This is a genomic window from Pontibacter sp. H249, assembly GCF_037892465.1.
Lineage (GTDB): Bacteria > Bacteroidota > Bacteroidia > Cytophagales > Hymenobacteraceae > Pontibacter.
Window position 1 is genome coordinate 1 of sequence record NZ_JBBKTR010000004.1, and the last position, 57,671, is coordinate 57,671.

Annotated in this window: 46 protein-coding genes and 3 tRNA genes (1 of these 49 running past the window's edge); 14 read left to right on the forward strand and 35 right to left on the reverse strand. The window is 40.5% G+C overall.

Going from position 1 to position 57,671, the window contains the following annotated elements:
- Positions 1–132: 132 nt before the first annotated feature.
- The 6 genes from WG943_RS06805 to WG943_RS06830 all read right to left on the reverse strand — a co-directional run bounded on the left by WG943_RS06805 (position 133) and on the right by WG943_RS06830 (position 4,753).
- The gene (locus WG943_RS06805) at positions 133–474 is read right to left on the reverse strand and encodes an MmcQ/YjbR family DNA-binding protein (protein ID WP_340407693.1); all 342 of its coding nucleotides are present in this window, start codon (positions 472–474) and stop codon (positions 133–135) included.
- Between the two features lie 33 nt (positions 475–507).
- Entirely contained in the window at positions 508–1,059 is a 552-nt protein-coding gene (locus WG943_RS06810; RefSeq protein ID WP_340407695.1) for a 1-acyl-sn-glycerol-3-phosphate acyltransferase, read from the reverse strand.
- A gap of 80 nt (positions 1,060–1,139) precedes the next feature.
- Positions 1,140–1,763 carry a hypothetical protein gene (locus WG943_RS06815; RefSeq protein WP_340407696.1) on the reverse strand — a complete coding sequence of 208 codons (624 nt, stop codon included), beginning with the start codon at positions 1,761–1,763 and terminating at the stop codon, positions 1,140–1,142.
- A gap of 106 nt (positions 1,764–1,869) precedes the next feature.
- The gene (locus WG943_RS06820; protein WP_340407697.1) at positions 1,870–2,637 is read right to left on the reverse strand and encodes a patatin-like phospholipase family protein; all 768 of its coding nucleotides are present in this window, start codon (positions 2,635–2,637) and stop codon (positions 1,870–1,872) included.
- Between the two features lies 1 nt (position 2,638).
- Positions 2,639–3,484 (reverse strand): MBL fold metallo-hydrolase, encoded by an 846-nt coding sequence (locus tag WG943_RS06825; RefSeq protein ID WP_340407698.1) that lies wholly within the window; start codon positions 3,482–3,484, stop codon positions 2,639–2,641.
- Positions 3,485–3,802: 318 nt separating this feature from the next.
- The gene (locus WG943_RS06830; RefSeq protein ID WP_340407699.1) at positions 3,803–4,753 is read right to left on the reverse strand and encodes an acetyl-CoA carboxylase carboxyltransferase subunit alpha; all 951 of its coding nucleotides are present in this window, start codon (positions 4,751–4,753) and stop codon (positions 3,803–3,805) included.
- A gap of 222 nt (positions 4,754–4,975) precedes the next feature.
- On the opposite strand from WG943_RS06830, the gene WG943_RS06835 reads away from it, so the two are divergent.
- From WG943_RS06835 to WG943_RS21220, 4 genes are all read left to right on the forward strand, one after another.
- Positions 4,976–5,049 (forward strand) — tRNA-Asp (locus WG943_RS06835).
- Positions 5,050–5,108: 59 nt separating this feature from the next.
- A tRNA-Asp gene (locus tag WG943_RS06840) sits at positions 5,109–5,182 on the forward strand.
- A gap of 55 nt (positions 5,183–5,237) precedes the next feature.
- Positions 5,238–5,311, forward strand: a tRNA-Asp gene (locus tag WG943_RS06845).
- Between the two features lie 402 nt (positions 5,312–5,713).
- Positions 5,714–5,917: a hypothetical protein gene (locus WG943_RS21220; protein WP_445323624.1), complete on the forward strand. Its 204-nt coding sequence runs from the start codon at positions 5,714–5,716 to the stop codon at positions 5,915–5,917.
- A 724-nt stretch (positions 5,918–6,641) separates the two neighbouring features.
- Here the strand turns inward: WG943_RS21220 and WG943_RS06850 are convergent.
- From WG943_RS06850 to WG943_RS06955, 22 genes are all read right to left on the reverse strand, one after another.
- Positions 6,642–7,595, reverse strand: a complete 954-nt coding sequence (locus WG943_RS06850) for a hypothetical protein (RefSeq protein ID WP_340407701.1) — start codon at positions 7,593–7,595, stop codon at positions 6,642–6,644.
- On the reverse strand, positions 7,570–9,057 hold the full coding sequence (locus tag WG943_RS06855) for an MBOAT family O-acyltransferase (protein WP_340407703.1): 1,488 nt from the start codon (positions 9,055–9,057) through the stop codon (positions 7,570–7,572). Before WG943_RS06855 ends, WG943_RS06850 begins: the two co-directional genes overlap by 26 nt.
- A 486-nt stretch (positions 9,058–9,543) precedes the next feature.
- Positions 9,544–10,287: a glycosyltransferase family 2 protein gene (locus WG943_RS06860; protein WP_340407705.1), complete on the reverse strand. Its 744-nt coding sequence runs from the start codon at positions 10,285–10,287 to the stop codon at positions 9,544–9,546.
- Positions 10,288–10,437: 150 nt separating this feature from the next.
- Positions 10,438–11,007: a WcaF family extracellular polysaccharide biosynthesis acetyltransferase gene (locus tag WG943_RS06865; RefSeq protein WP_340407707.1), complete on the reverse strand. Its 570-nt coding sequence runs from the start codon at positions 11,005–11,007 to the stop codon at positions 10,438–10,440.
- A gap of 3 nt (positions 11,008–11,010) precedes the next feature.
- Positions 11,011–12,162, reverse strand: coding sequence for a glycosyltransferase family 4 protein (locus tag WG943_RS06870; RefSeq protein ID WP_340407709.1), 1,152 nt, complete (start codon positions 12,160–12,162; stop codon positions 11,011–11,013).
- Entirely contained in the window at positions 12,146–14,008 is a 1,863-nt protein-coding gene (gene asnB / locus WG943_RS06875) for an asparagine synthase (glutamine-hydrolyzing) (RefSeq protein ID WP_340407710.1), read from the reverse strand. The genes WG943_RS06870 and asnB overlap by 17 nt, the downstream gene beginning before the upstream one ends.
- 46 nt (positions 14,009–14,054) lie before the next feature.
- Positions 14,055–15,122 carry a glycosyltransferase family 4 protein gene (locus tag WG943_RS06880; protein WP_340407711.1) on the reverse strand — a complete coding sequence of 356 codons (1,068 nt, stop codon included), beginning with the start codon at positions 15,120–15,122 and terminating at the stop codon, positions 14,055–14,057.
- A gap of 10 nt (positions 15,123–15,132) precedes the next feature.
- Positions 15,133–16,530, reverse strand: a complete 1,398-nt coding sequence (locus tag WG943_RS06885; RefSeq protein WP_340407712.1) for an O-antigen ligase family protein — start codon at positions 16,528–16,530, stop codon at positions 15,133–15,135.
- Positions 16,514–17,656, reverse strand: a complete 1,143-nt coding sequence (locus WG943_RS06890; RefSeq protein WP_340407713.1) for a glycosyltransferase family 4 protein — start codon at positions 17,654–17,656, stop codon at positions 16,514–16,516. The genes WG943_RS06885 and WG943_RS06890 overlap by 17 nt, the downstream gene beginning before the upstream one ends.
- Positions 17,657–18,632: 976 nt before the next feature.
- Entirely contained in the window at positions 18,633–19,559 is a 927-nt protein-coding gene (locus WG943_RS06895; protein ID WP_340407714.1) for a hypothetical protein, read from the reverse strand.
- A gap of 82 nt (positions 19,560–19,641) precedes the next feature.
- A complete protein-coding gene (locus tag WG943_RS06900) occupies positions 19,642–20,856 on the reverse strand; it encodes a glycosyltransferase family 4 protein (protein WP_340407716.1) in 1,215 nt (404 codons plus the stop codon).
- Between the two features lie 39 nt (positions 20,857–20,895).
- Positions 20,896–21,507, reverse strand: a complete 612-nt coding sequence (locus WG943_RS06905; protein WP_340407717.1) for an acyltransferase — start codon at positions 21,505–21,507, stop codon at positions 20,896–20,898.
- Positions 21,504–22,424, reverse strand: a complete 921-nt coding sequence (locus tag WG943_RS06910) for a glycosyltransferase family 2 protein (RefSeq protein WP_340407718.1) — start codon at positions 22,422–22,424, stop codon at positions 21,504–21,506. Before WG943_RS06910 ends, WG943_RS06905 begins: the two co-directional genes overlap by 4 nt.
- Positions 22,425–22,430: 6 nt before the next feature.
- A complete protein-coding gene (locus WG943_RS06915; RefSeq protein ID WP_340407719.1) occupies positions 22,431–23,651 on the reverse strand; it encodes a glycosyltransferase in 1,221 nt (406 codons plus the stop codon).
- Between the two features lie 10 nt (positions 23,652–23,661).
- A complete protein-coding gene (locus WG943_RS06920) occupies positions 23,662–24,648 on the reverse strand; it encodes a glycosyltransferase family 2 protein (RefSeq protein ID WP_340407720.1) in 987 nt (328 codons plus the stop codon).
- Positions 24,649–24,664: 16 nt separating this feature from the next.
- A complete protein-coding gene (locus WG943_RS06925) occupies positions 24,665–25,633 on the reverse strand; it encodes a glycosyltransferase family 10 domain-containing protein (protein ID WP_340407721.1) in 969 nt (322 codons plus the stop codon).
- 36 nt (positions 25,634–25,669) lie between these two features.
- Entirely contained in the window at positions 25,670–27,439 is a 1,770-nt protein-coding gene (locus WG943_RS06930; protein WP_340407722.1) for an ABC transporter ATP-binding protein, read from the reverse strand.
- Positions 27,440–27,765: 326 nt separating this feature from the next.
- Positions 27,766–28,878, reverse strand: coding sequence for a GDP-mannose 4,6-dehydratase (gene gmd, locus WG943_RS06935; RefSeq protein WP_340407724.1), 1,113 nt, complete (start codon positions 28,876–28,878; stop codon positions 27,766–27,768).
- A 241-nt stretch (positions 28,879–29,119) separates the two neighbouring features.
- On the reverse strand, positions 29,120–30,067 hold the full coding sequence (fcl, locus tag WG943_RS06940; protein WP_340407725.1) for a GDP-L-fucose synthase: 948 nt from the start codon (positions 30,065–30,067) through the stop codon (positions 29,120–29,122).
- A 57-nt stretch (positions 30,068–30,124) separates the two neighbouring features.
- Entirely contained in the window at positions 30,125–32,509 is a 2,385-nt protein-coding gene (locus WG943_RS06945; RefSeq protein WP_340407727.1) for a GumC family protein, read from the reverse strand.
- A 12-nt stretch (positions 32,510–32,521) separates the two neighbouring features.
- Positions 32,522–33,301, reverse strand: coding sequence for a polysaccharide biosynthesis/export family protein (locus WG943_RS06950; protein ID WP_340407728.1), 780 nt, complete (start codon positions 33,299–33,301; stop codon positions 32,522–32,524).
- Between the two features lie 130 nt (positions 33,302–33,431).
- Positions 33,432–34,262, reverse strand: a complete 831-nt coding sequence (locus WG943_RS06955) for a DUF481 domain-containing protein (protein ID WP_340407730.1) — start codon at positions 34,260–34,262, stop codon at positions 33,432–33,434.
- Positions 34,263–34,404: 142 nt separating this feature from the next.
- Here WG943_RS06955 and WG943_RS06960 point away from each other — a divergent pair, with 142 nt between their 5' ends.
- The 3 genes from WG943_RS06960 (at position 34,405) to WG943_RS06970 (ending at position 37,847) form a co-directional block, all read left to right on the forward strand.
- Positions 34,405–34,890, forward strand: a complete 486-nt coding sequence (locus WG943_RS06960) for a hypothetical protein (RefSeq protein WP_340407731.1) — start codon at positions 34,405–34,407, stop codon at positions 34,888–34,890.
- A gap of 40 nt (positions 34,891–34,930) precedes the next feature.
- The gene (locus WG943_RS06965) at positions 34,931–35,593 is read left to right on the forward strand and encodes an HD domain-containing protein (RefSeq protein ID WP_340407732.1); all 663 of its coding nucleotides are present in this window, start codon (positions 34,931–34,933) and stop codon (positions 35,591–35,593) included.
- Positions 35,594–35,846: 253 nt separating this feature from the next.
- The gene (locus WG943_RS06970; RefSeq protein ID WP_340407733.1) at positions 35,847–37,847 is read left to right on the forward strand and encodes a cation:proton antiporter domain-containing protein; all 2,001 of its coding nucleotides are present in this window, start codon (positions 35,847–35,849) and stop codon (positions 37,845–37,847) included.
- A gap of 52 nt (positions 37,848–37,899) precedes the next feature.
- Here the strand turns inward: WG943_RS06970 and WG943_RS06975 are convergent, their stop codons facing one another.
- On the reverse strand, positions 37,900–38,484 hold the full coding sequence (locus tag WG943_RS06975; RefSeq protein ID WP_340407734.1) for a DUF4136 domain-containing protein: 585 nt from the start codon (positions 38,482–38,484) through the stop codon (positions 37,900–37,902).
- 267 nt (positions 38,485–38,751) lie between these two features.
- Between WG943_RS06975 and WG943_RS06980 the strand changes: the two genes are divergently transcribed.
- From WG943_RS06980 to alr, 5 genes are all read left to right on the forward strand, one after another.
- A complete protein-coding gene (locus tag WG943_RS06980; RefSeq protein WP_340407735.1) occupies positions 38,752–39,588 on the forward strand; it encodes a DUF1206 domain-containing protein in 837 nt (278 codons plus the stop codon).
- 223 nt (positions 39,589–39,811) lie between these two features.
- Complete coding sequence (locus WG943_RS06985; protein ID WP_340407736.1) at positions 39,812–41,170, forward strand: sigma-54-dependent transcriptional regulator; 1,359 nt, start codon at positions 39,812–39,814, stop codon at positions 41,168–41,170.
- A gap of 196 nt (positions 41,171–41,366) precedes the next feature.
- The gene (locus WG943_RS06990; protein WP_340407738.1) at positions 41,367–45,638 is read left to right on the forward strand and encodes a PAS domain S-box protein; all 4,272 of its coding nucleotides are present in this window, start codon (positions 41,367–41,369) and stop codon (positions 45,636–45,638) included.
- Positions 45,639–45,813: 175 nt separating this feature from the next.
- Positions 45,814–46,968 (forward strand): amidohydrolase, encoded by a 1,155-nt coding sequence (locus WG943_RS06995; RefSeq protein ID WP_340407739.1) that lies wholly within the window; start codon positions 45,814–45,816, stop codon positions 46,966–46,968.
- A gap of 6 nt (positions 46,969–46,974) precedes the next feature.
- Positions 46,975–48,126: an alanine racemase gene (gene alr, locus WG943_RS07000; protein WP_340407741.1), complete on the forward strand. Its 1,152-nt coding sequence runs from the start codon at positions 46,975–46,977 to the stop codon at positions 48,124–48,126.
- A gap of 19 nt (positions 48,127–48,145) precedes the next feature.
- Here the strand turns inward: alr and WG943_RS07005 are convergent, their stop codons facing one another.
- The 5 genes from WG943_RS07005 to WG943_RS07025 form a co-directional block, all read right to left on the reverse strand.
- Positions 48,146–48,976, reverse strand: coding sequence for an ion transporter (locus tag WG943_RS07005; RefSeq protein ID WP_340407742.1), 831 nt, complete (start codon positions 48,974–48,976; stop codon positions 48,146–48,148).
- A gap of 41 nt (positions 48,977–49,017) precedes the next feature.
- Entirely contained in the window at positions 49,018–50,370 is a 1,353-nt protein-coding gene (locus WG943_RS07010) for a DUF2254 domain-containing protein (protein ID WP_340407744.1), read from the reverse strand.
- A gap of 110 nt (positions 50,371–50,480) precedes the next feature.
- Positions 50,481–50,909 carry a helix-turn-helix transcriptional regulator gene (locus WG943_RS07015; RefSeq protein WP_340407745.1) on the reverse strand — a complete coding sequence of 143 codons (429 nt, stop codon included), beginning with the start codon at positions 50,907–50,909 and terminating at the stop codon, positions 50,481–50,483.
- A 564-nt stretch (positions 50,910–51,473) separates the two neighbouring features.
- Positions 51,474–52,010: a plastocyanin/azurin family copper-binding protein gene (locus tag WG943_RS07020; protein ID WP_340407747.1), complete on the reverse strand. Its 537-nt coding sequence runs from the start codon at positions 52,008–52,010 to the stop codon at positions 51,474–51,476.
- Between the two features lie 38 nt (positions 52,011–52,048).
- Positions 52,049–53,770, reverse strand: coding sequence for a L,D-transpeptidase family protein (locus WG943_RS07025; RefSeq protein ID WP_340407748.1), 1,722 nt, complete (start codon positions 53,768–53,770; stop codon positions 52,049–52,051).
- 357 nt (positions 53,771–54,127) lie between these two features.
- On the opposite strand from WG943_RS07025, the gene WG943_RS07030 reads away from it, so the two are divergent.
- Positions 54,128–56,026 (forward strand): M1 family metallopeptidase, encoded by a 1,899-nt coding sequence (locus WG943_RS07030; protein WP_340407749.1) that lies wholly within the window; start codon positions 54,128–54,130, stop codon positions 56,024–56,026.
- A gap of 174 nt (positions 56,027–56,200) precedes the next feature.
- Here the strand turns inward: WG943_RS07030 and WG943_RS07035 are convergent, their stop codons facing one another.
- Complete coding sequence (locus WG943_RS07035; protein ID WP_340407750.1) at positions 56,201–56,692, reverse strand: YciE/YciF ferroxidase family protein; 492 nt, start codon at positions 56,690–56,692, stop codon at positions 56,201–56,203.
- Between the two features lie 306 nt (positions 56,693–56,998).
- Between WG943_RS07035 and WG943_RS07040 the strand changes: the two genes are divergently transcribed.
- Positions 56,999–57,671, forward strand: partial view of a cyanophycinase gene (locus WG943_RS07040; RefSeq protein ID WP_340407752.1) — the 5' portion only. It continues 248 nt past the right edge of the window; 673 of the gene's 921 nt are visible here — the first part of the coding sequence; its start codon is at positions 56,999–57,001; its stop codon lies off the right edge, out of view.

Sequence of the window (57,671 nt, forward strand, 5' to 3'; positions counted from 1 at the left end):
CCTTTTTTGTTGCTAACTCTTAAATAACTCAAGCTGAGCTCAGCTTGTGGCAAAATAGTAGAAAACGATTAGCCTTCACAATAGATTCTGACAGTTCTAAACAAGTACCTATAGCTGCAAGTATCTACTATCTTATTGTAGGGCTTTCTGTTTGCTTTTAGGCAACTTAGCTTTTATTAGCTCATAAGACTGCTTAACATAAGTGTCCCAATCTGCATCATTCAAAATACTCCACTCCTGCACTTGCACCCATTTATAACGTGCTAGATATGGAGCCGGAATAACTCCCGCAGTAGCAGTCAGCTCCCCAAACTCTTCATCTTTAACTTTAAAAGAAACAGCATGCGGAGGGTCTACACTGGTAGCGCAAAACATTTTATCGCCAATTAAAAAACACAGGTCCGCTCCCCACTTTATATCCTCAGTAACTCCTGGCAATGCCATACATAGTTCACGAAGTTCTTCTATATTCACACCTATAATTTTTAATTCTTATATTCTCTAAATTTACCTTACTCCATGTTCAGGATACTTAGCCGTTTTGGTTCTGTAAAAGTCCATAATGGCCTCAATATCTGCATCCACATCGCCTGTAGGGTAAAAGGCAGGACCTACGCCGGCTTCTTTTTTAGCGTAATCTAAATAGCCAAGTACAATTGGAACGCCAGCTCCTACAGCAACATGGTAAAAGCCGCGGCGCCAGCGAGGTTGGTATTTGCGGGTGCCTTCTGGTGTTACCATTACGCACATATCCCCCGGAGTCTCCTTGATGATTTTAATCATGGCATCTACCATTTTAGTATTCTTTGAGCGGTCGATGGGTAGCGCTCCCATTGCTCTAAGTAAACCACCAAAAGGAAAACGCATAAACTCTTTCTTGATGGTAAAGCGGATCGGAGCATCCATTAAATAAAAGGCAGCCCTGGCATAAATAAAATCCCAGTTGCTTGTATGTGGTGCTGCAACCATAACGCAGCGTCGTAGTTCAGGAGCAAGATTGCCCTGCAGCTTCCAGCCAGTAATTTTAAAAAACAGTTTGGAGATGGATTTTCCTATCATGTAAAAAAAAGTATGTACAGCTTATGCAAAGGTAAGCCCAATACGTAACAAAACGTATAAATACATACATTTTAGCATATTTACAAAGCCCGCTTAATTACATGTGCTTTTTTACGTAACATGTAAGCCTGTATGCCTACTCCCAAATAGGGTCCGATAGCAGTATACTCTTTATCGCGCAATACCTGCTGGAAATAACGTACACTTAGTGTTGGCTCTATGGAAAACTTCTCATTGAAGAAAAACGCATACCCCACGCCTGCTGTACCTTCAAAAAGGTTATACTTCTCAGAAAGAGAAAAATTTTGGAGTCCGACTGTGGTGGTCAGTTCTCCAAAAAATCCATTATCCAGATAATAGCGTACAAACGGCCCCATTAGCGCGTAGGTTCGGTTATTTGGTTTTTGCTCCGTATCCGATGTTATTTTTATACTTTCATGATCGATGGTGACATCAAGGCCTACCACCAGATCATGTAAAACAAAATAGCCATTCTTAGCTCTGAATAACAGATTTATGTTTCTGCCTTCTAACCTCTGTCCCGGGACGGAAATCTCATCTGTAGTGCTGTAAGCTGCCCCCTGAAGTGAGCCTCCAAGTAACAATGAACCCTGTTTAACTTTTGCCTTAATAAGAAAACTTTCATTTTCTTGGGCAAATAAACTAAAAGGCAATAGAATTAGGATGAGTAAAATCTGACGCATAACAACTATACTTTAGTTCTTAGATATGCGTCTTATACGGTCATATTAAAATAATATACTCATAAATTACAATTATTTATTACTTATACCATAAATCCAACTTGTGTTAAACTTTATTTATCAGATGGCGGATATGTTTTTCAAGTTTCATGGTATATGCGTAGCCTATTTCAAATATTTCATCTGCCTTCCTAAAATTTGTTAGTCGGTAGTACTTCAATTCCTGCGGCTCAATTAGCATATCGCAAAGGTGCATTCGCAGCTTCACGTTATTGTTGATCATAAGCAAAAGGGTGCGCTCAATCATAGATCTGATACCGGCAATATGCGCCTGATGATTAATGGGATTTACATGCACCGCAATTTTGACATCGCAGTTCGTGTGAAGCGGATCTACGGGCAGGTTGTTGAGCACACCGCCATCGTTAAGCAATTTGCCCTGGTACTGTATGGGTTGGTATAAAATGGGCACCGCTGAAGAGGCTAGTAAAGGCTTTATAAGTTCACCGGAAGAGTAGTAAACGGTAACTCCTTCATTCATATCCGTAGCATTGATAACTACAGGTATGTTAAGATCCTCAAATTTAATGTGTGGCCCTAAATGCCTGCAATACAGCTTCTCTACTTCTTCCAGGTGCATAAACCCCACTTTGCCAAACGAAGGCCTGACAATATGGAAGACGCTTAACTCCTTTATCAGTTTAAGGATTTTATCTGGCGTAAATCCTGCTGCATACAATACACCTGCAATAGCGCCGGAGCTTACGCCGGAGATCATATCCACTTTTACTCCAAGCTCATCAAAGGCCTTAAGTACACCTAAGTGCGCAATTCCTCTTGCCCCGCCACCAGACAGAGCCAGTCCTATCCGCATGTTATAGTTCGCTTAACGAGAAAGTATCTTTTAATCGAACACCTTTATCTGTGTGTTGCACGGTGCAGCACTGGTTAACCGAATCGTGCTCAAAGAATAAAACCAGGTCCTGGTCGGCTGCCATGTTCAGGAAAGCAGCCTTCTCCTCCATTGTCAGCAGTGGGCGTGTATCATACCCCATTACATAAGGCAACGGAATATGCCCTGTTGATGGTAAAAGATCAGCCATAAAAGCAACTTTACGACCTTTATAAGCTATGATCGGCACCATCATTTTATCTGTATGGCCATCCGCATAGAATATATCAAACTGCGTGAAAGGATTTTCGGCTGCATTTGGGTCTACAAATTTAAGATGCCCGCTTTCCTGCATTGGAAGTATATTCTCTTTTAAGAAAGATGCTTTCTCCCTGGGATTAGGTTTTGTGGCCCATTCCCAATGGTCGGCGTTAGACCAGTAAGTTGCCTTAGGGAACACCAATTCCAGTGCTCCATCTGTATTTTTATACTTTACACCACCGCCGCAATGGTCAAAGTGCAGGTGTGTCAGAAACACATCGGTTACATCTTCATGAGAAAATCCGGCCTTATGTAAAGATGAAGTGAGGTTTGCATCGCCATGCAGGTAATAATGGCTAAAGAATTTTGCATCCTGCTTATCGCCAATACCGTTATCAATTAAAATGAGCCTGTTCCCGTCTTCAATCAGCAAACAACGCATAGCCCAGGTACAAAGGTTATTTTCATCGGCAGGATTAGTTCGCTGCCATAGCGTTTTAGGTACTACGCCAAACATAGCACCACCATCCAATTTGAAAAAACCTGTATCTATTACGTGAAGCTTCATAGAGTTAAAGAGTTTGTGAGTTAAAGAGTTTAGGAGTTATACTTTATAATGAGTTTGATGTCAGATTTTAAAATCTTTTAAATCAAGTTCATGGCTTTCGTACTCGAATTAATCTGGTAGTTGGATCTGGGTTTAAAACTCTTCATATACCAGAAACTTAGAACGTATAATTAGCCCGCATACTTCAGGTTTCTCGCTTTACCCGAAAGAACAATGAGATATGACATTAGTTATCATTGTTAAATGTAGTAAAACAAAAAGAGGTGGCAAAGCAATTTATACTTTACCACCTCTCTAACTTTTTAAATCCTGAATTCTTTAACTCTCCAACACTACTCCCATGTTAGAGAACTTATCAATGCGCTGCATAATGCGATCTTCTGCATCTACTGCTTCCAGATCATCCAGCATTTTAAGAATTTCCTTCTTCAGGGTACGCATCATCTTCTCAGGTTCTGTATGTGCACCACCTAGCGGTTCTTTAATGATACCATCAATAAGCTTGTGCTGCAGCATGTCTGTGGCGGTAAGCTTAAGTGCTTCGGCAGCCTGCTCTTTGTAGTTCCAGCTTCTCCAAAGTATAGATGAGCAAGACTCCGGAGAAATAACCGAGTACCAGGTGTTCTCCAGCATCATCACCTTATCACCAATGGCAATACCTAAGGCACCACCAGAGGCACCCTCTCCTATTATAATACAGATTACAGGCACCTTCAGCATGAACATCTCTTTCAGGTTACGGGCAATTGCCTCACCCTGCCCACGTTCTTCTGCCTCCAGACCCGGAAATGCACCCGGTGTATCAATAAACGTAACAATTGGCCTGTTAAATTTCTCAGCCATCTTCATCAGGCGTAGCGCTTTGCGGTAACCTTCCGGGTTAGCCATGCCAAAATTGCGCATCTGGCGTTGTTTTGTATTACGGCCCTTCTGCTGACCAATAAACATAACACTTCTGCCATCTACCTCGCCAAAGCCTCCTATCATGGCCTTGTCGTCGCTTACAGTACGGTCGCCGTGTAGCTCTACAAACTTACTCGTAATGCCATTGATATAGTCTAACGTGTAAGGCCTGTCTGGGTGGCGAGAAAGCTGTACGCGTTGCCAACGTGTTAAATTGGCGTATGTTTCCTTTTTAAGGTTCTTGATCTTCTCTTCAAGTGCCTTCACTGCTTCCGATACATCAACCTGACTCTCGCTGGCCAGCTTTTTCATCTCCTGCAGTTTATTTTCTAAGGCAGCAATCGGCTGTTCGAAATCTAATAGCATATCTCATTTGCTGTTTACAGCTACAAATTTAACAGTTTACCTATATCGAAGTAAGGAAAGATGGAATTTATGCGTGTTCCAAAAAAAATAATCTTGAAAATGAATTGATTACAAAATTATTTTAAAAATATAGGGATGAAAATATGCTTATCACTTGCAGAATTCAAATCCAGGGCATACTTTTGCATCACTTTAACGAACAAAGTTAAGGAAAAGACAAACGGTCTGGTAGTTCAGTTGGTTAGAATGCCGCCCTGTCACGGCGGAGGTCGCGGGTTCGAGTCCCGTCCAGACCGCAGCTTAATCCCCTGCGGTTAGTAAGCTAGAGCAAATGGCTCTGCTAGTTCAAGTTTTTGGTCCGGTAGTTCAGTTGGTTAGAATGCCGCCCTGTCACGGCGGAGGTCGCGGGTTCGAGTCCCGTCCGGACCGCAGATTACCTGCGGTTGACGCAACAGAGCAAAAGGCTCTGAAATTTCAAAATATTGGTCTGGTAGTTCAGTTGGTTAGAATGCCGCCCTGTCACGGCGGAGGTCGCGGGTTCGAGTCCCGTCCAGACCGCTCTTAAAAGAGCCTGAGGATTTAGTTCTTCAGGCTCTTTTTTGTTTATAGCTTTCTATGCTTCGCTGTTAACATCCCCTCACTTGCCCATTACTTCTGCATGATACAAATGTTTATATCTGGTACATTTTTAGTATTTTTAGAAGATAACAAAATCAGCAAAACACGATTTAAACATTATTTAGGCGAGTTTTTTTCATGTTTATGGGGTTTTTACTTTCCTTTGTTTAGCACTTCTTTTAGCGCGTTTTGTTACTCGTTCTGGTACTCGCTTCATTTCTTTTATGTATCTTGTATAACAAAGGAAAATAAAAGCTAAAAAAGTGATGAAGCGAGCCACCAAAGAACCTGTAAGGCTAAGGGAGAAAAAGCTGAGCAACAGTAACTTGAGCCTGTACCTAGATTACTACAGGGGGAGAAAGGCAGTATGAGTTTCTGAGACTTTACATCAAAGACAAACCTAAGACCGCTTTAGATAAGCAATCCAACAATACCACTTTAGAACTTGCCAACCGGATAAAGGCCAAACGCATAGAAGAAATGCTTTTAGGCACGTTCGACCTCAAATCCAAAAACAAGGGCACAGTAGGTTTTCTTAAATTCTAACAGGCTTATATTACCACCTACACTAAAAAAGATAACAGGGTACTAAGTGCTGCCTTAAGCAAGTTTAAAACCTACCTTAAGGAAAAACACCAAAAAGAGAAATTACCCTGCAAAGAGCTAACCCAAAACCTGATCTTAGGCTTTAAAGACAACTGTACACCCATTTATTGGCCATAACCTGTAATTACTTTAGTAATACCCGATAAACTATTCACATTTTGCGAGGTGTGTACTAGTATTACTAACAATATTGCAATTCCTCTTAAAGTATCGATGTATTGAATCTTATCAGGCACTTTGAGTTGATTGACTGCCATGAAATAAAATGTGTATTGATTATACTTTCCTTTATTAGTATTCTTTTGAAGCTTCTTATAAGTTTACTAACTCTACAAAAGTTCAAGTGCTAAATTTAGAAGTTTATTTTAGCTTCATGTCTGTAGCCTTATAAAGCATACTACCGTATGTTTTACTGCTGAGGAAAGCGAGCGGGTAAACTCTTTATTGGACAGGTTGGAAGCTGATTAATTTACTGACAATTTCTGATGATTACCTACTAGGTAAAACTAGGGTATAATACTTATATAGTAAACCATCTATTAATTCAGGAGGAGGGTTGGTAACTTTTGCAGAGAAATACTCACACCGTAGCTGAGCTGCTTAAACCTTCCATGCAACTGAGAAACTTTTAAACGAGTGAGGAAACTTAAATAGAGAAAAACTATTAATTAAACAGACCAAGTTCTACAAGCTTCTTTGAAAACTCTTGAGAGAATAAATCTGCACCTGTAGCATTTAAATGTGTGTTGTTATAAAAAAGTTCTTTTTTGTAACAAAGATTGCTTTTGGTAAAGTCTAAAAAAATATTATTCGCTCCTGCTAAGTCTTTATAGACTTCTCTTACCTGATCTAAGTTCACAAGTTGTTTTTGCCCTTTTATGTAAATTGGAGCAAGTACAAGAACAACTTTTCTCCCTTTTAAATTAATTTTCTCTATTATATCTGTGTATTTTTTTATTGATTCTGAATCAATTTTATCTTTTATGATGAAATTAGTTTCCTTTTCTTCCCAAGCCTGATTTTTAGGGAAATAACCTTTCAGTATTTCACCCTTTAAATTATCCTGACTGAAAATTTCTTTATAATAATTGCTATCAAAAAGAGTGAAAGAATAAAAAGGTAAATAGCGAAGTAATAGAGATGTTCTTAAGTCAATAAAACTAAAATATTTATAGATTTTGCTGTTGCTAATATAAGGAGCATAATATTGGGGCTCATACAATAAGTTTCTATTGCCAAATTCGCTGTTTGTCCCTGCTATTACAACAACCTTAGCATTTGAATATGTATTAAATTCTTCTAACAAACCTGCATATTGTTGTAATGCATTTCCATCCATACCTAAATTATAGACACTATATTTTGTGGTTTTTTCAAGAATGTTTGAATTAAAATGTACGAGTGCTACTGATGAACCAAAAATGGCCATATCAGCATCAACAGTATGATTCATTATCATTGCTACTTTACCAGATTGTCCAATTGTAGATTTTTTAGCAACTGAAAAAATATATTTTTCAATTAGAGTCCCTATTAAAAGGAATCCTAAACAGAAGATGATACACTTCCCAATTATTCGCATTTTTAATTTTTTAGAACTGGAAGTATATGAATTCATTACTTTGATAAAATCCAAATAAAAGAATAATTAATATTAACGCATATGTAAGAGCCCATCTAAAATATGTTGGGGATTTTGCTAGCTTAAATCTTAAGCTTTGCCCTCTTTTAGCTAATTCTATAATTATAAGAATTGCAATAAACACTAAAGCTAGAAAAAACACTTCCTTTTCTTGTCCTAGATATAATATTTTATGTCTCGCAAAATTAATATTTAAAAGTATCGCTTTAGCGCTTTCAGTAAGCCCGCTGAACATGTGGGTGATGATATACCAAGCATCGGTGATGCTGTTGGCTCTAAAGAAAATCCAGGCAAAGCAAACCAAGGCAAAGGTAGTGCCCACCTGTACAGCTTTATACAAGGCAGGAAACCTGGTTAGGTCGCTGTTCTTGATAACTGCATTTCTGTTATCGGCTGTGATAAAGCCAAATATTTGATAAAAGCCATGCAGCGCCCCCCACACGATAAAGGTCCAGTTAGCCCCATGCCAAAACCCGCTTACCAAGAAAACAATAAAGATATTGTAGTACCAGCGCCACTTCAGTACCCTGTTACCTCCTAGTGGGATGTACAAATAATCCCTGAACCAGGTAGAAAGGGAAATATGCCAGCGGCCCCAGAACTCCCGGATCGATTTAGAAAAGTAAGGCCTTCTAAAGTTCTCCATCAGTTTAAAGCCCATCACCTGAGCCGAGCCAATGGCAATGTCTGAATAACCCGAAAAGTCGCAGTAGATCTGGAAGGCAAAGAAAACAGTAGCGATGATCAGCGGGATGCCTTCATACTCTGTTGGGTTGTTGTAGACTTCGTTGACCATCACGGCCAGGCGGTCAGCGATCACCACTTTCTTAAACAAGCCCCAAGCCATGAGCTTTAACCCATCTGTTACCCGCTGGTAGTTAAAATCGTGTTTCTGCTTGAGCTGGTCCAAAAGATTACCCGCCCGCTCAATAGGACCTGCTACCAACTGAGGAAAAAAGGTAACAAAGAGGGCAAAGATGCCCAAATGCCGTTCTGCTTTTATATGGCCGTAGTAGACATCAATGCTATAACTCATGGTCTGGAAGGTATAAAAGGAAATACCCATCGGCAAGAGCAGTTCAAAGGCAGGAGCCGCATAAGGCACATCCAGCACCTGCGCCAGGTCGCGGGCAGCGGTATTAAAGAAGTTATAATACTTGAAGGTAAACAGGATGCCCAGGTTAGAGAGCATACTAAGCCACAGCCAGGGCTTGCGCCTGCTGCTTTGCTCCAGCGGGTACGTGTCCATCATCCTGCTGCACAGGTAGTCGATCAGCGTAGAGATGACCAGAATAATGGCATAATCTACGCGCCAGAACATGTAAAAGGTATAACTGGCTAGCAGCAGCAGCGCCCACCTGAAGCGGTAAGGCAGCAGAAAATACAAAATAATGACTGTGGGAAAGAAGACAAGAAACTCAAATGAGTTGAATAACATAAAATCGTACAATTTAGCGGCTGTAAAATTGATACTTTCTTATTTAGCATCAAAGTGTTGATTATAATAAGACTATATTGTGAAGTGATTATTTTTGTACATACCAAATGGTTTACTTTCCTAATTAAACTTTTGAGATATGATAAATAATTAACCGGGTTTTACTGCCTGTTTTAGGCTAAAAAAGAACCTGCTTACATAAGGCAGTTGGCTATATTCCTGAGTTGTTTTTTTTGTTAATCTTTTAAATTTGTTACCAGTTGGTTACTTGTTGCTCAAAAATAGTCCATATCTCATTGAATATCAGTTTGATATGAGACAAGTTATATACCCGCTCCAGTAAACAAATTTCACTTGCTCAAGAGACGGCACTGTTTTAATACCCGCAGATTAAAAATAATAATTTAACTGTGTGGCTAAACAGCATATGCAGAAATTCAAAACCTGAATGAAGCTACGATTTTGGGTAAACAGTTATAACCTTGATCAGATAAACTGCGTCAGCTTACGGAGCGGCTTTAGGAAACGAGTATAGAATGGTGGTTGCAGGCTATTGATAAGCCAAGCCTGGTAATCCTCTTGGTTGGCTCTAATACGATTTTTGAGCGTAATATTGCTTTTGCCCCCTACCCGCATCTTCACCAGCTTCTCCGGAATATAAGTAGTAGAGACTTTATACTTGTATAGGTAGCGCAGCATCAACTCATAGTCAGCAGCACTCTTAAATTGCGTGTTGTAAAGGCCCAGGGTATTGTATACTTCCCGCTTCACATAAAAAGTAGGGTGCGGCGGCATCCAGCCATATAAGAAACTGTCCCTGCTGTACTCTCCAGAAACCCAATTCCGAACAGTCTTACCTGTATTTTCCTTTTGCACATAAAGCAAGTCACCATAAATGGTATCAGTACCACTCTTATCAAAAGCTGCCACCACCTGAGCGATGGAATCTGGTGTATAGAAAAGATCGTCCGAGTGTAACAGCCCTACAACTTCCCCCGTCGCTAACCTAATACCTTTGTTTATTGCGTCGTATAAGCCATTATCCTTCTCCGAAACAAAGAATGCAATACGGCTCCCATAGCTTTTAACAACCTCAACCGTGCCATCCGTGGAGAGACCATCTACTACAATGTATTCAATATTTGAGTAGGTTTGACCTAATACTGACTCAATAGCATCGGCAATTGTTTCGCGGTTATTGTAAACGATGGTGATGATGGAGACTTTCATGGGGTAAAGGTAAATTGTTTAATCTTAAAAGACTGGAAGTACTATCCTTTAGCAGTTCCGCAACATTTAAGATCGAAAAGATAAAATGAGATACTCAGTAATTCTCAATTTTAGTACTTGTAATACTTTATGTACTGTAACTTCTCTGAGTCAACCAGTTATTTCTCTTCTACGCTTAGCTTCAGCCGGATTACCCTGGTAAATAGTATAGGGAGCTAAATCCTTTGTAGCAATAGACCCTGCTGCCAATATACTGTGAGAGCCGCAGGTTAGGCCAGGGCAAACAGTAGCCTTCGCTCCTATCCAGGTACCCTCTTTTAAAGTTATAGTGCCAACTAAAAGATCAAAGGTACTTTTCTTGTAATCATGGCTGCCGGTTAAGAGCATTGCCCCTTGCGAAAGCGTGACATTATCGTGTATGACCACCTGCGCCAGGTTATCAATCCAAACATGCTCCCCAATCCATATATGATTGCCCAGCTGCAATAGCCAGGGATACTTGATATTAACAGATGGCTTTATAACGACACCCTCCCCTACTTTAGCTCCAAAAACCTTTAGAAGCCATACTTTTAAGGCGCTGGAAGGGTTTAGTGGATTGATGAAAAACAGCGCATTTACAATATACCAAAGTATACGCTTCACAGCACCAGCACCAGGATAGTACCAGTCGTTGTTATACTTAGAAAGATCTACCTGCTTTTGCTTTATTGTCTCCATCGATTACACACTAAAGAGAGTTTTATTCTGCTCAATAATCTCATCCGTCACTACTTTTGATTGAAGGTATTTCTTTATATGCCCACCAAAACTAGAAAATTCTTCCTGCTCCATCAAAACGCACTTCCGTAGTACATCCAGATACTGCTTTTCATTGTTCAAGGGGATGTCCCACCCTACTTTGTCTTCTATAAGATTACGCCAGGGAGTTTGATCACTCAGAATAACTGGGCAACCTGCTTCCCAGGCCTCAACTACAACATGCCCATAATTTTCATTCAAGGTAGGAAGTACCATGAAATGGTATGAATTGAGGTAGGTAGGTAGCAGCGAATTAGGAACAGATCCAATGTAATCGACTACAATGTTTTGAGGTAATAGCGCTATTTGCTTCTGGCATTTATCCCAATAAGCCGCATCTTCAACAGGTCCGATGATTTTGAATGAAACTTGATTTGTCAAGTCAAGTTTGGTTAGCATCTGTAATGCTGCTAACAAATTCTTCTTCGGTGAAATACGCGATAAAAAGAAGAACGTCGTATTGTCTGGAGATTTTACTTTTGGATTAAAAGTATCAGAAATGGCGGTAGAAATATTTGTAGCTATTTCAACTTGCGTATTAGCTCCAAATACAACTCTAATCTCATTTACTTCATAAATTGTAGAAGCATGCCAAACCACATTTTTGAAAAGGCCTGTTGCCTTAACAAAAGATAGAAATATTTTTTTCTTTTGCTTTTTCAGGGCAAGAGCACCTTCTCCTAGCATACCCCGGGGAGCCAATACAACTTTGGCTTTATTAGCTGACAATTTATGCGCAAGTAAAGGGAAGAAAGTAAACCTGGTAGAAAATAAACTATTTAAGTAAAGCACGTCATACTTTGTGCTTTTCAATATCTCCCTGAATTGTTTAAGGCTCTGATGCTCCCTATCCAAGTACATAACTCTGTAACCAGAGACTTGTATCCAGCAATTTGATTTTATACCATCATAAGGAGTGTCATCTCCAAAATCCGTATTACCACAAACTATACTAAAATTAAAAGAACCCTTTAAACTGTTTACAATATTAGCAACAGACTTGATAGGCCCTCCAGCCCTGTATCCTGGTAAAAACCAATCAATACAAATAAGTACCTCAGGCTTCAACTCCATTCTCCTCCAGCCAATTCTCCAACACAACTAAATACCATATCCTGGACCAGGTGACACTCGCGTCACCCGCATTGAATTTACGCCACAGTTCTTTAAGCACCGCAGCATTAAAAAGTTCTCTTTCCCCCAGGCGCTCGAGCTTGGTTTCTGCAAACGTATATAACTCCCCTTTCAGCCATTGCTGCCATGGAAGCAGAAAGCCCATCTTTGGCCTGTTGATAATATCCATGGGCAAAAGGTCTCCTAAAGCATCCGTTAGGAGCTTCTTCGGTGTAGCAGGGTATTTAAACTTGTCCGGTATGCCTAAGACATACTCTACCAGCTTATAATCCAGGAAAGGAACGCGAACCTCCAGGGCATGCGCCATGCTCATCTGGTCTGTATCCCGAAGCAGCGTGTTCTGCATATAGGTACTTATCTCGGCTACAGAAACCTGACTAAGCAAGGGCAGCTGATCTTGCTGCAACCCTGTAAGTATTTGCTGTACGCTATTTTGCTGTAGCTGCTGTTCCCCAAGCAGTTCCTGTAAAAAGTCGTCTGTAAAAATCTGCCGCGTGATGGGATAGGTATCAGTCATATGCCAGGAGGATAGCCTTAGCAACTCATTTATTTTAACGGCTGCAACCGAAGGCTTCATCGTTACAACAGAACGGCCAAATGTGCGCCTGGCTCCCAGCGGAAGGGCAGCAATCCAGTTGTAGCGCTCCAACTTATGCATTCTTTTAAATACATCGTAGCCAGCAAATAACTCGTCTCCCCCCAAACCAGACAGAGCCATTGTAATGCCTGCTTCTTTAGTAACTTTAGATACAATGTAAGTATTTGGCCCGTCGCCGCTCGGATGGTCCATGGCCTTGAGCGCGGCCGGTATAGTTTCCAGAAAATCCTGGGGTGTAAGCTTGATCTCGGTATGTTCCGTGGCAAACTTCTTGGCAATGGCTGCAGCATATTTCGCCTCACTAAATGCTTCTTCTTCAAACGTAACGGCAAATGTCTTTACTTTTTTGGCAGCCACCCGGCTCATTAAACCTACTACCGCACTTGAGTCAATGCCTCCTGACAGAAACGCCCCAAAAGGTACATCAGCAATCAGCCTGCGTTCGACAGCTTGAGAAAGCAAGTTACTTACGTCCTTTTTTACCTCCTGATAACTTTTATTCTCTGCTTCGCGGCTATAAACATTCTCCACAGACCAGTAAGTGCTTATTGTTGCTTTTCCATTCTTTATCACCATGACATGCCCTGGCAAAAGCATTTTTACACCAGCTACCATTGTTTCAGGGGCATGTACTGTTTGGTAACGCAGGTAATCAGAAAGTGCCGCTTTGTTCAGCTTCTTAGGTACCATTCCACTCTGCAGCAAAGCCCTCACCTCGGATGCAAAAAGCCAGTAATTATCCTGATGGTAATAATACAGCGGTTTGATTCCTAAACGGTCCCGGTAAATGAGTAACTCTTGTTTTGCTTTGTCCCAAAGCGCAAAGGCAAACATGCCATTAAAATGCTTTACACAATCTTTGCCCCAACGTTTATAAGCAGCCAGAATAACTTCCGTATCAGTTTGCGTTCTGAAAGAGTAATCGCTTAGCTCCTGCTTTAGCTCACGGTAGTTATATATCTCGCCGTTAAAAACAAGCGCTAAGTTACCGTCAGCACTTAGCATGGGTTGATGCCCGGCTATAGAGAGATCAATAATGGATAAACGGCGTTGCCCGAGGCCTACACCTTCATCGATATAACAGCCGCTATCATCCGGACCACGATGCGTAATTGCAGCATTCATAGCAGCCAGAACTGCTTCTGCTTTCACCGCACCTGCGCCTACAAGACCAACTATACCGCACATAATGATTATAAATTAATTTTAATGGATTAGCGCAATACGTTCGGCTTTATTGCTGATGGCTATTTTTAATCAATTTAACAAGTTTACCTGCCCATATTGATGGAGTATTTTGTAATGCAAGCTCTACGCTATGCTCCCCCATCTGCAGAAGCTCATTATCCCTTAAGCTAAACAAGCGGCGAAGCACCGACTTCAATGCAGCCACATCTCCTGCTTCAAAAGAAAAGCCATTCTTGCCATCTTCCACGTAAGCTGTGGCCGCGCCTACTTTGTTACTACATACTAATGGAAAACCACCTGCCGCAAACTCATGTACCACTACGCCCCACGGTTCGAATAGCGAAGGTAATATAAATACGCCTGCTTTGCTTGTAAATTCTACGAGCTCAGCAGGCTGCACAAAACCAAAATGTTTAATCTTCGGGTGCTGAGGTGCTTCTTTCTCCAGGGGACCTGTGCCTAAGCACCAAAGTTCCCATTCATTTGGCTGCTCAGCCTGCAAAATTGTAAAAGCCTGCCATAGCGTATCTAATCCTTTCTGAGGCACATAACGGCCCACATATAGTAGCTTCTTAGGAAATGATCTCTTTTTATGTGCAAGGTGGTCTTGATATTGCTGATAAAACACCGGCACGTTTGCAGCATAATAGCCTTGTAATATGTTATCTGGCGCGAAAGATAATTTTTGAGCATACCTAAACTGTGGCTCACCGGCTACAAAGGCATGCGTAAATATGCGTTTTAAGGTAAATGGAGAAAGAAGCCTTGCGACTTGTTGCTTCGGCGATCCGTACCAATGGTTGTCCAGGCCAACTAAAACGGGGACTTTTTTACGAAAAGATCTTGCTACGGCTAAGTAATCATTATCCAACCAACCAGAACAAAAGATAAGATCCGGGTTTAATTCTTGTGCTAATTGTACCAACTCCTGCCGGTTAAAATTTTCTTTATTGTAAATAGTAATACCATCTGCTATCTCAAACTTGAAGGGGGCTTCCTTATTAACCGGCCAGCGCACAATATGTACCTCAGCCTGGTGATCCTGCACCAACACGTTCACACAAGACATAAAATAGTCGGCCAGTTCTGTATAGAGGAAAAGAAACTTGCGCATTAAGTAGGGGTTAAAACTTGATAAGTATTCTTGGCATGGGAGGTGAGGAAAGCAACTGTGCCTGGTCTTTATCCTGATCATTAACAATGAAAACAAGCAAGGTAAGCACCATGAGTAACTGTATCGTAAAAGGATTAAGCGAAGCTGCCAACCAGGATTCTACCATATTTGAAGCTACTACAGCAAAGAGAATGGGAAATGCGAGAAAAGAATTTTTAGCTGCTTTTAAAAAGATGATACCCCAGCCAATTATAAAGAAAATTAATCCAATAAGCCCTGTATCCAGCCAGACAGTAAGAAAAGCATTATGCGCATTACCTTCATGGCCTCTCATACTTAGCTCTGTAAAATGTTGCCCATAAATCCATTCTGTATAACTGAAACCTCTCCCTATCCAGAAGTTTTTCTGTATCTGCTCCCAGGCGAATTCACGGGCCACTACCCTGCCTCCTGCCTTATCCAATGTATCTACCCTCAGATATTCTTCGAAGCCTAACGTTTGGGCAATGGCCACAACATCAATATCAATAGTAACCAATGCTATACCTATAGCTGCCGAAAGCAGCAAGCCAACAGTTTTATTTTTTCTTGACAGGTGCTGAGTAACGATAAAAATCAGCAAGGCTATTGTTTGCCCCCGAGAACCGCTCCAAAGCATTGATGAAAAGATCAGCAATTGTATTAAGAGGTTTTCTCTTTTGGTAAATAGATCAGGGAAATAATGCTTAACTGTAAAATAAAGGATATAAAAAAGAAAACAGAACATACCCAGACCATTAGGATTACCCAAGGCACCTGAGGTACGCACTCCCTTATTATACATTACCCAATCCGGGTTAATGAGGTACATGACGTAGCCTGCAACCAAGACTAGTACTCCTAAGTAAATTATAGATTTAAGAAGATACAATTTGTGCTGATTATACAGGCTATAAAAAATTATAGGTACGATAAGAATCAACAAAAAATATGACAGAGTTTTCTGAAAACCTGTAAACACTACTGGACTATAAATTAGGCTGAAGAGTGCAAAAGTAGCGTATACTATAAAAGGTTGGTATAATGATTTCTTAAGATCAAATACTAACGAAACTCGTTGCGGGAACAGAAACGGCACAAGCAGCAGGATCATTAAAAGGGTTTTTAAGTCCTGTGAAAATGATAAAGCATAAATTCTGCTATCAGAAAGTATAAGCGTGAAGAAGAAGGCCGCAAATAAATACAAATAGTGTCCTTTATTTTGTAAATAAAGACTGAGGAGCAAAAGAGCAGGTATAGAAATAATTCCTAAAGTGATTCCTATTACTAGCCAGGAAGCCAAAAGTATAAATAGCTGCTTATAGCTACCTCCACTAATAGCTTTACCTTCTGCAGATTGGTAGTGATTAGTATTATTGTTTATTAACAATTGAATTAAACTTATCTAATGTTAATGCTATAACTTTATCCCATGTATAATGATCCTTCACAAGTTTCCAAGACTTCTCTTTCTTTTTTGATAATATGCTTTCATTTAAATTGATTGCTTCTTGTATAGCTTCTCTTAAGGCTATTTTATCAGCCACCGGAATTAGCCACCCATTCTCACTAGAAACCATTGTTCCAACAGCACCAACATCACTAGCGATTATAGCTAATCCGGATGCCATCGCTTCTAAAATTACTGTTGGCATACCTTCAGAATAGCTTGGACAGACGAGAACATCTACAGAGCGAAGCAAAGTCTTAATTTCCTGCTCATCTTTTATCAGTCCAAGATACTTTATATTATTCTGCTTTAATTGTTTTTCCTCTGGAATTGGACCGATAAAATAGAACTCAAAATTATCAACTTCTAAATCAGTCAGAATATTAGACAAAAGATCGATTCCTTTTACTTTATCGTATCTGCCCACAAATACAAACCTTCTATTACTCTGGCTTTCAAAATTAATATTAACTTTCTCAATCAGCCAATTAGCACCTATTCCAATAGGTTGTTCCACTATTTTGGATCTATTAACTCCAATCACCTCCAATAGATGGCTTAACTTTCCTCCCAAGCTAACAACATAATTAGACTTTTTTAAAATACTATTTGTAGCCAATCTTAGCATCCAATCCTCCAGTTTTGCTTTGATTGATGCACTATATTGGTACATATTTAATCCATGTAGGTTCGCTAATATAATTGGCATACTTCCACTTTGCTTAATTAAATACCAACCGGTTAACCCCTGACAATATATTAAATCTACCTTTTCTCTTTTTGTAAGCTCTTGATATATTGATCGCGAATAGATATAAGATTTAAAGAGATAATGTCCAGGAAATCTAGTTATAGAGGGAAAAGATATATAAATTGGTTTTATATATGTTAGCTCTGAATCTGTAAAACCATGAAGTTGATACGTATCTGCTTCTGCTGGTCCCGTATGGTATAAATCTATATAAATACCATGTCGCACCAAACTTTTAGCAAGGTAGTAAGAGTGCTTCTGTATCCCACCCATAACATAAGGGTAGACACCATCTGTCAGTAAAGCGATTTTCACAACTCTTATTTTTCGATTACTACAATGATTTAAAATGTAACATTATTTCATATATTTTTTATTTAATACCAATTTCAAATTATGTTTAATATTATGTAAAATAAACGAATCCTATATAAAGTTTAAATAATAACTTTAACTATTATATTATCCTTCTGTTTTTCCCATTGAATGAGTCTCTGCTTGCCAGTATCATTTCTCGTTAATATGCGATCTGATTTGAGCAAATTATTTGTTAAGCTATCATATTTAACAACTTGTTTTGTTAACTTAAATACCTATTTTTGATACTCTTGTGTTGTTTGAAATATTAACAGTAATCTAAATCTTTTTTTTGATACTTACTACTCATTAATTTTTAAATGCTATTCCTTCATTTATTGAGCGATAAAATTGCTTTACAAGAGTAAGTGAAGAATTGTTAATTAGTGCTTCATCATAATTTCGTTTATAAATAGAATTTATAAACATCTCTGGTTCTGATAAAGCTTATTCAAATTTGCTAATTCTTCTTTCTAAGGCTTTATGATAATACTCATTAAGTAATGGGTTGGAATGTAAATGACCAGTTGACGGAAAGTTATTGTAAATAAATTTAGAATCACTACCAAACCTATAAAGAAAAGAATATTGGCAGGAATCAGCATCTTTTAACTGTGCAAAATTATTTTCTATGATTTGATTTACCCCAGCTAATCCATCATCTAAGTTCCAAAGCCAATCAAATAGATAGCTAGTATCTCTAATATATAACCTACAGCGCCCATGCTACATCACATCCTCCTCCTAAACTTATAAATGTTGTTTCATCTTATGTTAGTAAACTGTCAACCTATATGTATAATTTAAGATGGTATTGCCACGCATGATTCATTAATAAATTTCAATTGGGGAATATACAAGCTAAACCATTTTAATGCTAAGCCCTAACTTTGTTCATCTTTAGTTTAATTAAGATTTAATAATTCAATTGAGATTATTCAAAGCGAAAAGTAGGAATTAAAGGTTTTAACTTCATCTTCTCCCCTTTAATTAAGCATTTAATTAATCGATATATGAAAACGTACGGAACATAGAGAGAATTATATATAATATTCACCAATGAACTTGTAAAAGATCGATTTAATTTAAATTGATAAACTAAATCAATTTTTCTAGATTCCCTTCTATAATGAAATGCTTCTGGATAACCTCCACCAAAATGCATAATAGCTGGTGATACCAAAGTATCACCCTTGACGAATTCACATTTGCCTTTTAAGACATCAATGTTAATAGTTCCCTTCAAATTAACAGGTGTATACATACCAAGTCTTTCATCATCAATAGAATTCATTCTAAAGATCCCCATTGCAAGCGACATCAATGGTTCCTCATTAATTCCCCCTCTATGTCTATCAATTCCTAATTCATCGTAACTTGTAACCAAAGTTTTAGCCTTATTAAAAACTTGCTCAGCAATCTTATTCTTCTTAAAATAGTATACCCCACCATTAAAACTTAGAAGATACTCAATATTAAGTTTAGCCTTAAAATTTTCTATAGTAGAACCCCAAATTTTGCCACTAAACACTTTCCTTCCTATAACACTTACATCTTCATTTTGAAAGAGAGTCCATAAGAAATTAAATTCTCTAACTACTAAACAGTCAACATCAATAAATATTGTTTCATCAAAGGGACTATAATCATAAATATATAATTTTTGAATAATACCATTCCCTTTACCTTTATCTACAGGAATAACAAAGTCATAATAGGAATGGAATTCATGATCAATTGAATCTGTAATAACAGCCTTAGATACAGATGGCATATTTAACGTTAATGACTTCGCTAAATTCTTTGCCATTTCTAAATATCTTTTATTTCCTGTTGCTATTGTAATTATTCCTCTAGTCATTAATAACTTATTTTAAAATAAATTTTGATATCTAATAAAACCTGTAAAATGCTTTCCATAGTTGAATGTCAACTATGGAAATTTATTTATACAAAGCTTTAATCAGACTACTATAGAAATTAAATGTATTTCCTTTGTTGTAATCTCTAATTATTTTTTCGTGCAAATTAGATGAGATTTTAATTAATAATTCCCTATTATCTAAGCACTTTCTTATTGAACTTAGTAATTCATTCAAATCATTATTTTTAAAAAGCAAGACCCCTTCATTTTCAAAATCAGGAAATAGATCTGCTATTGTTGGGGTACTTGGTGCAATAACTCCCATGCCAGCAGCACCATATTCAAAAATTTTGGCTGGTGCGCCATACCAGTTGGAGCTAGGCATTATACCAATGTGTATCATTTGCTTGTAATGCCTTAATTCTTCTCCATCGAGAAAGCCAGTTAAAATAACATCATCTCTAAATTCGCTCTCCTCTACTTTGCCCTTTATACTTTCATACTCCATCCCGTGGCCAATTAAATAAAGCTTTACATTATAACCTTCTTCTCTAAGAGAGAAAAAGGCATATAGTAATAAATCTACACGATGCCATTTAAGAAAGGAGCCTATAAACCCTAAATTAATTGTTCCTTCCTTTCTAATTTTTGAGTAATCTCTTTTAATAATATCGAATCTACTGAAGTCTACGTTCTGATGGATTAAGATTTTACGCCTGTTAATACCAAATCTATTAGTTAGGTATTTAGCGACACTTTCAGAGTAAACTATTACATTCTGAGCTCTCTGTAAGGTAAGGTTCTGAAAAAGATGTACAAAAATGCGTAAAGGAGGTTTAGCACCATTAAAAAAAACATATTCTTCTTCTACAGGTCCATCATATATTAGTATTAATGGCTTCTTCCTGATCTTGGAAAGAATATAACCCGTAAGCGACAAGTAAGAGTAAAACTCTATGTATACGTTAGCTTTAGTAGAGTAAGATTTAGCACAAATTCTTAGACTTTTTAATATGCTGTGAAAATCCTTAAGAACAAGCTTTAAAGAAATGGGGAAATAACTTTTTAAAGGGGAAACCCTAACAGGCTGATGAGGTTTAACGACTCCTGATTTGATATCTTTAGCAACAGGCAATTTACCATGCTCTGTGAAAATATGATGATTGATGTAAACTTCATAAGCGTTATTTAACAAAGCGCTTAAAGTATAAATATAAGAACCTAAGGCTGATTTCCGATTTGTAACGTCTTTTATACCACCGTTATACAATAACTGTACTATTGGTTTATTCATTAAAGTGTATTTTATTCTATATTTATGCTGATAAAGAAATTACCAATTAAATGAAACATCTTCTCTTATTATTTTAGCAGGATTGCCTCCGATTAAACAATTGTCCTTAAATACCCCTTTAACAACACTATTAGCAGCAACGATACTATTATTTCCAATAACAGTACCAGGTAAGATAGTTACATTGCAACCTATCCATACATGGTTTCCAATTTTCACCTCATCATTAGAATTTACCGCAAGGCCACTATAAATAGGATTATGCTGGTTCTTATCAATTATACTTACCCCCCAGGCTATACCTACATCATTACCTATCTCAAGCTTGTTCAGAACTTCAATATACATGTTAGAAGTAAAAAAGCATTTGTTTCCAATTGATAATTTTGCCTTATCTTTAACAACAATGCTTACTCCCGGTCCAATGCTTACTGACTCACCAATATAAGTTTTAGAATCCTTACCAAAATATAGATTTATCGGTATTCTTGATATTGTGGGTAGCTCTGAATTACTGCCAAGTACCACTCTACTCATTAATGAAATACTAGCTCTTTTTCTTATCCTGATAAATGACTTTTGATAAACTTTAAAAGGAATAATTATTTTGCTTAAATATGGATATTTAAGCATTGATATTACTTTCATCATAGAATATTTTGTTTAAGTCTTTCTAAATTTAGAAGAGATCTTATTCCAAATACAGTCGCTATGGACCGTTTTATTGGGCTTAAATACCTAAGATTATTTTTTTCTGACCAAAAGAGTAGTTCATTTATAAATATTTCTGGTTTGTCCTTTGACCATAGAATTGATTCGTATAATACCCTGCATATTTTATTTTGAGCCCTTACTCCTAGTTCCAGATTTTCCAATCGAGATCTGTATGAAACTAATAATTCAGCGCCTTGTAAGGACACTTTTTTCCAATTACTAGACAAAGAGTTTGGTATTTGTCTAGATATAAAAAAAGGTCCAGGCACATATTTTATTTTAGCACCATTTAGTATTAGCCTGATATTTAAATCCCAATCTTGAGCAGAGTTTATATCCTCATTATAACCATTTATTCTGTTGAGTACTTCCCTCTTATATAGAGGGTTACCTGTTGCAATAACCTCTGATACAGCAACTTCTATTTCATGCCCTTCAATTTCAGAGAAGTTATGTATTTCTAACTCTTTATTACATTCTTCATTCATTACAACTCTATCTGATACAACTATATCAATAGTATTGTCATGAAAAGCCAAGATCTGCTTCTCAAATTTATTTGGCATAAATAAATCATCAGCATCCTGAAACTGAACTAATTCTCCCTTTGCTATTGACAATCCTTTATTTCTTGCTATAGATGCACCAGGCCGCTTTTCCTCCTCAACTATTAAGTTAGGATATAGATTTTTCAATTCATATAGCTTTTTTAATGTATTATCAGTAGAATTATTATCAATACAAATAACTTCAATGTTAGTATACGTCTGTTGATAGATGCTTTTGAGGCATTGCTCAATATAGGCTTCAGCATTGTAGCAGGGAATGATTACTGAAATTAAATATGAACACATTCTTTATTAATTAATTCCTTTAGAAAGAAGAACTCTATTTATATAACTTTTATAATTCTCTTCTGCTACAAATGATTGTTCCCAGAACTTTCTAACTTCAAGCCTAAACTTAAAAGAATTAAAACTAGAGATTAGAAATGAATCAATCGATATAGCAACAGCCTTGGGATCAAAATCTTTATCAATTAAAATACCTGTTCTATTGTTTACAATTTCAGGTACACCTCCTACGTTTGTACCAATTACAGGTATACCAAAACTTATAGCTTCTTGTAATGATACTGGACAACCGCCTTCAGTTTCAGTAGTAGTTATAAAAATATCAACTTGATTATTCTTATAGAATTGGATAAGTTCTTGATTCGTTATGCGTCCTCTAAATTCTACCGAAATATTTTTGGGGAGGTCTTGCGCTAATTTAACTATGTAGTTAAGTTGTTCCCCGTCGCCAAAATGTATCCATTTTAAGGGCTGGGTGATTTCATAGAGGATTCTTACAATTAAGTCAACCCTTTTTAAAGAAATAACATTTGAACATGATACAAGTACAAAATCCTTCTTTAATATGAAGGGGCTTATTCCATTATCTTGTACACCTAAGCGATGTAAAAAGAGTTTTTGTAAATATTGGGGGTACAACCCTGAAAGGTAATTATAACCAGCTTGCGATACCGCACTCAAAGTTGAGACTTCTTTTAGTTGTAAACTACGGAAAGGAATGAAGCCATACTCTGACCTTTCCTCATACAAGTCAAAGCCATGAGCACGTGCATGAAATTCATTTATCTGCTTTTTACTTTTTAATATAGCCAATATAGTAGCCCACTCTTCAAACCAATAGCTATATAAAACACAGTTACTGGTACTTTTTAACCAGTCTGCGAGTAAAGCGGCTTTATCATTTAGTCTTATATATAAACTTAATAATGAGGAAAAGTCATTAAGAGCTAGTCTGCCTGATAAAGCTTTAGAAATAAGTCCAGAAAACGTTTCCAAAAATACCTTTCCTCCAAATACAAGAGACCTCTTTCGTGAATAAGAATAATTAGAAAAAAGGTCTACAACAGAAACGTTGCCAGGCAACTCTCTTTTACGTCCTCCCGATTTCATCGGGAGAACGTAAACCTTTTTAAATGCTTCAGCTAGGTACATGATCTCACCCTCAATGAAGCTTTCAGACGTTCCAAAAGGGTAGCTAGAGGTAAAAAGGATACAATTATCTTTCATACCTAAAATATTAATTCTTTAACTTTAACTTAAATAGATAGTAAAGTTGCTTTACATTAACGCCTCCTAATCTGAAGTAAGTGCTAATAAGTTCAGGATAGTGATCACAGATATAATAGTATAACATCCTCCACTCCTCACTAATAACTTCTTGAAGAGCTTGTTTCGGATAAAGCAATAAATCATTGTTTTTTTTGGTAAGTAATTCTAACCACAGTTTATAATTTTTAATATCATTTACTTTTAGGTCATTTAAATATCTAAGTCGGCAATGCAAATCAAGCTCATAAGAAGTAGCTGAAATGTTGTAGTCTCTCAATATTTCCTTGTAAAAAGATTTTAGACGTTGTTCTGAGGTATTTCTGTTTAATATAGATACATTATGTTCTTCTCTTCTATAAGAATATAACACGTCATCTATATTTTTGAAGACAGCACCCTGTCTAAATGCCCTATACCACAAATCATAATCTTCCATATAGATATGGTTTTCTCTGTATCGCAAGTTGTTTCTATCAAGGAAGCTTTTTTTGTAGATAGAAGCAGCATGATTTAAGCAGGACCTGAACAATAGTGTAGCTTTACATTTATCATCACTAAGTGGTAAAGACCAAATACCTTTTTCGGATCCAAATAACTCTAGGGAGGAACTTAAAAAATCTACAGCAGGATTTTTTGTGAGATGCTCAAAAAGTTTTTCTAATCGTTTTGGATGCGATAAATCATCAGCATCCATACGTGCAACATATGGAGTAGAAATTAAGTCAAGGCCTTTATTGAGTGTTGAAACTAGCCTTAAGTTTTTCTCATTCTTATAATATTTAATTCTTTTATCAGTAAAACTTAAAATTATTTTCTCTGTATTATCTGTTGAAGCATCATTAATTATCATTAAATCAAAATTTGAAAAACTTTGATTTAATATGCTTGAAATTGAATCTGAAATATACTCTTCAGCATTATAGGCAGGCATTAGAACTGTAACTAAAGGCTTCATTTTTCAATATTTGTTGTCACCAGGATTTTATCTTCCTCATAATTTTAGCCAATACATTTTCTTGTGATGTTCTATTGTTCGGCCATGATGATTTTGGAATATAAAAATTCTTTTTTTTACCAGATGTTACAATGCCACTTTCAATAATAGATTCTATATAAGGAAATATTTGGTATTTTTTTAAAATGAGTTCTCTAGCTTCACTTATGTATTCTAAATTTGAATCCCAAGTTCTTTGAGAGATTGCCTCCTTGATAGTTCTTAAAGAATCATTGAAATCTTCAGGATTGATTTTGATCATAGACTCTGAAGGAAAGAATTTGTATATATTTGTGCATCCATAGTAAATAGGCATTGTCCATGACAGATAACAATCAGCAATTTTCTCTGTCCAATAATTATTACAATAATGGTTTTCAAATGCTATACTATATTTATAAGATTCAAGCCCTTTAAACTTGTCATCTAGTTCCCTAAATCCTCTACCAAATAAATCAAATTGGAATCCACTCTGTTGTAAGTTTTTTAAGAATTCGAGTCTAACTTGATGGCCAGGAAGAAAAGCCTTATTGCTAGTAATCCATGAAACTTTGTTTTGCTTTTTTAGCCCTTCGCTTTCTAAATCGATAAGCTCACTATAACTCTTATTAATATGCCACGGCAAAGCAGGTTGTGATAAAACTAATTCAGTTCCTAAACCTTCCACTTTATTGAAAGAGGGAGAATAAGCTCTATCAAAATATTTTATTGAGTCATTAAACCATTGATACCTCTCTACTGGCGGCTCCTGAATAAAGATAAATTTACCTCCTCCATAGCACCTAACATTTAGATTCTCATTAGGATAATTCAAAACTAGTAGGAAATCGAATTCTTTTATGGATTCTGTAGTAAATTGAATGTTATTCCATATTCCATCAGCATTAGGAGTCTGCCTCATTATATCAGGGAAATCCCATTCCTTTACTACTCTAACTATTTTCATGCACAAAATTAAGTTTATTCAGAAATTTATTATCGATCAAGCTAAACCAACCAAATCCTCATAAGCCCACTCCTTCTTTATACGACCGCTCTCTAGTTCAATAATGGAATCGCAACGATGTAAAGTCGTAAGCCTATGGGCAATGATGATGATGGTCATGTCGTTATCGGCCAATCGGGCTACAGCTTCGTTTATTTCATTTTCGGTAGCTGAATCTAAGGCGCTGGTAGCTTCGTCCATTATTAAAATGCTTGCGCCTTGGTATAGAGCACGTGCAATACCAACCCGCTGCCTTTGACCACCTGATAGCAAGGAGCCTCTGTCTCCAATTTTCGTTGTTACGCCATTAGGCAGCTGCGCTACTACATCAGTCAAGCTTGCCAAGTCAATCGCTCTTTCGAGATTGACTGCATCTATGTTTTCCTTAGGAATACCAAAAGCGATATTTTCAGCTAGTGAAGCATCTAGGATATAAACCTCCTGCTGCACATAGCCTATTTTACTTCGCCAGTTAACTATATTAGATCCTTTCAACTGGGTGTCGTCAATCCAGATTTCACCAGCAGTTGGTTTATAGAACCCAAGTAATAAACTTACTAATGTGCTTTTCCCTGAACCTGACTTTCCTATCAAGCCAATAGTACTGTTCTTCCGTATAGTCAAGTCAATATCATCTAAAACGCGATGCCCGTCCTGGTATGAAAATGATACTTTAGCTAAGCGGATGTGCAAATTAAAGTTTACTTTTTCAGTAGCTTTCTTATCAGCTTGCTTTTTATGTTGCTTTACATCATCTAATACACTAAAAGTATACTGATATCCTTTTATGCCTATCAATGCAATCATACACCGATTAATGGAAGGCAAGATTCTATAAGCTGCAAGGGCAAAAACAGATAGCAGACCTGTAATATGGCTTTTGTCCTGTACATAGAGCACTCCATATAGTGCTACTAGAATAATAGCCGCCATCATGCCTGTTTCTATCACCTTGGTAGGTGCATGCTGTAATACAGACGACAATACCCGTAACTGTGAACTCCTGTTTAAAAGTTTTTTGTGGTTTTCCAAAAAATAAGCTTCTGAATTATTCATCTTCACATCCACATACCCATAAACCGACTGAAATAAATTCATACCTTGCATCGGAGCTATCTCGTTTAGCTCTGTTTGAATAGCCTGCGACCTATTTTTAACAGCTTTATAGAATAAGGAGAAAACTGGCAAAATAAATATCAATAACATGGCTACCACAAATGGATCATAAATTAATATGGTAGTTAGAATCACCAGTATTATAATGGCCTCATTAATTAGTGTAAATGTATTCAGAATAATGCCGCTAGTAAATTCTAACGGTACTGAATTAATGTTACGGGTAATATAATTGGGGTTGTTCTTCTTAAAGAAAAGTAGTCCTTTATTTTGATAGATTGTGAAAAGCTGAGCAGAAAAGCGTCTATAGAGGTTGTAGGAAAAGCTGGCCTGTTTTTTAAAGATCCAAAGGCTTGTGATATTTTTAGCAACTATAAAGGCTAATATCGATAGTGCTAAAACAACAAGGAAAATGGTTTCGGAAGTAAAACCAAAGAAATTAAAAACCCAGTTGAAGGCTCTACTGTTTTCCACCACTTCATCCTGCAACAGGATCATAATAACAGGCAAAATAGCCGCAAGCCCAACAATATCCAGAAAAGAATTAAACAGCAGAAGCGCCATCATGCCAAAAGACTTCCGCTTTAGCTCTTTAGGTAATAATGCAGCTACTTTTATAATTGTGGTAAATATAATATTCTTACCAATCATGTATAGATAAATATGGCTGCCCCTCTTTGAAACTGCACAAATTGAAAAACAAAATAAAACAACTTATTAAAAAGCTTCACCTTACAAACATCTGCAACAGGTCGCGGTAGCGCCATACTTCCTTTAGCTGTAAATCAAAAAGACCGGAACTGGGTTTAATTACCAGCGACCAGTCTTCATCCTGTTCTTTCATTAAAAATCATAAAAACGTGTGTAAGCGAAAATACCTCAAAAAGACCATTAAAAGTAATGAATCCTTTTGAGGTATTAGAATTTAAAGGGATAATTTTTGATTATGGAATCAAAATCCCTTGACAAGTACTATTTTATTCGTGGTAATTTAATACGCGGTGTCCACCTTCCATTAGGTAAGTGTCACGCTTGAACAGCTCCAGGTCGGCCTGCATCATATCTTTTACTAGTGCAGGTAAATCATACTTAGGCTCCCAGCCTAGTTTCGTTTTCGATTTAGTAGCGTCACCGATAAGTAGCTCTACTTCTGTTGGTCGGAAATAATTAGGATCTACACACACCACTTCTTTACCAATTTCCACCTGGTAATCAGGGTTATTGCATGCTACTACGTACCCTTTCTCGTCTACGCCCTCGCCTCTGAACTCAATGTCAATTCCTACTTCAGCGAAAGACATCTTCACGAAGTCACGAACTGTAGTCGTTACACCAGTTGCAATAACAAAATCCTCTGGTGTGTCCTGCTGAAGAATGCGCCACATCGCTTCTACATAATCTTTTGCATGGCCCCAGTCGCGCTTCGCGTCCATGTTACCCAAATACAGCTTGTCCTGCAAGTTAAGGGCAATACGGGCAGCGGCACGTGTAATTTTACGGGTTACGAAGGTTTCGCCACGCAGCGGAGACTCGTGGTTAAACAGGATACCGTTACAGGCAAACATGTTGTAGGCCTCGCGGTAGTTTACTGTAATCCAGTAAGCGTAAAGCTTGGCTACTGCATACGGAGAGCGCGGGTAGAATGGGGTTGTCTCAGACTGCGGAACTGCCTGTACTAAACCATACAGCTCAGAAGTAGACGCCTGGTAGATTCTTGTCTTTTCGGTTAGACCTAAGATACGTACCGCTTCTAAAATACGAAGCGTACCCAAGCCATCAGCGTTCGCCGTGTACTCAGGTGTATCAAAACTTACCTTCACGTGGCTCATGGCAGCCAGATTATAGATCTCGTCCGGTTGCGTTTCCTGTATAATACGAATCAGGTTAGTAGAGTCTGTCAGGTCGCCGTAGTGCAGCTTAAAGTTGATGTTCTTCTCGTGAGGGTCCTGGTACAGATGGTCGATGCGCTCGGTGTTGAACAAGGAGCTTCTGCGTTTCACACCGTGCACTTTATATCCTTTGCTTAAGAGTAATTCTGCTAAATAAGCACCATCTTGTCCGGTTACACCAGTTATAAGGGCTGTCTTCATTATCGTTTATTTATGGTAAAGGGTTTATGTTTTGTTGGGGATTGTTGTCCTCCCCTGCCCCTCCAAAGGGGGACTGTTATGATATATTGGCATAGGATTAACCCACCCCTAATCCCTCCCAGGAGGGGACTTTTTACTATGCTAAATGTCATTTCGAGCACAGCGAGAAATCTTATACAGCAGTTGGACACATAAGATCTCTCCTAAAGTCGAGATGACAGTTTTGTGTAATACTCGTATGCTAAGCAGTAGTAACCGGAGCAGCGTACTTTACTTTAAAGTCTTCGTAGGCCAGTTTTATGCCTTCGCCCAGTTCAGTTTTATGGCGGAAGCCTTGCTTGTGCAGCTTGCTTACGTCCATCAGTTTGCGTGGCGTACCATCCGGCTTACTTGTGTCGAACACCAGCTCCCCTTCAAAGCCCACCACCTCTTTTATCAGTAGGGCCAACTCCTTGATGGTGATATCCTCGCCGGTGCCGATGTTGATCAGTTCACGCTCGCTGTAGGTGTCCATCAGGAAAAGACATGCATCTGCCAGGTCGTCGGCAAAAAGGAACTCGCGTCTCGGGCTGCCTGTACCCCATACGGTAACTTCCGGAGAACCGTTTTCTTTTGCCTCATGAAATTTGCGGATAAGCGCCGGCAGCACGTGTGAGTTCTCCAGGTCGTAGTTATCGTTGTAGCCGTACAGGTTGGTAGGCATCACACTGATAAAGTCGCAGCCATACTGGTCGCGGTAAGACTCGCACATCTTTATGCCGGCAATCTTAGCCACTGCATAAGGATCGTTGGTCTGCTCCAGCGCACCTGTTAACAGGTACTCCTCCTTAAGCGGTTGCGGGGCCATTTTTGGATAAATACAAGACGAACCCAGGAAGAGGAGCTTCTTTACCCCGTGCATGTAAGAGGCGTGAATCACGTTTGCCTCCATCATCAGGTTATCGTAGATAAACTCTGCCCTGTAGGTATTGTTAGCGTGTATGCCCCCTACTTTAGCCGCAGCCAGGAATACGTAATCTGGCTTCTCCGTTTCAAAAAAGGTATTAACAGCCTCCTGGCTCCGCAGGTCGAGCTCTGAAGAGGTACGTGTTATGAGATTATTGTAACCGGCCTCTTTAAGTTTCCTGCAGATGGCAGATCCCACCATTCCCCTGTGCCCAGCTACATATATTTTTGCGTTCAAATCCATAGCTTGTGTATACTTTAATAGCACTATATTGTTATTGAATTAATAAAAGAATAAGTATCAAATTTTAAGCAACTTTTTCCACTTGGACTTACGCTGCTGGTCCTCGGCATAATATCCGTACCCGTAGCCATAGCCATACCCGTAGCCATAACTCAGTTTGTTGTAATTAACATCATTAAACAAGATGGCAATCTTCTCTGCCTTACCTGTTTCATAATGCTGCTGAATGGTATTCAGGAAGCTTTTGAACGTATAGTTTTGACGCACCATATAGATAGTAGCATCCGCAATGCGCATAAGCTCCAAGCCATCCGAAAGTATACCTACAGGAGGCGTATCAATAATTATATTATCATACGATTGTTTCAGTATCTCGATCAGTTCTCCCATCCTGTTGCTTAGTAATAGCTCTGAAGGGTTTGGCGGAATATCACCGGAAGGCATCAAGTGCAGCGATTCATGAATAGTAGCATGAATAATACCATCTAACTTGGCGTAGCCTGCCAGGTAGTTGCTAAGGCCAACATTGCTGCTCACGCCAAAGTCAGTGTTATTATTTGGTTTGCGCATATCAGCATTGATCAGGATCGTACGCTCCCCGGAAATAGCAAAAATATATGCCAGGTTTTTTGCCGAGAATGTCTTGCCCTCTCCACTGATAGAGGATGTGATCACAAATATTTTAGCCTCCCCTTTGCTCGCATCCGTCATAAAGCGGAGGTTAGAGCGCACTGTTCTGAAAGCCTCAGCCAGCGCAGATTTAGGGCTTTGCTCTGTGAGCAGGCCTTTGTCTTTGTTATGGCCGATCATGCCCAGCAATGGAATAGAGGAATATTTAGCCAGGTCTTCAGTAGAGCTAACTTTATTATTCAACAGCTCCTTCAGGAAGATAAAGCCAGCCGGAAGCAATAGGCCAATAAACAAGGCTATAAGATAGTTTTGGTCCGGTTTAGGAGAAATCATGGCTTTTACAGCAGCGCCATTAACCAAGCGGGCATCAGGTACGGTAGCAGCTGTTGAAATACCAGCCTCGGCACGTTTCTGCATCAGGAAAACGTAAAGTCCTTCGCTGAGTTCATACATGCGCTGAAGGTTGATAAACCTTCTTTCGGCGGCAGGTAATTGCTGCAGTGATCCCATCATACGGCTTATTCTACTGTTTATATCTGAAACAGCAATTTGATTAACCTTTTGTAAGCTGCTTACATTTTCAGAAATACCAGCTAAAAGCTCCTTTATTCTGCCACGAATGTTCTGAATCTGGGTATTGATGAGCGGGTTTTGTGTTTTCTCGTCGGTTAAAGCTGTTAACTGCAACTGTGCTTCTATAAGCTGCTGTATAAGCTGATTAAGAACAGGGTCGGATACGCCAAAAGATGAGGGAGCTATTACTCGTTCCGTTATATTACCGGAGGCTATATAGTTTCTTAAGTAATCAAAGTACTTGCTATTGATGAGTAACGCGGCCTTTTCACGCTCTAATTCTTGTATTTGTGTGGCTGTTTTAGAACCTTCGTCGCTCATAGTAAGGCCTGTATTCGCTTTTTTAAACGACTCCAGCCTATTCTCCACTAAAAAGAGTGAATCACTTATCTGCTGCAGCTGCTCATCAATAAAATCGATGGTATTAACGGCAGTAACTTTTTTCTCTTTAAGCCCACGTGCGATGTAAGTTTGAGCATGCGCATTTAGGAAATCGATTGCTTTCTGTGGGTTATCGCTGGTCGTGCTCATTTCCAGAATAGAGGTTTCTTTGATCGGCGCCACCACCAGACCGGATCTGTAACTTCTGATAAGGTTATCCCTATCGTTTAAGCTGAAGTATAGCGTAAAATCAAAAGGCTCATTTGGTTTTTTTCGTAGTACCGTAAACACAAACCCATTGGCTTTAATTTTTTGGCCTGAGCGGAAAAGCTTTCCTTTAAAAAAATTGTTTAACTCAGGATTGGCTTCTGCTGATAAGCGTACCGTATTTCCTTCTGTCAAATCGCATTTGATCAAGAGGCCATAGGGAATTTTAGTAGAGGCAGAATCTACTGTTACATCAATGGGGCTCCAGCCGTACACCTCGGTGAATTTAATATCTCCCTCGGCGAAGTATGAAACGCCAAAATTCAGGTTATCCAGTGTTTCACCAACCAGGTCATTAGACTTTAACAGAAAGGATTCGTTGTTCAGGTTCTTTTCATTTCCGAAGAGCTCTTTACCATACAACAAATTGGCAGACGCATTGGACAGATCCTCCGGCTCGTTGATTAATACGGTAGTGCTGGCTTCATAGATAGGCGTTGTATACCTGTTTACCAGCATCGCTACAGCTAGTGACAATGGTACCGCGATAACAAACAAGTACCAGTATTGCCTTAGCTTCTGCAGTATAAACTGCACATCTATCAAGGTATCTTGTTGTTGATTGGGAGCCGGATTCACGTTTAAGCTCATAATAAAGGAATTCTAAAGGAAGCGGAAAACAAGCAAACTGATCGAAGTCAGAATGGATAAACCGAAGCCAACGTTCGTTAGCAGGTTCTCTCGCACATTCTTAGCCGGAAGCGGATCTACCACGATCATGTCGTTTGGCTGCAGGAAGAAATTAGCCTGTGCAAGGGTCTGGTTGTCTAGTAAACTAAACGTATAAAGTTTTGCCTGGCCACTTTCGTATCGGATAAGCTTTATTTGACCACGGTTAGAATAAGGGCTAAAACCTCCTGCCGAGGCAATCGCTTCTATTACATTGATGTTATCCTGGTATGTTGTAAACTGCCCCTGACTGGCTACTTCCCCTACAACAGTATAGCGGAATGTGAGCAAACGCAGGTTAACGGTGGGGTCGGTCAGGAAAGGCTTCAAGGCCTCTGTTACTTTAATTCTGGCTTCAGGCATACTTAAGCCGCTAAGATTAACTTTTCCTACTGCCGGCAAAAGTATATTCCCTTCAGCATCCAAGGTATAACCGTCCAGTACCGGATCGGTGGCACCAAATGTGGCAGTACCTGTACTCAGGAAATTGTACTCGGTTGGCGTAGTGCTTTGCACCTTCAAAGAAAGTACATCACCGGGCTTTAAGGTATAAGCCGTTTGCTTCAGGTCGAACGTTTTAAGCAATTGATCGGCATTGGACTGCTGTTTTACTTCCGGATCGTTTTGAAGTAAAACAACCTTCTTTTGTGAAACACAAGAAGAAAAAAAGACCAGGCCGATTAATATGTAAAATGCGATAAGGGTTTTGCGCATTTGGTTTGATGTAGTCAGGTTTAACAGGTTGAGTATACTGCTTTGCAGCATTCACCCAATTTAAAAGTACAAACTAAGCATTTTATTGTGTAATTTAATAGTGTTCTGCCATTTTGTGCCCTAAAAATGGTTAAAAGTTTACCCGGATGCCATTAGTAATGGCATACACGAACCTTGTTACTGGCACAACCGGCTCATCCTCAAACACACAATTAAAGTTTGTCCTAAAAGAAAATTTATCATTTAGCTTGAAGTTAAGCGACACATCACCGCTCACCCGGTTACGAAAGTCGTCTATTTTTCTGTCGAACCCTGTCTGGTAGTAAACTATGCCTTCGGTGCTGATAGTTTCGCTTAGTTTTGCCTTTGCGCTAAAGTAATTCGTTGATTTTATAAGGTTTGCCACAACCAGTTCATTATCCATTTCCGGGTTCTCCCACTCCTCGTGCTCATGCATCAGGCCAGTGCCAAAGTATAAACTTACATCCTGGCTACGTAGCACAGCTACTCTTATTCCACCGCCCAGCAGTGTACGCAGCTCCAAACCACGGGCTTTATCAGCCTGGGCCTGGGCAAAAAGCTCGTAAGAAAGCTTACGCTTGCGCAGCAGATTGGCACGCAGGTGCGAGTATCCTGTACTAGCTACTGTATTGCGCTGCTCCGGGGAATCATAGTTTACGAGCAGGTAATTATAGTAATTTAAAAGCAGGTAGCTGTGTTTTTCAGAAATATAGGCAAGGTCGCCGGTAAAGGTAAACTGCAGGTAGTTGTTCGGGTTGTTTTTTCCGGCGTTACGGTTAAACATCGAAAAATCAACTCCGGCCTTGCCTGTCAGGTAATTGGCTGTGTCCTGGCTGATCCTGGCCCGCTCAATGTTCAGTATCTGGGCTCTAAGCTCAGTTACAGTTCCAATTAATAAGATAATCAGCAGGAAAGTTAAGGTGAATTTTGGTGACGTCATGTTTTAGATCAGAAAGAAAAATTAGCACCACTTGCAAGAACTCCGGCGCTTTTAGCGGTTATACTTTGGGTACAGTATTGTAGCAACAATAAGCGTATACTATACAAGGCAATCGTAAACCGAGAAACAAAAGTAAGATACTATGGCAAGAAGTTCAATAAAGACGATCAGGATATTGCGCGAAACAGCCGGAAGAATAGCATCTGGCGCTCCGTACCAATGGGGCCACATGGGAAGCTGCAACTGCGGCCACCTGGCGCAAACAATTACAACGCATAGCAAAGGCGATATACACAAGGCAGCCATGACACGCTACGGAGACTGGGCAGAACAATTACGGGACTACTGCCCTGAAAGCGGCCTGCCCCTGGATGTAGTCATTGATAGGATGCTGGAGACCGGATTTACCCGAAATGATTTGGCACACCTGGAGCGACTATCGGATCCGGACGTTCTAAGTACTATCTCTCCTACTCCCAAAGCGCTCAGGCATAACGTGCGGGATGATGTGGTTTTATACTTAAACGCCTGGGCAAATCTGCTGGAGAAACAGCTCCTGGACCATGTAAGCTTACAGGAACTTCAGACAGAAAGCGTTCAAACTACAGCCGTGCTACTTGATGCATAAAAAATAAATGTAGAGTTTTGGGCATCTTAACCCATGCCCTATGACTACTACAGAAGAAGCTATTATACAAGAAACCGCAGCCTATGTACAGGAACTACTAACTGGTGAGGGTTCGGGACACGATTGGTGGCATATCTACCGTGTCTGGAATAATGCCCGGCACATTGCAGCAAAGGAAGCAGAAGCAAACCTCTTTATTGTAGAACTTGCGGCACTACTGCACGATATAGGTGATCATAAATTCCATAGCGGCGATGAAACAGTAGGGCCACGCATGGCAAAGGAATGGCTGGAAAAGTATACCTTATCACATACTAATATAGAACATGTTTGCACCATTATAAAAGACCTTTCCTTTAAGGGCGCAGGAACCACATCTGAGATGCAAAGTATAGAAGGCCAGATTGTGCAGGATGCAGACAGGTTAGATGCCATCGGAGCCATTGGCATTGCCAGAACCTTTGCCTACGGCGGCCATAAGAACAGGCAACTTTACGATCCTCATGTAAAACCTGAAATGCACGACTCCTTTGAGGCTTACAAGTCAAGCACTGCACCAACGATAAACCACTTCTACGAAAAGCTTTTACTCCTGAAAAACCGTATGCATACACATACTGCTAAAGAAATTGCAGCAGACCGGCACCGGTACATGGAAGATTTTCTGGAGCGGTTTTACCAGGAATGGGAAGGTGAGCGATAAACTGCTAACTGATAATTGGCTACGATATGAACCTTCAGTAAAGCTACTTATCGTTTCTACTTAAAGTTTAAGTTTAAATACTACAGTACTTAAAGATACTCCATTCTATGGTAGCTACTAAATGTCAGCCTATACTTAAGTAAACATCTTAATAAGCCATGCCTATTTAAGGAATTATCGTAAATGTTTATCTTTATCATACTTACTTAACCAGTATACATCTTAACAAGCAAGAACCCTCTAAATCTCACCTATGGAGATACCGTTACTCTCTGATGTCGCGATCATACTTGGACTGGCTGTAGTCGTAATCCTGTTTTTCCAGCGGTTTAAGCTGCCCACCATACTCGGTTTCCTGGTTACGGGCGTTATTGCAGGTCCCCACGGATTAAGTTTAATCGACGATATCCATAACATTGAGATGCTGGCGGAGATAGGCGTTATACTGCTGCTGTTTATTATCGGTATTGAGTTTTCGCTTCGCAACCTGGCCCTGATCAGAAGAACGGTACTTATTGGCGGAACCACGCAGGTATTAGCCACCATTGTACTAATAGCCGGTGTAATGCTGATACTGAATTTTAGCTTAGGCGAGGCTGTGTTTATGGGTTTCTTGATCTCGCTTAGCAGTACAGCCATCGTGCTTAAGCTACTACAGGACAAAGGCGAGATTAACAGTCCGCAGGGCAAAGTAGTGCTGGGTGTGCTTATATTCCAGGACATTATTGTGGTGCCGATGATGCTATTAACACCCTTGATGGCCGGCGGTACCCAAAATGTAGGCTTGCAGCTACTCCTGATGGGCTTGAAAGGTATATTTGTGGTGGTGTTTGTGCTTATTAGTGCCCGCTATTTGGTACCTAAGCTGCTTTATTTAGTAGCCCGCACCAGAAGCAAAGAGCTTTTTATACTTAGCATCGTCGTGATTTGCCTGGCTGTGGCCTGGCTAACATCCGGTTTAGGCTTATCGCTGGCGCTTGGCGCTTTTTTAGCTGGCCTTATCATTTCAGAATCAGAGTATAGCCACCAGGCTACCAGCAACATCATGCCTTTCCGGGAGATTTTTACAAGCTTCTTCTTTGTATCCATTGGCATGCTCCTCAACTTTGAGTTTATGCTGCAGCACATGCCGGTTATACTGGGGCTCACCATCGTAACTATGTTGCTAAAGGCCATTGTGGCAGCAATTGCAGGTCGCATTCTGAACTACCCAATGCGTATATCCATACTTGTGGGTTTGTCTCTTTTTCAGGTAGGTGAGTTCGCCTTTATACTTTCTAAAACAGGCATTGCCAATGGCGTGCTTACTCAGGAAACATATCAGTACTTTTTGTCTGTGTCGCTGCTAACAATGGCCATTTCCCCGTTTGTAATAGGTGCCTACCACCAGATAAGTTCTGCGCTAATCACCCGCTTTGGCCGCAGCGAAGAGCTAGACCCAATTGCCCCCACTGCAACGGGATCTCACGATGAACTAGAAAACCTGGAAGATCATGTGGTGATCATCGGCTATGGCATTAACGGACGAAATGTGGCTAAAGCAGCCAGGTATGCCAAAGTACCTTATGTGATTATTGAGTTAAATGCAGTTACCGTCCGGAAAGAAAAAGCCTTAGGTGAGCCGATAGTTTTCGGTGATGCTGTGCATGGCACCATTCTTTCGCATGTAAATATACATAAGGCCAGGGTTGTTGTAATTGCTGTTTCAGATCCTGTTGCCACAAAACTGACTATCTCTGAAATCAGAACCATAAGCGAGAAAGTACATATTATAGCCAGAACACGCTTTGTGCTGGAGATGGAAGAAAGCTTCAGGATTGGTGCAGATGAGGTTATCCCAGAAGAGCTGGAAACATCTATCGAAATTTTTACAAGAGTATTAACACGTTACCTTATTCCCCGAGACCAAATAGAGGCCTTTACCAATACAATCCGGGAAGACAACTATGACATGCTGCGAAGCCACAACGAACGCAGCGACAGCAACATGCTCAGCAACCTGAAACTGGAGCTGCCAGACATTGAGGTGGCAGGCCTGAGAGTTTATACTACCGATGAAGATCTTGTAGATAAACCGCTTATTGATGCGAATATCCGCAACAGGTTTAATGTAACCGTGGTTGCTATTAAACGAGACGATAAAATGCTGCTGGAAATAAACGCCGGCACCACCATTAAAACCAATGATATTGTGTATGTGGTAGGCAAGCCAGAGGACGTAATGCAGTTTAACGTGAAGCTACGAAAAGAGTAACTAACGGCAATAGCCGTGAACATAGCATACGCTTGCTACCGGTGTAAAAGCGCTAAAGTTTGGTCAATATTTCTGATACCTCCTCCTGCACTTTCCCAGAGCTTACACTAAAATTATTGAAGGCACCTTCTGTCCAACCTCTCCAAACAAGCTGCTTAGTAGATGGGCTAATCATGTCAATAATCAGGGTGCCGGACTTAAACAAGTCCACTGCTCTATAACCGGGAAGTCCTGCATCTGTATAATCGTAGCGGTAGCCACTCATGTAGCCGTAACTATACCCGAAGCCGGTAGCAAAGTTTTCCGGGTTATCTTTTTCTAGTGGTACAGGCACACTTATATCGTAAGCCAGCAACACATCAGGATTGTCATTAACTTTTCTGTAGCCCTTTTTTTGCAGCTCCGCCTCTATTGCCTGAGTTACATCCTCGTGCAGGTCTGCTTTGTAACCTTTGTCGTAAGCAGCCGGGGCAGCAGGTGCAGGCTGGTACCAGTTATAAGTGCGGTATAATTTTGTGTTAGCCCCTGGTGCAACAATGGCGCTGGTATTTTTTATACCTGAAGTAACCACACAAGCACTTAGGAGTAACACACAAACAATAGTGGCAGCTGTATTTAAAAGGCGATAGATTCTCATACTTTATCTGGTTTATGCTGTAACGAGGTATTTGGTGGTTGTAAGCCAACCAAAAGACAAAGGTACGTGCTATACTTGAGGTCTCAAATGCTAAACCTTTAGTAACATATCGATTAATTACCGAATACACACCACAGCCTTTGGCTCCTGTATTTACTATAACTATCCTTCCAAAGATTCAGAACATTTAGATTTAGAATAGTAACCCAACTGTAGCTAATACGTGTATGTGAGAGTAAAACAAAGCTATGCAATAGCAATAAAAAAATGAACATATCATCGCACGTTCCGTCACCTCCGCCAAAATGGGTGGAAAACTTTGCCCGCTTCGGTCTGGCTGCCAAAGGAGTAGTATATTGCCTGGTAGGTACCCTCGCATTTATGGCTGCATTTGAAATAGGAAGAAAGTCAACACAAAGCGCCGGGAAACAAGGTGTATTCCAGTTTATTTTGGAGCAGCCCTTTGGCAAGTGGCTACTGGCTATTGTAGCCATAGGCCTTGTGTGCTATACTTTGTGGCGCCTGATACAGGGTATAAAAGACACAGATAACAAAGGAACCGACGCCAAAGGTATTGCAAAACGCTTGCGCTTTGTATTTAGCGGTCTTGTGTATGGCGCACTTGCTTTCCTGGCGGCCCAGATGGTACTCGGAAACCGTAGCGGCAACGGGGGTAGCGGCGGCTCCAGACGAATGCTTGTAGGAGAGCTTTTACAACAGCCTTTCGGACAGTGGCTAGTTGGTATTTTGGCTGTAGGCACCATGGCTATAGGGCTTTACCAGATTTACTATGGCTTATCGGATAAGTATAAGAAAAATGTACAAGGAGCAGGCCTTAAGCACGATATGGAGACAAAACTTGTACGCATGGGCAAAATAGGGTACATAGCAAGAGGTGTTGTTTGGATCGTGATCGGCTACTTATTTCTTAAAGCAGCACTTTCATCCAACGCGCAAGAAGCCGGTAGCAGCAGCCAGGCTTTCCAGTTTTTAGAGACTTCTTCTTACGGGTCTTTTTTGTTAGGTGCCGTGGCCGTGGGACTTATATTTTACGGCGCTTTTATGTTTATGAGGGCCAAGTACCAGCCTATCGGCACCAGCTGATTTAAGTTTAGCATAAAAGAGGATGTGCCCGTGAAACTACTCTTCTACTTTTACTTTCTCACTGCTTTAGTATCAGTATAAACCTGTAGGTAAACAACTTACAATTACCTTTCGATATTTCTACTTTAAGTAAGATAAAAGCATATTTGTTCTTTAAAAATAATGCCACAAAATACAATTAATAGTATCTTTGAATGCCTAAACACTATGTGGCAATTTTTAAATGAAAAATACGCCCTTTAAGATTTTTATTCTGGACGATGATGTTTGGTATAGCGAATTACTGGAGTATCATCTGTCCCTGAACCCTGACTACGAACTTAAAAAGTTTCATTCTGCTAAAGAGTGCCTTGCCAGCCTGTACGAGCGCCCCAATGTAATCACGCTGGATTATTCGCTGCCCGACAAGAACGGAGACGAGGTACTTAAAAGTATAAAGGAACAAAACCCCGACACACAGGTGGTCATCATTTCTGGTCAGGAAGACGTGGCTACTGCCGTAGATCTGTTAAAGAAAGGTGCTTACGATTACCTTGTGAAAGACGAGGAAACGCCGGAGCGCCTTTGGAACACTATTAACAAGATCCGTGAAAATGTTTCGCTGCGCGAGGAGATCAGCCAGCTGCGCGAGGAGATCGGGCAAAAGTATGACTTCAGCAAAGTAATCATTGGCAACAGCGAACCCATTAAACGTGTGTTTGCCATGATGGACAAGGCCACCAAAACTAACATAACAGTATCTATAAACGGAGAGACTGGCACAGGTAAGGAGCTTGTAGCCAAGGCTATACATTACAACAGCACGCGCAAAAAAGCCCCGTATGTTGCCGTAAACGTAGCAGCAATTCCTAAAGAGCTTATCGAGAGCGAACTGTTTGGACATGAGAAAGGTGCTTTTACAGGTGCCGTTTCGCGTAGGTTAGGCAGGTTTGAAGAGGCCAACAAGGGCACTATTTTCCTGGATGAGATTGGGGAACTGGATGTAAGCCTGCAGGCAAAACTACTGCGTGTACTACAGGAAAAAGAGATTACTCGCGTTGGCGGTAATAGTGTGGTGCCTGTAGATGTGCGCATTATTGTAGCTACGCATAAAAACCTGGCCGAAGAAGTAAAGAAAGGCACTTTTAGAGAAGACCTTTACTACCGTTTACTGGGCCTGCCTTTACTATTACCCCCACTCCGCGAAAGAGGCAGCGATATACTGGTGCTGGCCAAATACTTTATCGATGCGTTTGCTAAAGAAAACAACCTACTCAGAAAAAGCCTATCTGAGAAGGCACAGAAGAAGCTTGTCTCCTACTCTTTTCCTGGCAACGTGCGCGAGCTGAAGGCTGTTGTGGAACTAGCGGTGGTGCTGTCTGATGAAGAGCAGATACAGGAGCATGATATTAACCTCACTGCGAGCAACACGCAAAAAGACTTCCTGTCAACAGAGCGAACACTGAAGGAATATACCACCGAAATTATTCAGCGATTCCTGGAGAAGTATGATTACAATGTATTGTACGTAGCTGATAAGTTAGACATCGGTAAGTCTACCATCTACAGGATGATTAAAAATAATGAGTTGATTTTGCGCTAAGAAATCAAATAACAAGAACTAAAGCCTCAGCCAAAAGCTGGGGCTTTAGTTCTTGTTATTTGACCAGCCTTTGGAGGCAGACAATTATACTTTACCGATGCCAAAATGGGTTAATGCAACAAAATTGCGTCACATACTTTAAATTGAATCATTTGCCATACAATTGGTTTATCTTGTACACGTTAATCTCACTTGAATGGAAATAGGTCAGGAAGTAGCGGAACTGCGGCAGCAGCTAGAATTAGAAAAGGCTGCGAGGCAAGCCGCTGAAAGCGTAGCCATCGCACAAGCTTCTTTAATTGGAGCACTAATGCAGCAGGAACCTTCCGGAGCACCCACACACAATGGTCTCCCTTCTTCAGCCATTTTACTTAAGTATAGCACAGCAGGCACAGTATCTGGAGTAAACGAGGCTGGTAAGAGCTTTCTGAATACTACTCCAGATGAAAGCAAAACTGAATTAGCGCAACTTTTAGAGCTAAACACACAGAAGCTTAACAGCACTGATAATATCCCACTGCAGGTACAGTTTGATCAAAACCACTATCATCTTTTTATTGCCCCACTCCCTTCCGACAATGGCTATGCCATTTATATGGCAGACCTTATGGCCCAACGCAAATCAGAGAAGGCACTTCAGGAGAGCAGAAATTTTATCAATAACGTAGCGCATACTATCCCTAACATTCTTTATATATATGATCTGGAGGAAAGTAAGAATGTATACTTAAATGAACACATTAAAAGTGTGTTGGGATACACTGATGCTGATGTAGCCTCTATTACCAGAGACATGCTTCGCACAATTATACTTCCGGAAGATACTGTAAGACTGTACCGGCACGTAAATAAAATGCGCCATGCTGCAGACGGAGATGTTAAGGAAGTAGAATATAGCGTTAGGTGTAAAAACGGTACTACCAAGGTTCTTTTTTGTAGAGAAAGCGTATTCAGGCGAAATGCAAACGGGCAGGTTAAGCAGATTATTGGCTCTGCCGGCGATATTACCACCCTTAAAAAGCAACGAAAGGAGCTACTACGCCAAAAAGACTTTTACGAAGCTATCCTGAACCACATACCCTCCGACGTTGCTGTGTATAACAATAAACTGGAGTATGTTTTCTTGAATCCAGCAGCTGTAAAAGACCCGGAGCTACGTAAATGGATAATCGGAAAGACCAACGAAGACTATAGTCGGCACCGTGGTGTACCTATAGAAAGAATGCAGCAGCGCAGCAAACACCTGCAGCAAGCGCTAGAGCTAAAAACGCAGGTAGAGTTCGAAGAAACCTTGCTGAACAAATCTGGAACGGAACAGCATTTTTTGAGAAGGCTGAACCCCGTGCTTAACAGCAATAATGAGGTGGAACTCGTAATCGGGCACGGCCTTAATATAACGGAGCTGAGGAAGGTACAGGAAAGCATTTTAGCCAGTGAGGCAAAGAATAGAGCTATACTTGCTGCTATTCCCGATCTGATGTTTATCATTGACAGTGACGGCCGCTACGTAGACATGAACAATGTGGTGCAATACCACATGCTTGTACCAAAAGAGCAAGTGATTGGCAGCTATGTAACCGAGTTGCTGCCACAGCACCTGTCTACCATGGTTATGAATAAGCTGCAGCGCGTTATAACCACAGGCCAGTCAGAGAAACTGGAGTACGAGCTAAGTTTTGAGGAGGGCACCCGCTATTACGAAGGCCGACTGCTAAAGTACAGTGAAAACGAGGTATTAACTATAATCCGGGATACTACAGAGGAGCGCAATGCCGCTGTTCAGGTAAAAGAAAAAAATGAATTTATCAGGCAGGTAATTGACACGAGCCCCAGCCTGATCTTTGTTAAAAATGCAACTGGGCAGTTTTCGCTGGCAAATGCCGAGTGTGCCAGGCTTTTTGGCAAATCCGTGGATGAAATAGTAAGCTCCTCCGCCTCCAGTCTTTACTCATCTGAAGAGGAAGCTGAGTTTTATAGCACTATTGATAAACAAGTAATTGAGCTTAACACCGAAGTTAGAGTAGACGAAAAGTTTACAATGGAAAACGGTGAGGTTATGTGGTTTAACACGATAAAAAAACCACTGTTAACGAATACCGGCGAAGTACAGGTACTGGGCATCTCCACTAACATCACAGAGCAGCGCCAGGCCAAGCAGCGCCTACAGGAAAGCGAGGAACTTTTCAGGCTACTTTCAGAGAACTCCAAAGACCTGATAAGTCTGCACGAGCCGGATGGCCGCTATCTTTATATTTCCAAAGCTTGTAAAGAATTGCTAGGCTACGAACCGGAGGAACTGATCGGCCAGATGCCACTGGATATAATTCACCCGGAAGACCTTAACTTAGTTAAAAGCAAGGCTAATGTGCAGTATCTGCTTGAACATAAAAACGTTTTAATACAGCATAGGCTTAACCGCAAAGATGGTACGGAGCAGTGGGTAGAAACCAATTTAAAACCCATATTCAATGCTGCAGGCGAGGTCTCCAAAATACAGTCGGCTGTTCGTGACATAACAGAAAGAAGAAAAGCAGAGGAAGCGTTAAAGGCCAGCGAAAAAAAATACCGTGACCTTATAAAGTATAGCCGAGCCTACTTCTGCACACATAATATGCAGGGTGTTTTGCAGGAGGTAAATCCTTACATGCTCGAAATGCTGGGTTATACAACTGAGGAGATGGTAGGCCATAACCTGATATCGTTCCTGCCGGAGCACCATCAGGTTAACTTCAGCATTTACCTTAAGGAGTTCAGGCAAAAGAACAATGTAGAGGGCGTTTTTACCGTACTGGACAAAGACAAAGAGGAACGTTACCTTTTTTACAAAAACTATAAGGTAGAGGAGCCTGACACCGAACCATATATTATCTGTATTGCCCAGGATATTACCGACAGAATGCATACCGAACTGGAGCTGAAACGAGCCAAAGAAGCTGCAGAAGAATCGGCGCGGGTAAAGGAGAATTTTTTGGCTAACATGAGCCATGAAATCCGCACCCCCATGAATGGTATTATGGGCATGGCCAGTCTTTTAAATAAAAGCCAGCTGAACCCAGTACAGAAGAACTATATCAAAATCATTCAGCAGTCTGCAGATAACCTGCTCGTGATCATTAACGACATCCTAGATATCGCTAAGATAGAAGCCGGAAGGCTGGAACTGGAAGAAATTCCCTTTGATATTACCGATACAATAAAGGCTGCCTACCAGACATTGATTTATAAAGCAGAGGAAAAAGAGCTGATATACCAGTTAAAGCCCCTGCAACTGGAACACCAGATATTGAACGGTGACCCATACCGGCTTAACCAGGTGCTTTTAAACTTGCTTAACAATGCCATTAAATTCACTGAAAATGGAAATGTTACTCTAAGCAGCCAGGTGTTAGAAGAAACAGAAGACAAACTGACACTTGAGTTCACTGTATCAGATACAGGTATTGGCATACCTCCCGATAAAATGGAGTATATCTTTGAAGGGTTTTCACAAGCTTACTCAAGCACTACCCGTAAGTATGGTGGCTCAGGCCTTGGCTTAAGCATTTGCCGAAACCTGGTACAAATGCAAGGTGGTAAGATTTGGGTTGAGAGCGAAGAAGGTAATGGAAGCGCCTTTAAATTTGTGATAACTTATACAAAGTATAAAAAAGGCGATTTTTTAAAGCCAGAGAGAGAATCCATAGACTTTACCAGCCTGAAAGGCACAAAGGTGCTTTTAGCCGAAGATAACGAAGTAAATATTTTCTTAGCAAAATCGATTATGGAGGGTTGGCTCTTTGATGTTGATGTTGCCTATAATGGAAGAGAAGCCGTGGAATTATCTCAGAAAAACACTTATGATCTGATTTTAATGGATATTCAGATGCCGGAACTCAGTGGAATAGACGCCACGCACAGCATCCGATCAAATTCAGATAAATCTAAATCCAGTGTTCCCATTATAGCTTTAACAGCCAATGCCCTAAAAGGTGATGCTGAAAAATACCTTAGCGTGGGAATGAACGCCTATATTTCTAAACCTTTTGAGGAAGAAGAGCTTTATCTTAAAATAGCTAATGCTTTGCTACACAAACTGGTAAAGAGTGAGCATATAGTGCCAACAGATAAACAGGAAGAAGTGGCTACTCCCCTTGAACCTTTATACGACCTGACCATGCTGCACAAGATGTCGCGGGGTAACGAGGCGTTTATACAGCGCGCTAAAAAGCTATTTTTAAGTACCGTACCTGAAACCTTAGATGATATAAGCCAGAAGCAGCTTACGCACGATTGGGCCGGTGTGAGTGCCGCTGCACATAAACTAAAGTCTACAATTGATACTTTGCGCATCGAAAAGCTGAAGGAGGTGATCCGGCAAATTGAGTCGGATGCGAAAACACAGGAAAACCTGGAGGAGGTAACTGAAAAAATTGCTGTTTTAAATGAAGTTATGCATAAGGTACTGGAGCAAATGAGATCTGAAGTATAAAATTTAACTATAGTTAAAAACCATCGTAAAGTCCTTGTACTACATACTGGTACAGGGACTTTGCTTTTTACCGCTAAGCTTTTCATTTTTATACTTACCAGCAATTCTCTATAGCCCAAAATAGAGCAGAAGCAAAGAATACAGCCCTGCATCTGTTATTCCTTAATAAAACACTATGCAACACCCACTCCCAGACCTTAACCAGATCGTTTCCTTCAGGCATGACTTGCACAAGCACCCGGAGTTGTCGGGCAAAGAAATTGAAACCGCTAAACGTATTGAAACCTTTCTGGCTCAGTTTAAACCAGATACTGTATTAACCGGAATTGGTGGCACGGGTGTGATAGCTGTATTTAATGGCACTACAGAAGGCGGCCCAACAGTACTATTCCGGGCAGATACGGATGCTTTACCAATCCAGGAAACCAATAACCTAAAGTATACATCTAGCACAGCAGGCGTCAGCCACAAATGCGGGCACGATGGGCATACCGCTATACTAGCAGGCCTGGCACAACTGCTCTCTCATAAGCCTCTCACAAAAGGCAGAGTTATACTTCTATTTCAGCCGGCTGAAGAAACAGGCCAGGGTGCTTATGCAGTTTTAAATGACGAGAGGTTTCAGGGCCTTCAACCTGACTTTGTTTTTGCACTGCATAACCTACCAGGCTATCCGGAGAACCAGGTTGTAACACGTGCTAAGTCCTTTGCAGCTGCCTCCACAGGTATGGTTGTAGCGCTTTATGGTAAGTCGTCGCATGCAGCGGAGCCCGAAAACGGAGTTAACCCCGGACAAGCAATGGCAGAACTTATACTTGCCTTCAATAATATCATACTTGAAAAAAGCCGCTTTCAGGATCTTACATTGCTTACCGTCATTCACGCCAGATTAGGAGAGATTGCGTTTGGCACTAACCCAGGTTTTGCCACCGTAATGGCCACCCTCCGCTCCTACCAACAAGCCGATTTAAACCTGCTTAAAAATATAACAGCAAAAACTGTAAAAGACACTGCAGAAAAGTATAACCTAACATTTGACATCAGCTTTACAGAAGAATTTCCGGCTACTGTTAACGATGATACTGCTGTTACGCTTATAACAAAGGCAGCGCAAAAGCTAGAACTAGATGTGCAGCAGGCCGTACATCCGTTTAAGTGGTCTGAGGACTTTGGGTATTTTACAGAGAAGTATAAAGGGGCAATGTTCGGGTTGGGTGCAGGTATGCATCACCCTCAACTGCACCATGCTAACTACGATTTCCCAGACCAGCTTATACCTACTGGCGCTGCTTTATTTTATACTATCGCAGCTGACATCATGAATGGATAACACACTATGTTTCACAGTTCTTATATTGAGTTAAGTAAATCAGCACTTCAAAATAACATCACCTTTTTAAAGCAACAGATTGGGCCTGGTGTTAAGCTTTCTTCCGTAATTAAAGGCAACGCCTATGGACACGGCATAGAACCGTTTGGCTCTCTTGCACAGCAATGCGGCGTAGACCATTTCTCCGTTTTCAGCGCAGATGAGGCACAGCGACTGTATGCTGCTTTGCTACAACCAGCCACCATTGTTATAATGGGCTTTCTAGACAATGATGAACTGGAATGGGCTATACAGCACGAGTTGGAGTTTTTTGTTTTTGAGCCGGATAGACTAGAGGCTGCTGCCAAAACTGCCAAAGCGCTGGGCAAGAAAGCTGTCATACACCTGGAACTTGAAACCGGAATGCACAGAACAGGCTTTGACACTGGTTACCTGCCTGCTGTTCAAACCTTGCTTAACAACTATAGTGATCATGTGCATTTAAAAGGTATTTGTACGCACTTTGCCGGTGCCGAGAGCTTTCAGAACCATCAGAGGGTAACAGCCCAGCTTGAGCGATTTATAGAGCAGGTAAAGCAGCTACAGGCAACGGGTTTACAGGCAGAGCAACTGCATACGGCATCGTCAGCTGCTACCATAAGCTATCCTCAAAGCCGTTTTGATTTAGTGCGTGTAGGCATTATGCAATATGGCTTTTGGCCCAGCCCCGAAACTTATACTTACTACACTAGCCAAAACAAAGAACAAAATGACCCGCTGCAACGCCTGATTAACTGGAAAAGCCGGATTATGACCCTTAAGCAGGTAGCGCAAGGAGACTACATTGGGTACGGCACCACGTTTAAAGCACCAAGAGACATGGTTTTGGCCATCGTGCCTGTAGGTTATGCCTGGGGGTACAGCCGGAGCTTAAGTAACCAGGGGCAGGTGCTGATAAGAGGCCATCGTGCAGGAGTGGTTGGTATAGTGAGCATGAACGTGCTTACAGTGGATGTGACAGATATACCCGATGTAACTCAGGGCGATGAAGTCGTACTGCTTGGCAAGCAGAAAGACCAAAGTATAAGTGTGGCCTCATTTGCAGAACTAAGCACGCAACTAAACTATGAACTACTCACCCGCCTACCACTAAACATACCCCGCCTAATTGTAGATTAAAATGAGCGGAAGTGATAAATTATTTAAAGCTTTTGAAGTGGTACCCGCAGTTAAAGCAATAACTAGCCTCGGGTAGATGCCCTTCTTTGTGACAGTTCGGGCATACTTTAGTTAAAGCTAAAGCATCTCTTTCCGTTTTTGCCAGCTCTACTGATACAATGCCGGTAGGCACCGCTATGATACCGTAACCCATAATCATGATAAAACTGGCCAGTATCTGTCCCAATGGAGTTTGTGGAGCTATATCGCCATATCCTACTGTGGTCAGGGTAACGATGGTCCAGTAAATGCTTATGGGTATGCTGGTAAATCCACTTTTAGCTCCCTCAATAATATACATAGCTGAGCCTACAATTACTATTACCGTCAGCACTACCCCCAGAAACACCATAATTTTTGTTACACTCGCTCTCAAAGCTTTTGAAAGCACCTGCCCTTCGTTTATAAAACGGGTAAGCTTAAAAATACGTGCCACCCGCAACAGGCGCAGCACTCTTATCACCAGGAAGTACTGTGAGCCAAGTATAATCAGGCTTAAATAAGTAGGAATGATTGAAAGTAAATCTACAATACCAAAAAAAGAAAATATGTACTTAGATGGCTTAGGTGAGCTGTATATCCTCAAGAAGTACTCTATGGTGAAAATAATGGTAAAAATCCACTCCAGCGCTATAAACAGTGTTAAGTAATTGCGCCTTAGCTCCACCACACTCTCCAGCGTAACTACTGTTACACTGCTGAGGATTAGTACCAATAGTGAGATATCGAAAGCCTTGCCAAGCGGTGTCTCTGCCTCAAAAATGATCTTATAGATCCTCTTCCGCAAACTTTCCTTATTTGCTACAGCCATGTTTTATACCGTGTGATATTATACTCAAAGCTGCAATATACTTAATCTTGGGCAGGAGGCTTTATACTTAACAACTGTAAGTTTTTCTGCAGCACCTGCATCTGGTTAAGTTCTTTTACCTGAACATTCACTCTTTCCCGGTCTGATGTGTTCATTATTCCCTTATCAGCGTCCTGCAGCAAAACCAGGATCTCTTTATATAAAACAGGCTTCAGGTGAGGGTGCTTCTCCACTTTAAAAAGCAGGCTACGGAATAGGTAAAGTATACGAAGCACAACAACACAACTTTCTTTACTGTACAACCTGATCGGGCTGAGGCACAAATCCATCAAATGCTCAAAAGTTTCCTGCAGAAAAATAACACGTCCTTCCCCGTCCTTATCACAAAGCACTTTTTCATCTGTCAGCTGCATCCGGAGTACGAAGAGGTCAGTGAGGTAGTCAATTGCCTTGATGGCGGTGCCAGGGTCATTCAGGCTAGGGCTCAGGGCTCTGATAGCACTTTCAGTTATATGCTTGAAGCCGAAAAGATAGTTTACATCGGGTCTTTCTTCGCGGTAAAAGTTAAGGTGCACGAAAAGCGCGTCTCTAAACTCTTCAGCATCCGGAAGCATCTTGTTCACCTTTGCGAAGGGAATACCATTTATAATAAAATTACCTAAAGGCTGCTCAAAACAAAGCACCACCCCATACTTCTTGCACAGTTCCAGAACACTTTCAGTCTCCATACTTTGAAGATAGCCAGTTTGGCTGCTCAGTACCGGATACCACTGCCCACCTGCACCAGGCCTTTCTAGAACCACACCTCCATCGTGCTTTATTTCATTTTTAAGTTTCTCACGCGTCACCTCATAAATACTCTCAAGTATACTTTCTATCTGTATAGATAAAGAGATGGAATGTATAAAGTATACAAAGAAACCAAGGCAAAGAATGGTAAAGCACATGGCTAGAAATATGGAGAAGCCCGGCAACGGGATGCCATAATAATCTGAATGCACATTTACCATGACAATCAGCGTGTAGATGAGGGTGCCCAGGTAAAGGCCCATTACACGTTGGTTAGACTTATAGGAGATTAGACCAGGAATTACCCTAGGCGTAAAGTTGGAACTGGCTTGGTTAAGCACCAGCATAACCATGGTAAAACTGAAAACTGTCAGGGATATAATGCCTGTTGTGATAGAACTAAGTATCAACCTGGCGGTTTCGCTGTTGCTGATGATCACAAATGATATGTCATCTTTTAGAACCTTGCTTATACCCAGGGTTTCGAGGTATAGCATTACCAAAGCCAGTAACGCGAAACAAAAGGAAATCAGGGTTGGGTAGAACCCTATACTGTTCACAATGTAGTAATATGCAAATCTAATTTTGCTGTAGATTTTCTTCATCTGCCAGGTGTTGCTGCATGCAATTTAATTTAGATGTACTCATGCAAGCTTTAGTAAGTTTAGCAGAAGCGTATTTGTAGTCTAATTTTACCTGTAAACAGCAACAATTTTTATGGTTTGTAGGCCATAAATGTTTTATCACTGTAGAAAATCACGATCTGCTCAATAGTTTTTTCGGATCTTTCAGCGTCAGAAATAGCAGGTTCGGCTTTATCTTCATTTTGTACTTTAACCACATCATTAACCGTGGATTTGGCTGGATTATCTGTTTGTGTGCTATCAATTGCTAAATTAGGTGCCTTATTTACAGGTGCAACAACTGGTGCTAACTGTTTTAGCATATCCCCTTCACCAAGCAACACCCATCTTAAGTCTATCTCAGGAAATACAGCTACAATTTTAGTCACTACTTCAAGGCTAGGTTTATTTCTACCACTGAGAATGTGGCTCATAACAGCTCTTGGTACCTCAACATGATCAGCAAACTGTGTTGAACTCATACTCACAAATTCCATTATTTTCTTGATACGCTCCGTCATATAATGTAATATAAGGTGTTTACATAAATATATACAAATGTAATACTTTGTGCTTATACTTTTGAAAATCATTCATCAATATCAGAACATATACTTAAATAAAAACTTAAGATATATACCTTATTAATCAAATGCTTAATATTTTATAATATTTATAATCAATTAAAAATACTCAATTTACATTTGTATATACATTTGTAAACAGTATATTAATTTCCATTTAAACTAAGGGTATATATTATTATCACTTATTAATCAAGCTCTTATGTTCTAGCTTGAAGTATAGCAGTTAAGTATTACCCTGACAGCCTGGCAGATAAAAAAAAGGCTTTGTGGATAAACCGAGTTATCCACAAAGCCTTAATTTGTTATGCTACAGCACTTTACTTATTGATGTTACATTAATAGTGTATGCTAATACATTCTCAATAAAATCTATAAAGAGTCAGTGCTATTTATGTTGCTGTTTGTTCCATCAAAGGATTTTAGTGCAATGAAGAAATTGAATTGTACTTTATACATTTTAAGAAGCCATCATAAACCTTAAACTTGATCCTGAAGATTTTACCTTACCAGCAACACGCCATTCATTTTTTGCCAGTGGCCAGGATAGGTACAAACAAAGCTGTACATGCCGGAGTCTGTGGGAGCAGTAAATTCTAGTTCTACAGTTTGCCCGGGTAAAGCTAGTGGAGATGCAGCTAACACTACCTCGCTTTCCGGTACGTAATTTCCTGGAGCCCCCACCTTGGCTCCTGCCAATGCCACAAGTTTATACTTATCTGGTTGGGTAAACACTATGTTATGGATCATTGATTGTTCTGTACCTTCGTTTATCAAAGTAAGCTTTACCAATGTGCCCGGTTTAACTTCTATTGTGTCCTGGTCATAAGACATTTCTTCCAGGGTGTTGCCTATTGCTTTTATGGTTATCTCCTCTACATGCTGAAGCGTTGTGTCTAGCTCTTCTTCTGTCAGTGCGGCACCGGAAGTATCAGCAGTGCTTACTACTTCATCAGTACCCGCTGGGCCGGTACCAGAATTACAGCCAACAAACCAGCAGGCACTGAATATAAAGAGTATTAAACTTAGCTTTCTCATGATTCAATTTATGTTGAATATGGGGCTAATAGGCAAGCCTACCCAAAGTACTCCTGTTCCAGTTTCTTATCGTGGCCATAAATATCATCTCTGAAGTGAACATTGCCCTGCTCGTCGGCCCAGCTGGTAAAGTATACAATGTACACCTGCACCCGCTTTGGCAAGGTTACCCAGGTTTCTTCTCCCCCGTTAATTGTTTCCCGGATGCGATTCTCGTTCCATTCCGGCATATCTGCCACCATGTATTTGGCAAGTTCTATTGGTTTTTCAAGCCTTACACAACCATGGCTAAAGTCACGTTGGTTTTGGCTAAACAGAGCATCAGCAGGTGTGTCGTGCAGGTAAACATTATACTCGTTGGGGAACAGGAATTTTACATCTCCTAGAGAGTTTTTTGAACCGGGGCGCTGCCTTACCATATACGGAAAGTTCTTCTCCGTTACATTTCCCCAGTCAATAGAGGAAGGGTCTATCTGCTTTGGATTTTTTTCTTTTGTAACTACCTCCATGTTCTGAGAGGCGAGATAATTAGAATTACGAAGAATGGCTGGTTTAATCTCCCGCTCTACAATACTGTTTGGTACGTTCCAGTAAGGTGCCATAACCACATACTCTAGCTTATCACTGAATATTGGTGTAGAGTTCATGGTCTTTCCGACAATTACACGCATATTCATTACCTCTTGGTATTTGCGCTCCGCCTCCGGGTCGTTTTCAGGATCTTCGTAAATGTACAGTTTATACTCTGGTATATTAACCCAAATATACTTCTGATCAAGGCTCTTTGGCACCATACGTTTTGGTATCCAGCGCCAGCGTTCCATATTAATCATTATCTGATCTATACGGTCTGTAATCGGCACGTTAAGCTGCTTAAGAGTATTGCCACCAACCAAGCCATCCTCTGCCAGGCCGTGCAGCATCTGAAACTTCTTAACCTGCTTCTCTAGGTTCTCATCAAACAGGCGCATTTTCGGATCCGACCCATTAATAGCTTGCTCAGGGTTCAGGCGTTTGCGAAGGGTAACAACTGCCGCTGCCGTGTCGCCTTTAGCCAGCGATTTTCTCTTACCTAATTCTACTTTAGGCCATCCACCCTTTTCCTCAATCGCTCTATACTTTGCCAGGGCGTTGCGCAAATTCGCATATCCAGCGTGCAACGCATCAAACTCATAGTAGGGATAGGTGCTATCCCGCTCCTTTAAAATGGTCTGTAATGCCTTGTGCAGTTTAATCTTGTTCTTTTTTACATCCCAGCTAACACTGCCTACTTCCTGCGGATTAACTCTTCCCCTGTAAAAGTCAGAAGCGTAGTTAAAGTATGAGCCGGTAAGTGCCAGGTCTATTTTCTTTTGGAGCTCCAAACGAGCAGAGTCTCTCCTGCCCATGCCTTCATAGGCTTTAAACAAAGAGTCAAAAGCAACAATTTTGTAATTTTTAGGCTGAAGCCCCTCTTTAGATGCCTGATCTATTACAGATAGAAATTTCTCAGCTTCCGGCACGAGCTCATTATCCCGAAACCAGGCAAGTTCATAATCCCTGTCTCCGTAAAACAAGTACATCAGTTCAGCGTGCTTGTTAAAGGTTGGCTGCTGCTGCAGATAGTCTTCTATGTATAAACTATCTGTTTTAGCCTGTGGCAGCGTTTTTAGTCTATCCAACAAACCTGTTCCTTCAGCCTCTCCGGCTTCAGATTCATTATTAGAGTTATTACAGCCTGCAAATACAAACACCACTGCTAGTGCAAGTAGGGAAGTCAATGTAGATTTTATATGATAAGGGTACATATGATATTTATTTAGATACACAGTACAGCTGCCGTTAGCAACCTAACTGATTTTTTAACACAATTAATTTATTAGATTAATACAATTAATGCATCCAGATTATTGTTATATAGATATTCTAGCTATATGTACTTTAAAACAGTACAAAATGTTATAATTAGAGATATAGCTTTTGGCCATAGCCTTTCGTTATTAATTTATACGTGCAACAGGGTAATTGAAAGTATAAAAAGCCACTTAACACCCTTAAGAGTAACCCATCTCAGCCTCTCAGTTTGCCAAATGGCTTAATTTATGCCTATCTTAGTACATTAGACATCCATAAAACCTATGAGACCATACCAACGTTGCTTACTTGGCTTAAGCATGGCAGGCGCCTTACAGCTTGCCTCCTGTACATCACAACCTACAAAAGACGGCGACACTATGACAACAGAACAATCCGCTACTGAGAAAATACCGGCAGATGCTCACAGTTACGCCAACGCGGCAGAGGCCATTGCCAAACACTTAGACCTGGACATACAGGTAAATTTCGACCAGAAAACTATTAGCGGAACGGCATCTTACCTGATCGAGAACCTGACTGGAACGGATAGGATCATTTTTGACAGCAGAGGCCTGCAAATCGAAAAAGTATACTTAGGCGACGACATGACGGAAACCACCTTCCAACTGGGTGAGTCAAATCCGTTTTTGGGACAGCCGCTAACAGTGAACATTAAACCAGATACTAAAAAGGTAACAATAAAGTATAAAACCTCTCCGGATGCAGCAGCCTTACAGTGGCTTAACCCGCAACAGACTGCCGGCAAAAAGCATCCGTTCCTGTTTACGCAGTCGCAGGCTATACTTGCCCGCACCTGGATCCCAATACAAGACAGCCCTGGCGTACGCATCACATACAACGCAAAAGTTAAGGTGCCTAAAGAACTTCTTGCTGTTATGAGCGCTGAGAACCCTGTAGAAAAGAACAATACAGGCGAGTATACTTTTGAAATGAAGCAGCCAATCCCATCTTACCTGATGGCCCTTTCTGTGGGTGATCTGGTGTTTGAAAAAGTTGGCCCGCAGACAGGCATTTATGCAGAGCCTGCCACCATTAAAGCCGCTGCCTATGAGTTTGCAGAGATGGATAAGATGTTGGTGGCCGCCGAAAAAATCTATGGCAAGTATCGCTGGGATCGTTACGACTTACTGGTGCTTCCTCCTTCGTTCCCGTTTGGCGGCATGGAAAATCCTCGTTTAACCTTTGTTACACCAACCGTTTTGGCTAAAGACAGATCGCTTACCAGCCTGATTGCACACGAGTTGGCACACAGCTGGAGCGGCAACCTGGTAACTAACGCCACCTGGGATGATTTCTGGCTGAACGAAGGATTTACCGTATACTTTGAGCGCCGCATTATGGAGGAGTTGTACGGCAAGGAGTATGCAGACATGCTGAATGTACTGGGTTACCAGGACCTGCAACATACCATCGCCGATAAAGGTGCAGACAGCCCAGACACGCATTTGAAGTTAGATTTAGAAGGCCGCGATCCGGATGAAGGACTAACGGACATTGCATATGAGAAGGGTAATTTCTTTTTGCAGAACATTGAAAAAGCAGTAGGCCGTGAGCGCTTCGATGAGTTTGTAAATAACTACTTTAACACTTTTGCTTTCCAAAGCACCGATACCGATAAGTTCCTGGATTTTCTGCGCAAAGAGTTGATTAAAGGCGATGAAGAGTTGGCTCAAAAGATAAACATCGAAGGCTGGGTATACTCTCCGGGTCTGCCAGCTAGTTTCGAGAAGCCTACATCTGTACGCTTTGCAAAGGTAGAAGAGGCTTATAATGCCTGGAAAGCCGGAAAAGCTGCCGCACAACTTAATACCAAAGACTGGTCGAGCCACGAATGGCTGCACTTTATTCGTATGTTACCAGAAAACATGAGCCAGCAACAGATGGCAGATTTGGATAAGGCCTTCAACTTTACAAACTCGGGTAACTCTGAGGTGCTGGCGGCCTGGTTTATACATGCCATCAACAACAACTATACTACTGCTGATAAAGCTCTAGAAACGTTCCTGACTAATGTTGGCCGTCGTAAGTTCTTAGTTCCGATTTACAAGGCGCTGAATGCAACACCAGAAGGTAAGAAAAAGGCGCTGGCTATTTATGCCAAAGCCAGACCAAACTACCATGCTGTATCTACTGTTACACTAGATGAGTTGCTGAAGTAATAAAGTATAGTTTATACTAAACAGTAAAGCCCGGCCTATCAGGTCGGGCTTTACTGTTTCTATTTAAAAAGCGAAAACTCTGTCACTTTCATTAACCTGCTTGGGTAAGCCAGGCGAAAGTACAGAGTTTTTTCAATATCGCTTTAGAGCTCCTGTTTAACCAGGGTTCTAAATTTATCTTTCAGCTCTAATATTAACAGCTTGTTCTGCTATTTCTGTCAGAAGTGCATCAGTCTGTTTTTCTTCCTCCAGCGTCATCTCCAGTTGCTTTACAACATCCTGCATTCCTAACTGGCTTGCATACGTTCGAACAGTACCATAAGCAGCAATCTCATAATGCTCTACGCGTTGTGCGCAGGCTATAAGCGCGGCATCCATTACACTTTGGTCTGCACGCTCACTCATCATCGATTCACACTCCTTAATGATACCCTCCATGGCTTTGCACTTCTCTCCTGTTGCCTTTTGTCCAACCATCTCAAAAACTTTATCTAAACGCTGTATCTGCTGCTCAGTAACTTTCAGGTGGTCCTGGAAAGCCATTCTAAGCCGGTCAGATGAGCAGGCTTCCATCATCTTAGGAAGCGCTTTTGTAATCTGCTGTTCAGCGTTGTAAATGTCTTTAAGTTCGTGGATTAATAGGTCTTTCAAATTGTTTAGTTTCATAGCTTGGAAAGGTTACGCGTTAATAATGTTTGTTCTCTGGTCACTCGTGGCTATCTATACGGCAGCATGTATCCGGGGTTATAAATAATGTTATTTTTATTAGGCAACAGCAACTATACAACGGTAAATCGACCACAGCATATAACATATCTAATATCATATACCTGCCAATGTATATATTAGTAGTGTGGGATATAAAAGCGTTCTAAAGCTAAAATGTAATTTTTGAAACGATTTTCGCTGAAAACTGTACTCTTATCAGGAGAATTGATGCCTTAAGAGTAATTAAAGGTGAAATTATACTTTATGCTCTCATCAATCTACAAATCAAAACTACCCGAAGTGAATACACCAAAAGGAAAACTGATAGCAATTGGAGGCAATGAGGACAAGGGCAGTTACCCCAACCCAAAGTCTAAAAGAAAATATTACCTGGACTTTTTTGAGCTAGGCATTTTAAAACGCTTTATTCAGGAAATCCCAACAAAGAACCCAACAATAGAGGTAATAACAACAGCCTCCATGATTCCGGAAGAGGTTGGGGAACGTTACATTAGTGCCTTTGGCATTCTGGGCTGCGAAAAAATCAACCTCATGCATATCCGGGAGGAAGATGATGTACACAATCCAGAATATATTGAGCGCATTAGGAAGGCTGATGGCATTATGTTTAGCGGCGGAGACCAATCCAGAATTACACGCATTTTTAACGGTTCTGAGATCGTAGAAATCTTAAAAGACAGATATCAGCACGAGGAGTTTGTTGTGGCTGGGACAAGTGCCGGAGCCATGGCCATGTCTAAAGTAATGATTAAGGGTGGCAGCGCACCAGAATCACTTTTAAGAGGGGCAGTAAAGATCGGGCATGGCCTGAGTTTACTTGATAATGTAATCATAGATACGCACTTTGTGATCAGGGGGCGTTTTGGGAGGTTGATGGAAGCTGTAGTAACACACCCTAAAACAATAGGCATTGGTT

Coding starts and splice junctions, on each gene's coding strand:
- WG943_RS06810 (WP_340407695.1), bottom strand. CDS start 1,059: ATGATAGGAAAATCCATCTCCAAACTGTTTTTTAAAATTACTGGCTGG.
- WG943_RS06815 (WP_340407696.1), bottom strand. CDS start 1,763: ATGCGTCAGATTTTACTCATCCTAATTCTATTGCCTTTTAGTTTATTT.
- WG943_RS06820 (WP_340407697.1), bottom strand. CDS start 2,637: ATGCGGATAGGACTGGCTCTGTCTGGTGGCGGGGCAAGAGGAATTGCG.
- WG943_RS06825 (WP_340407698.1), bottom strand. CDS start 3,484: ATGAAGCTTCACGTAATAGATACAGGTTTTTTCAAATTGGATGGTGGT.
- WG943_RS06830 (WP_340407699.1), bottom strand. CDS start 4,753: ATGCTATTAGATTTCGAACAGCCGATTGCTGCCTTAGAAAATAAACTG.
- WG943_RS06850 (WP_340407701.1), bottom strand. CDS start 7,595: ATGAATTCATATACTTCCAGTTCTAAAAAATTAAAAATGCGAATAATT.
- WG943_RS06855 (WP_340407703.1), bottom strand. CDS start 9,057: ATGTTATTCAACTCATTTGAGTTTCTTGTCTTCTTTCCCACAGTCATT.
- WG943_RS06860 (WP_340407705.1), bottom strand. CDS start 10,287: ATGAAAGTCTCCATCATCACCATCGTTTACAATAACCGCGAAACAATT.
- WG943_RS06865 (WP_340407707.1), bottom strand. CDS start 11,007: ATGGAGACAATAAAGCAAAAGCAGGTAGATCTTTCTAAGTATAACAAC.
- WG943_RS06870 (WP_340407709.1), bottom strand. CDS start 12,162: ATGGAGTTGAAGCCTGAGGTACTTATTTGTATTGATTGGTTTTTACCA.
- asnB (WP_340407710.1), bottom strand. CDS start 14,008: ATGTGCGGTATAGTTGGTCTTGTAGGCGCAGGTGCGGTGAAAGCAGAA.
- WG943_RS06880 (WP_340407711.1), bottom strand. CDS start 15,122: ATGCGCAAGTTTCTTTTCCTCTATACAGAACTGGCCGACTATTTTATG.
- WG943_RS06895 (WP_340407714.1), bottom strand. CDS start 19,559: ATGACTAGAGGAATAATTACAATAGCAACAGGAAATAAAAGATATTTA.
- WG943_RS06900 (WP_340407716.1), bottom strand. CDS start 20,856: ATGAATAAACCAATAGTACAGTTATTGTATAACGGTGGTATAAAAGAC.
- WG943_RS06905 (WP_340407717.1), bottom strand. CDS start 21,507: ATGATGAAAGTAATATCAATGCTTAAATATCCATATTTAAGCAAAATA.
- WG943_RS06910 (WP_340407718.1), bottom strand. CDS start 22,424: ATGTGTTCATATTTAATTTCAGTAATCATTCCCTGCTACAATGCTGAA.
- WG943_RS06915 (WP_340407719.1), bottom strand. CDS start 23,651: ATGAAAGATAATTGTATCCTTTTTACCTCTAGCTACCCTTTTGGAACG.
- WG943_RS06920 (WP_340407720.1), bottom strand. CDS start 24,648: ATGAAGCCTTTAGTTACAGTTCTAATGCCTGCCTATAATGCTGAAGAG.
- WG943_RS06925 (WP_340407721.1), bottom strand. CDS start 25,633: ATGAAAATAGTTAGAGTAGTAAAGGAATGGGATTTCCCTGATATAATG.
- WG943_RS06930 (WP_340407722.1), bottom strand. CDS start 27,439: ATGATTGGTAAGAATATTATATTTACCACAATTATAAAAGTAGCTGCA.
- gmd (WP_340407724.1), bottom strand. CDS start 28,878: ATGAAGACAGCCCTTATAACTGGTGTAACCGGACAAGATGGTGCTTAT.
- fcl (WP_340407725.1), bottom strand. CDS start 30,067: ATGGATTTGAACGCAAAAATATATGTAGCTGGGCACAGGGGAATGGTG.
- WG943_RS06945 (WP_340407727.1), bottom strand. CDS start 32,509: ATGAGCTTAAACGTGAATCCGGCTCCCAATCAACAACAAGATACCTTG.
- WG943_RS06950 (WP_340407728.1), bottom strand. CDS start 33,301: ATGCGCAAAACCCTTATCGCATTTTACATATTAATCGGCCTGGTCTTT.
- WG943_RS06955 (WP_340407730.1), bottom strand. CDS start 34,262: ATGACGTCACCAAAATTCACCTTAACTTTCCTGCTGATTATCTTATTA.
- WG943_RS06960 (WP_340407731.1), top strand. CDS start 34,405: ATGGCAAGAAGTTCAATAAAGACGATCAGGATATTGCGCGAAACAGCC.
- WG943_RS06965 (WP_340407732.1), top strand. CDS start 34,931: ATGACTACTACAGAAGAAGCTATTATACAAGAAACCGCAGCCTATGTA.
- WG943_RS06970 (WP_340407733.1), top strand. CDS start 35,847: ATGGAGATACCGTTACTCTCTGATGTCGCGATCATACTTGGACTGGCT.
- WG943_RS06975 (WP_340407734.1), bottom strand. CDS start 38,484: ATGAGAATCTATCGCCTTTTAAATACAGCTGCCACTATTGTTTGTGTG.
- WG943_RS06980 (WP_340407735.1), top strand. CDS start 38,752: ATGAACATATCATCGCACGTTCCGTCACCTCCGCCAAAATGGGTGGAA.
- WG943_RS06985 (WP_340407736.1), top strand. CDS start 39,812: ATGAAAAATACGCCCTTTAAGATTTTTATTCTGGACGATGATGTTTGG.
- WG943_RS06990 (WP_340407738.1), top strand. CDS start 41,367: ATGGAAATAGGTCAGGAAGTAGCGGAACTGCGGCAGCAGCTAGAATTA.
- WG943_RS06995 (WP_340407739.1), top strand. CDS start 45,814: ATGCAACACCCACTCCCAGACCTTAACCAGATCGTTTCCTTCAGGCAT.
- alr (WP_340407741.1), top strand. CDS start 46,975: ATGTTTCACAGTTCTTATATTGAGTTAAGTAAATCAGCACTTCAAAAT.
- WG943_RS07005 (WP_340407742.1), bottom strand. CDS start 48,976: ATGGCTGTAGCAAATAAGGAAAGTTTGCGGAAGAGGATCTATAAGATC.
- WG943_RS07010 (WP_340407744.1), bottom strand. CDS start 50,370: ATGAAGAAAATCTACAGCAAAATTAGATTTGCATATTACTACATTGTG.
- WG943_RS07015 (WP_340407745.1), bottom strand. CDS start 50,909: ATGACGGAGCGTATCAAGAAAATAATGGAATTTGTGAGTATGAGTTCA.
- WG943_RS07020 (WP_340407747.1), bottom strand. CDS start 52,010: ATGAGAAAGCTAAGTTTAATACTCTTTATATTCAGTGCCTGCTGGTTT.
- WG943_RS07030 (WP_340407749.1), top strand. CDS start 54,128: ATGAGACCATACCAACGTTGCTTACTTGGCTTAAGCATGGCAGGCGCC.
- WG943_RS07035 (WP_340407750.1), bottom strand. CDS start 56,692: ATGAAACTAAACAATTTGAAAGACCTATTAATCCACGAACTTAAAGAC.